Origin of the sequence: Candidatus Hikarchaeum yamanae, assembly GCF_009889665.1 — an archaeon.
Lineage (GTDB): Archaea > Halobacteriota > Halobacteria > Halobacteriales > Hikarchaeaceae > Hikarchaeum > Hikarchaeum yamanae.
Genome location: NZ_WTZR01000005.1, coordinates 1 through 57,201, shown reverse-complemented (window position 1 = coordinate 57,201; position 57,201 = coordinate 1). Strand labels below are relative to the sequence as shown.

The window sequence follows — 57,201 nt, the reverse complement described above, 5'->3', positions numbered from 1 at the left end:
ATGCCGGGGGGAGGGTTGTAAATATTGACCCAAAGTTACAAAATTTACACCGTTTTCTCTGAGGTCCGATAGGGTTTGGTAGACTTCTCCATCATATTCTCCCAGACCCAGCATTAAAGAAGATTTAGTATAGATATCAGAAGTTGAATTGATATAATCCAGTACAGATAAAGATTGTTCGTAGCCGGCCCTTCTATCTCGGATCGGCCATTGGAGCCGCTCCACAGTTTCTATATTATGAGCTATCACATCTGGCTTTGCCGCAATGATTTTGTCAAGTAAACCCAATTCGGATTGGAAATCGGGTATCAGAGTTTCTATCAAAGTATTAGGATTGAGACTTCGAATTGCTTTGATTGTTTTTGCGAAATGGCCCACTCCTTGGTCTGGCAAATCATCTCGATTGACAGATGTTAATACCGCATAGTCTAGATTTAGTTCAGAAATAGCAGATGCGATGTTTAGAGGTTCGTCGGGGTCTAGAGGTAGCATCCCACCAGTCGTTACATTGCAAAAATTACATGTCCGGGAGCATCTGTCTCCCATCAACATGAAAGTCGCAGTTCCAGGGGATTTTTTTCCAGACCAACATTCTCCAATGTTAGGACAATGCGCTTCTTCACATACAGTATGAAGGTCATATTTTCGCAGGGTCTGTTTGATGTGAGTAAATTGGGATCCGGAAGGTAGAGAAATTTTTAACCAGGATGGTTTTTTTCCAGAAGCACTTGCCATTATTACTCGAAATGAGTTGGGTGGTGAAATAAGTGACTAATGGGGATAAGTGGAATGCGCCGACCGGGAATTGAACCCGGGCCATGAGCTTGGGAAGCTCAGGTCATACCACTAGACTATCGGCGCGAATTATGATTGATTCGCATATGAGGATGCGTTAGAGTACTGTTTGTTATGTAAACGGAAAGATCGATCGGGTATTATCTGTTGGAGTACTTATAGAAACCCATGCTAGCGGGACATGGGATTTCTGATTTGGAGTTGACAGAACAAGAGTTGGAACATACTAAAGAACGCATAATTCAGTTTATTGGAAAAAGCGTGATTGATGCAGGAGCAGAAGGAGTAGTTATAGGTTTATCAGGTGGAATTGATAGTACTCTTACGGCTTACTTGGCGGTAGAAGCACTTGGAGTGGGGGGCGTATATGGAGTGGTAATGCCAAGTAAAGTGAATAAAAAGGAAAATATGAAGGATGCAATTCAAGTTGCAAATGATATAAAAATAGAACATAGTGTGATTGAAATTGAATCTATTGTTGAAGAAATAGAATCTTCCATGGGGAAAGGGGGGGTAAAAAAAGAAATAGACGAGATAGAAGATAGAGTAATAGGAAATTTGAGGGGAAGAGTGAGGGCGATCGTTTTGTATCGCATGGCAAATGCTAATAATTCGATAGTGATAGGAACGGGGAACAGAACAGAAGCATTGATAGGATATTTTACAAAGTATGGAGATGGTGCAGTGGATTGCCACCCTATAGGGAATCTCTATAAATGCCAAGTTAGACAGTTGGCGGAGTGGGTGGGAGTACCGAATAAGTATATCACTAAAGCGCCGACTGCAGGGTTATGGGAAGGACAGACAGATGAAAAGGAACTGGGCATGGGATATGATATTTTGGATTTGATTCTATATTTATTGATTGAACAGAAAATGCCAGTTGGAGAAGTACAAAAAATATTAGAAATAGATGGAAAGGAGGTACTAGAAGTACAGAAAATGTATGAGTTGAGCGAACATAAGAGAAGCGTCCCACCTAGCCCCTAGAAGTTATCCTTTAGATAGATAAGGTCGTTCGAAGCCTGATCCGGGAATTGAACCCGGGATCTCGTCCTTACCAAGGACGCGCTTTACCCCTAAGCCAATCAGGCACACGTTATGCAGTACGTTATCATGTTTATGCATTTCTAAATCATTCTACTTCTGTTGTTCTGCTTAACTGGGCTAACTACCTTTACTTTCCAGAAGATATAACCAACAAAAAATCCTCTTCTTCGCCTTGTTCTATTGTTTGTATTAATCTCAAAATGTGATCTTTGGATTCTTTTGAGATGTCAAAATTGAGTAGTTGTTTGGTGTCAAATTCAGATGGCATTTCTGAACTTGATGAAACGAATCCAGCGATGATTGCTAACTCAAAGATATTCCGCTCCAAGCTCATTCTGCGCGTTAGAGTTCCAGTGGGCGTATCAGACCACTCAGCTTCTGTAATTCCAAATTCTCGGATGGTTTCTACAGCTTTAGGTGCGGCTTTTGTATGAGATAAGAGATAGAATCCCCTTGCAACCATAACATCTGCAGCAAGCAGATCCATATCGGTGATTAATTTTTGTTCGTTGTTTTTCCAACGGTTTTCTCGAACGAGATCTTGTGTTAGCCGCAAGCCTTCATAGATTAATTGTACTCCAGCGGCTTTTGAATCTACAATAATTGATTCTTCATCAGTATGCCTCACTTCGTCAGATACTACGATGGTTGCTAATCCGAAGGTGGGGGAATCGGATTCGATTTGACCAGTTATAATTTCTCTGAGTCCTGTTGGTTCAACTTCATCGACTGCCCTACAAGATGCTGCCCGAACTCGGGAGACTGCGTCCATTACTGTAGCTAGTAGGCATATCGAGTCCAAAAGACCTTTGGAAACGATCTGCTGAAAGAATATTATCTGTGATTTTTATTACGTTTAGTAAATAAAAAAAATAGAGCAATCGCTCTGGGTTTAAAAATAAGAAAAAGCTGAAGAAAGAAAGCTACTCGGTTAGGCTTTCCTGCGGACTGCGAGGAGTGCTGCTGCGAGTAGGGCCACAACTGCGATAGCAAGACCAAATCCTGGTTGACCAGGTGTTGGTGTAACTTGTACAGTTCTGACGTTTTCGATTACTTTCTCAATTACAACGGTTCGTTCTTGAACCTCAACTTGTACTTCTACAATAGTTTGAGGTGTTGGAGTACCGCGGATAACTTCGATAGTTCGGGTAACGATCTTTGGCTCTGCAGTTGGAGTTGCAGTATCTGCTACTGCTTCTACATCTACTTCGTCACTGATTTCGGTACCGGATCTAAGAACCACGACGGAGAACTCGGTTCCAACATCGACATCAGAGAGGTCGAATGTTGTAGTCCAGGTTCCGTCCGAGGCTACATCGGCTGTCTGGGTCTTGAGGAATGGATCGTCGCCAGTGTTTCGGACTCTAACAGAGAGTTCGGTTCCTGGAGCGACAGATGCAGTTCCGGATATGACACTTGCAGCTTCTGGTTGAATTCGGAGATCATCATCTGCATCTAGGCCAGAGACGGTTGCCTCTTCCTTGACGTAGTTGAATTCTATCTCTTTCTTGTTGTCGTCCTCATCGTCGTCGTCAACGTATGGGTTGAATTCATCGATGAAGAAAGTGACCTTGTAATCTTGACCTTTTGCTAGCGAACCATTGGTCGTTGTAGCATCTTGCGAGTCAATTACCACATAGAATGTGTTGTTGTCTGCATCAGTGTACAACTGAGCTTTGGCGGCTGCTGCGTCGTCAGTGGTTAGGGCAAATACAATTGCATCCTGGTTGCTGACAGCGTCGGTCTGTTTGATTGTCAAGTTCATTCCGTGAGCTTTACCGGAGTCGGCTGAGACACCACCAAGAACTGTTTCTAGGTCCTTGTTGGTAACGTGTCCAAAGACACCAGATACGTCGACTTTAACGATGAGCAGATCTTCTAGAGATAAGCTTCCACCATCGGCGATTTCTGTTGTGTCGCCCCAGTCGTCATCTGGATCGAATTTGTTTGCATCACTCTCAGGAGCTCTGTGGAGACTGATTCCATTTGTCGAACGGGAAGTTAGAGCCAATGTTGCGACGTCTTGTTCATCTGCAACTACACCAGCTGCGCTGATTGTGCTAGATGAGGAGAGTCGGAGGTCATAGTTTCCTGTGGACAATGGATCACTGAGAACGAGGTCAATGTCAAGTCCGGTTGTTGTGGTACTGGTGTTGTAACGGGTAGAACTCGTGATGGAGTCATCAGAGTCGTCTACTGTGTAACCAGTTCCGTTTGTTGCGGTGAACGATTTTCGGTCTGGAGACTCTTTATGAGTAACCGAACCTGCAGCTCGTCCAACGTTGTAAGTGTTCATCAAGAGGTTGACTTTACCGTCTTTGTCTCCTCCGTCAGTCACTTGGATCATTTCTAAGTAGTTGACGTCTTCGCCACCAATGAACACGTAGGCTGTTGTTGCGTCAACCATATCGATTTGGATGTTCGCAATGTCACCACGTTCTTCAGAGAATACACTTTGACTGAATGTGTATGTTGGGTCGGCATCTCGAACAGTGATTGTTGCGGATGCTTCTGCGTCGGTGTCAACAACTTCGATGTCGAATGTGTATGTACCATCATCATCGAAGTCGCCGTCGAATTCAACTTGAACTGACTCGCCGGCTTCTACGTCAATGAGGATGGACTCACGGTCATTCTTACCGTCGTCGTCTTCATCTGTTTTAGACGAATTGTCTACGTCGTTAGTAGATCCAGATGCAGCGAATATGTCAGTAAGGTCGTCTTCATCTAATTCGGGTGAGGAGACTCTTATCTGGAATTCGCCACGGTTGGATGTTATGTCAAGTGTAGTTGTTGAACCAGAGTCGATTGAATCGTCATCTAGCTCTACACTGAGTGTCTGTACTGTAACTTCGAATTTCGCATTTCCAACGTGAGTTGTGTTTGGCGAATTGAAGGCAAATTGATCGCTTGTAGACCCTGTTGCGGATAAGAGTTCACCAGTTCCGTTTGCGATGTAGACTTTGCTACCTTCACCACCGGCTGTGATAACGTAGTATCCTTCGAGGCCACTAGTCGAAATTTTTGCGGTACCAATACTCTGAGTATCTCCCTTTACGTTCTTTGTAGCCGAACTAACGTCGAGTTGGAACTCAGTTACGAGTCCTGCGACTTTGTTGTCGTCTACAGTACGAACTTGTAGGGTGTTACCAGTAGCTGTGGTGGTACCATTTTCTAACCAAATGTCCTGACCTTGCCAGTATGTTACTCCAGAATCGGCTAATTCGGCGGTGCCTACGGCGGTACCAAATGCAGATCCAGAGAAAGCAACAACTCCACCGAAGACGGAAAGAACCATCAGCGCGGAAAAGAGCAATGCCTGAACTTTTTTGCTTGTATTTGTCATATTATTTTTTTTGTTTGCAACGGACCGTTGTGATCGGGCAAACCGACCTGTAGATCCAGAGGTACTTCTTCAGCTTCCTCTCTGCAATCCCAACAAACTACGGATTAGGTTAAATACTTTCCTATCGAGAGAATGGAGAAATCGATGCCCTGGTTTGGTTTATACAGCTCTAAAAAAGAAGAATTGGAGGGCATCTGAGATCAATGATTGAAAAGGTAGGAATATATAAAGAAGTTTTGATTCCAAAATACGTAAAAGGGTAGACTGGGACGTTAAAAAATGAATGGAGAGTATGTGGTTTTGGTTCGTTTTACCAAGAAGAGGGAGAAAATAGAGGGAGAAGGAAAGGGGGGGAAAGTACCATAATATCCTATGCAGAATAGTGTATATAGGTATTAATTACTGTGGGTAATTATAGGAATAACTATGATGTGTGAAAATGGGTGTAAAAAGTGTTGTTGAGGCCCAATCGCGTGTTTTTTTACTGGGAGAGGGGAGAAAACTATATGGAAGGTACAGGAGTTCCATTGGTTACCCCTTTTGACGAAAAGGGAGACATTGATGAATCGAAACTTGCCGAATTGGTGGGATGGGTAGAAGAAAGAGGGGTTGATTTTATTGTTCCTTGTGGGTCGAATAGTGAAGCAGAATTAATGACGGCGGAAGAAAGGGCACGAGTAGTCGAAATAGTGGTGGAATCTGCATCGGTTCCCATATTAGCAGGGACGGGGCATCCAGGCCTACGGGAAAGTACCATACAGACAGAATTGGCTGCATCGGCAGGTGCAGATGCTGCGCTAATTGTAACCCCATTTTATTTTTCACATAGTCAAGAAGACATGGCTATATATTACAAAAAACTGGCCGAATGGGTCTCGATCCCAGTATATCTGTACAGCGTGCCGAAATTTACTCACGTTAGCCTTGAGCCAGATACGATAGCAGAATTGTCAGATGATGAGAATATCAAGGGGATGAAAGATTCTAGTGGGAACTCAGACTTATTCCAACAAGAAGTGGAGGTGACGAAAGAGAAGGACTTCGATATGTTGGTGGGAGCAGGAGGAATTTATGCACAGGCACTGGAAATGGGTGCGACTGGGGGTGTATTGGCACTAGCAAATATCGCACCCGAAAAATGCTCTGAGATATATCAATTGTATAAAAAAGGAGACAATGAAAATGCCAAAATATTAAACGACGAGTTAGTAGAATTGAACCGAGGGGTCACAGGAACATACGGCATTTCTGGTTTGAAGGCCGCAATGGAAATGAGAGGAGCACCTGCTGGATTTTCTCGTAGTCCACATCGCGGGGTCGGTGGGGACGAAAAAGAGGGCCTCCAAAATCTACTAGATGAAGCAAGAGTGCAGTAGTTAAAGTATTTGCAAGGTCACAAATAGAGAGATGAGTAGACCTACAGTGCGTGTTGTAGTTGATTCGGGGGTATTGGTAGAAGATGCCAAAAAGGAGAAATCGGCGAAGATTGTGATGGAAATTATTCGAAAGTCACCAGAGATGGTAATTATCGCTAGTATGCCCCTACTAGATGAAGCACAAAAAGTGATTGAGACAGATTTGGGGGGCGAATTGGCGAAGAAATGGCGAGAAGACATAGAGGGTATATGTGAAATTATAGACCATGTGGAGGGGGATCATCCGGCACTTGCTTCTGCGTATGTGGGGAATGCGCAGCATATTATTTCAAGAGATGGGAGGTTGACTAACGCCAAAGCGGGAGTAGCGATCAGAACAAAAATTGAAACTAGTGTTAAAAGGCCAGATGCTTTTGTGAAATTATTTGAAAATATTATCTGACTCCGCGGTGTTCAACGGGGTCATTATCAAGCCAAGATGCTAGCTTAGAAAGGGCCCTTCCCCGATGAGAAATTGCGTTTTTTTCAGTTAGATTCATTTCTGCCAATGTTTTGCCGTTATATTCAAATATAGGATCATATCCAAATCCCTCAGTTCCACGAGGAGGGACGATAGTACCTCTAATAGAACCTTGAAATGCCACGGTTTCGTTGTTAGAACAATATGCGATTGAGGTTCTAAAGTATGCACGGGGGGAATCAAATTCTTCGAGTAAAGTGAGAATTCCAGATAGCCCAATAGTGTGATATACATATGAAGAATAGGGACCGGGGAATCCGCCTATGTCATCGATGAAGATTCCAGAGTCATCGGTGATTACAGGTTGGGTTCCACCTGCGGCTTGGAAGGCTTCTTGGGCACCAGAGATGGCGATCTCGGATAGGCTCTCAGATTGTAATTCGAGATAATCATAATCAAACTGTTCAACTGTGGATCCTAGATATGCTTGTGCCTCGCGAACTTTTTCGGCGTTGGTGGTAGCAAAAAGCACCATGGAACAGTGAGAGTGTCGAGGGGAGAAATAGGCGTCGTAAATTATATGATTAGAGATACCTACCACGTGATTCTATTTCTTGGAGCCGTGTTAGTACACGAGGGAATCCCTGGGCCTCGTAGACGGATATAGCACGATTCCAAAGTTCCTCGTAGTTAGAAGAAGTTCCAACGAGGCTCTCTTTGAATATGTGAAGATCCATTGCGTAGTCCTCTATGTTATCTGTATGAAATCCCAGACCAAAATCTATGAGGTACACCTTATCAGAGGTGGAATCGATTCTAATGTTTCTGGTGGTTGGGTCTCCGTGGACGATGCCAGAAGAGTGGAGTAATGCCAAATACTTAACGACGTTTTCTACTCTTTTTTGGTTTAATCCTTCGGAGAGGTCGGTGTCTCCAACTTTTTGGAATTCCAGAGTGAAATTAAGGGGGTCGATGCCTTTGATTAAGGGGGTAGGAATACCTATTTTTCGGGCTTCATGGGTAAGTCGTGCCTCGACATTGGTTCGATGACGTCGGAGACGAAGATCCATGGCAGGATTTCGATAGGGTTTTGGAAGTCTTCGTTTCCACACAGTATTTGCATCGAATTCCACAAGTGCTTCAGATCCTTGTATGGTAGACGGGGATGCGGTGGAAAGAGATCTACTAGGGACGGGCCAGGTTACCTTGACCGTATTTGGTCTAAAGTTGGAGAGAACATGGGAATCTTCAATTGGAATTGTATCACCTACATCGAACATATAGGATCCTAAAATAGCGATCATACCTGCATTGTCACTGAGGAAGCGTGGTTCTGGGGCGAAGAATTTGGCACCTCTATCGGTGCACATAGTTTCTAGCATATCTTGCAGACGTGTGTTATTTCCAACCCCACCTCCGAGTATGAATTCGTCACAATATAATAAAGATAAGGCACGTTCTGAAACTTCGGTTAGAATGGAAAATATGGTTTCTTGGAGTGAAAAACAGACATCTTCTATGGGGTGGCCCTGGTCGTAGGCAGTTATCGCTGCAGTTGTTAATCCAGAAAAGGAAAAGTCCATCCCTTTGACTATGTAAGGGAGGTCGAAAAAACTACCATCTATTGCTGTTTTTTCTATTTGTGGTCCCCCCGGGTGTGCCCATCCAACATGGCGAGCGAATTTGTCTAGGGCGTTTCCTACTCCAGTGTCCATGGTCTCTCCTAGTACTCTGTAATAGCCATCATGATAGCTCAAAAGATGTGCATTCGCGCCGCTCGCATTGAGACAGACAGGAGTAGAAAATCCTGAAAAATGTCTACCTACTTCTAGATGGGCAAGCATATGATTAACACCGATAAGAGGTACATTGAAAGTTCCAGCAAGGGCACGGGCAGCTGTTGCACATATGCGGAGGCAAGGGCCCAGGCCGGGGCCTCTAGAAAAGGCCACTGCATCGGGAGGAGTTTCTAAGTTAGTAAAGATAGTTTCAAGGACTTTTGGTAACGCTTTTCTCATGTGATCCGCTGCCTCTCGGGGATGTAGTCCTCCACTGTCGGGCACATATGGGAGGGTCTCTATGTGCACGGTGTCGGAATTGGAATCAAAAATTGCAGCACTAGCTGCCCAAGCAGTTCCTTCAATGCCCAAAGTAATAGTCATATTGAGAGCACCGTTCTTATTGATGTAAGAAGGGGAGATGATTATTTCTATTGATTGGGAGTTCAGTGTAGAAAATTTTCAATAGGTGTTATTTCCATCTAGTATAACTACATTTTCCGCAATGGAATCGGTCGTTGTGTTCTGCTAAAAAAGAATCGTCGCATTCTGGGCAACGTTCGTTGGGGGTAGAGCCATCGTTGCCATAATTTTCGCGAGCCCCCATTTACTCTTCCTCGGTGTCTTCAGTGGCAGATTGATTTCGAAGGATGATATGGTCTTGTTCAATTGACTGGGCAAAATCAGAATTTTCATAAATCTTTGCATCTCCAATGGTTTTTCGGGTTCCAAATTGAGTTCGGAGCTTCCGGATTATTACTTCGTCTGTGTTTTTGTTCAATCTCGCTGCTAGGTTGTCTCGAACTTCAATACGATTTGGAGTTGAGTCTGCGTGGTCAATGAGGAAAGAAACATCTACCCTATGTAACAAAGGGTTGGAAGTTTCAGATAAAATAGTTATTTCCATTATTGGGTACATTTTCCAGTCGCATCCAAAAGTATTTCGAAGGCACTACAGGTCAGATTGTGCGATCATAGAGAACACTGAATCAAGATCTCCGTCGAATTGGGAAAGCAGGTCCCATGCATCACGCCTGATATCAGGGGTTACGAGTATGTGGACCATTCCCAGATCTGGCTGGCCATAGATTATACTAGATTCAAGAGGGGCTAGCATAATTGCAGGTAAAGTTGCTAGATCTTCTTCGCCAGTTACTAAAATTTGGGAAGGTTCATCGGGATTGTTGATTGATTGGTTGATCGCATGGACTAGTTCGTCTGTCAGAACGCCAGGGGGATTTTTCACTTCAATGTGAAAATCTATGTTTTGAAATGGCGAGGGAAAGTCAATGGGTTCGCGTTTTGTTAATTGGTCAATTATAGATACGTTTGGAGAAACTCCTGCAGTTTCAAAGTGGGAAGTCACTACGTCGCCTATAGTGATAATAGGAAAACCTAGATGGGGAATTAAGTCGTTTATATCTACATACAGAGGACCCATTGGTTCTCTTAAGTTATCTCGTAGTTGAGGGGGGAGATGGACTGAATTTGGCAATAGTTATCTGACTTTTAGAGCATACTGTCCGGGCTCGTTTATTCCCATTATTTTTGCTACATCGGATTGTTGTGGGTGGATAATAACGATATATCCACTCCAGTCATCAGTGATACTAGCAGAGCCACAGGAAGGACACGTTTCTGCTTTTTTATCATTTAACACTCTGAGGCAATCTCTACAAGCGAGGCGTTTTTTTGCGGGCATTAATTATCGGCCTCACGCTTGTCTTTGAGCCATCCGTGCTTTCCAAGGCCAGGTTGTTTTGCGGTTAAACCGATCTTGGATTCTCGGGGATTGCGTTCGTCGATGCTCTTGGTCACGATTCTAGTCCGGACAGGGTCATCGACTTTAATTGATTTGCCAGACTCATTTGAGTTTAGCTGTTGGTTTTCTCCATTGAAGCTCAGATATTCATCAGAAATTTGAGAGACGTGTAGAAGACCATCGATAGGGCCAATTCCTACAAATGCTCCGAATTCGACGACCTCGACCACGGTTCCGTCAACTACTTCTTGCATCGAAGGGTCGAAAGTGATAGCATCGAATTCGGTGGGATAATAAACTCCTGGGCGTCCGGGTAGAACAACACCTTCTTCGAGATTGTGTACTTTGGTGACACTTATTACACTGCCTACAGATTTGTCTACACGACCTTCGAGTTTGTCTTGAAGCAACACTTTGACTAAATCTTTGTTTACATCTCCGAGTTTGTCTGGCGGTACTTCCACTGTGTCGATTATTCTAACCTTTTTAAACATATTAGGGCTCCATGATATGTAACGTATTTTGGCCCCTAACGCCAACTACGGGGATACCAGCTCCTAGGAGTCTGTCGCGCAGGGACAAATCGTTTGTTACAACGTAATCTATTTGACTAGTATAAGAAAGCTCCAAAAATGATTCGTCTGCCGCAGCATTCTCTGTTTTGATAATTTTACATCGCATTTTGGCCAAATCGAGACCAACACGAGCGGCACGAGAAGCTACTCCCTTGCCATTTTTTAGAGAAGAAAGTTCTTGGAGTACGGGCTCGGGGATCACAAATTCGGGAGAGGGCAGTAATAGCTCTAGTTCCTCAAAAATTCTGATTTCGAGTTCGACAGGGACCATCAATGCATTAGTATCGAGAGCAACAATGACCATGAATCAGTTTAAAAGTGTTCCAATTCCAATCAATCTCCAACGAGAACCAACACGTCTGCTAATAGCTATTTGTGCTTGCAGAGGTGCACTTATGGGTCGTTTGAGTGAAACCTCACATTCGGATTTTCTAGCACTTGTAACAATTCCTACCGTAGTAGTGGTACCGACAGATAGCATCAGGGCTTCTCCAGTGTTTATTGGGCCAACTTCCCCAGATTCAGAGGTACCAACAATACGGTCTAGAAGGTCTACATTCATAGTGAAAGAATCCCAAAGAGGAGGAAGGGTTCCTGGTTTTCCTGCCAGCCTTCCAGTCAAACCATCACTTTTTGTGAGAGAAGGATCTAATCCAGTTCCAATTCCTATGAGTCCCCCAGGACCAACTTCGTCGAGAGATGAATTACCAGCTCGGATGGATTTTATTGTTGCAATGATGGGGAGATATTCAACTTTACCTGAAGTGAATATTCGTTGCCCAGGAGAAATTTCTAATTCATCTCCAACAGAGAACTGACCTTGGACAAGGCTTCCTCCTAAAACGCCTCCAACTAACTGGTCCCAGGTTGCTCCGGGACGGTTTATATCAAAACTCCTGGCCACGTACATTAGAGGTGGAGATTTGCCATCCCGTTTGGGGGTGGGGATATGTTCTTCTATAGATTTAATGAGAGAATCTATATTGATATTTTGATCAGCGCAAATGGGAATTATAGGTGCATTTTTAGCTATTGTTCCAGAAAAGAATTCTTTAAGTTTTTCATAGTGGTCTTTGGCAGTTTCCAAGTCGACTAGATCTATCTTAGTTTGGGCAATGACGATGTTTGATATCCCAATAGTCTCTAGAGCCATTAGATGTTCTTCTGTCTGAGGCTGAGGTACAGATTCGGTTGCGCTGACAACTAGTACTGCTCCATCCATGAGTGCCGCGCCAGATAGCATAGTCGCCATGAGAGTTTCGTGGCCAGGTGCATCTACGAAAGAAACAGTGCGCAAAAAGTCCGTTTTTTTATTATGATGAGGGCACGTTTCAGCTAGGAGATATGAAGTTGGGTCTTCGCATTCGGGGCACTTCCTAAAAGTTGCGTCTGCATAACCAAGTCGGATGGAAATTCCACGTTTCAGTTCCTCAGAGTGTTGGTCGGTCCAAGTTCCAGACAATGCTTTTACTAGTGTTGTTTTCCCATGGTCGACGTGGCCAACAAGACCTATATTGACTTCGGGGGTGGTTTTTTGTTTCACGATTATATACTTTATATGAGTGTCTGTGAAAGAAATCTTCTTCGAGTGGGTGAAAAGATTACTGTTCTGGATTGACAAAAGATATGAAGAAGAGGTAAAAGGAATGAAACCATACATCGCTAGTATGGAATCTAATAATCCAGCTAACATCGCAGTGATTTGTGGGAGTCGAAGGGAGCCATCTAGAGTTAGGGCGTTGATGGAGTATGTGGGAGAAGTGTTAGAAAGTCAAAATTTAGAGTATGAGAATATGGACCTAGGGAGTATAGAACTGCCAGTTTTTAGGAGTCAAGATCAAGATGAATGGAATGATTTGACTAAGGAGACTGTAAAGAAGTATCTTGATGCGGATATTTATTTCATTGGATCTCCAGTATATTTCTTAGGGATTTCAGGGGCACTTAAGAATCTTATTGATCACACACCATGGCAAGAATTTAAAAACAAAAAAAGGGTTGCAGGTATTGTTATGTCTGGACGGAATAGGCAGCATAATTTAGTAATTGACTCTCAATTGAGGCCAGTATTTGTATATCTAGGAGTAGAAGTTGCTAATACGAGCGTCTTCGCGACAGAACCTGATTTTGGGGGCGAGGGTTTTGACTTAGAGAACCCAGAGGTGAAAAACAGAATAGAAGAGATGGTACAAGAAACAATTGATTTATGGGAAAGAATGGCAAGAAATGACAAACAAAAGTGATCAAGGTGCTAAATGGGATGAAAGATACTTGTCGGGGGAATATCGTCCGAGGAGTGAAGCGTCTTCCCTAATAAAGATAGCAATAGAAGAGACAGAAGGGAACGGGAAACGTTGTTTGGAAGTGGCTTGTGGAAACGGGAGGAATGCCGTGTATTTGGCGGAGAGGGGTTACGAGGTGGATGCAATAGATGTTTCTACTATTGCTTTGTCAAGGGCAAAAGAGCGAGGGGAAAATGCGGGAGTGAATGTTAATTGGATATTGGCCGATATTGATGAATTTGAATTCACCGAGGAGGAATATGATGTGATCGTGGTTGACTTCTTTTTTTGTGAAACAGATATGATGCAAACAATTAAGAAATCACTCAAATCGGGGGGGATGATCATATACGAGCATCACATTAGAACAGAAGATCGAGTGGACAGAGGCCCAAGTAAAGATAAATATCGATTTAAATCAAACGAGCTGCTGAACCATTTCAGAGAACTAACAGTCTTATATTATAAGGAGGGAATTCGAAGAGTAGATAGGGGATCGATGGCGGTGGCGTCGCTTGTTGCACGGAAAACTAAAGAGGAATCCCAAAAATATCCTGATGAGATTGGGGGATCGATGTCGCAGAAGTGATAAACGAATGAAGATACTAGTATAGTCAAAGATGAGCTCCAAAAAAGAGAAAATTACTGCTGCAGAAGCCATTCTTCGTTCATTGTCTCTCCAGGGTGTAGAGTATTTGTTTGCCAATTATGGTACGGATCATACTCCATTGATAGAAGCGGCTGCAAAGATCAGAAGGGAGGATGGAAAGATGCCAGAAGTTGTTGTTTGCCCCCATGAATTTGTTGCACTTAGTGCCGCGCATGGATATGCGGCTGCGACTGGGAAGCCTCAAGCGGTATTGGTTCATGTGGATGTAGGAACTCAAAATCTAGGTGCAGCGATGCATAATGCCCACCGGTCGAATATCCCGGTAATAATAATATCAGGGTTGGCCCCGGTAACCGATATGGGTCATGTTGGGTCAAGAGATCATGTGGTACACTACCTACAAGATACTTTCCAACAATCAGATATCGTGAGAGAGTACTGCAGGTGGGTGACAGAATATAGACCCCCTGCGAATCCAGTTTCTATGATCAGACGTGCGGTTGCTTTATCCAAAGGACCTCCAGCAGGTCCAGTCTATTTGACAGCTGCAAGAGAAGCATTAGAAGTAAAATGTTCATTGGATTCAAAAGGTCCAATTTCAATTAGAACGACGGGTGCGGACGAAAGGGCTGTCAAAGATATTTCTTCGCTTGTTGAATCGGCGGAGCGTCCGGTGATAATTACCAGTCGAATGGGAAAGTCTCCTGTAAATGAAAACGTTTCTGCGTTGATAGAATTTGTTGAAGTTTCGGGGATAGGTGTAGTTGAGCATGCACCATGTGTATTGAATTTTCCACGAAATCATCCGCAACATGTGGGTTTCGTGCCAGGTAATGTATTTGATCATGCTGATTTAATAATATTGGCCGATACAGATGTTCCATGGGTCCCCTCTATTTCAGCCCCTGCGGAAAATATTCCAATAATTCAAATTGAAAATAATCCACTGAAGCATACATACCCACATTGGGATTTTGATGTAGACATGGCGGTAGCGGCAGATCCCATTAAGACACTAAAATTAGTATCTGAAAAGTTAGACCCAATAGATGGTGAAAGTGGACGTCTTTTTTGGGAAAATTTCAGTGCGGAAAAAAGAGAAAACCTAAAAGTAAGTGTTAATGAACAAATTAAGGATAACAAATTAAATTCTGCAACTATTTCTGCAGTCATAAATCGGGTGAAGGATAAAAATGCGATGGTGGTAACGGATGCGACCACTAGCACAGGGGGGATACTGAATAATTTAGAGTTGGTCAATCCAGGAAGTTATATTGCAAAATATGGATCTGGGCTTGGGTTTGCAGGGGGAGCTGCAGTGGGGGCTAAGATGGCATTCCCAGATAGAGAAACTTGGTGTTTGGTAGGAGATGGTTCATATCTTTTCACACACCCTTCAGTTACGGCGTGGCTATCTGCAGAGAGGAAAGTGCCTACCCTGACAGTGGTGTATGATAATGAAGGATGGAATGCGGTTAGAGGTTCAACTAAGAGAACCCATCCCAAAGGAATAGCTGTTCAAGATGGGATTCCAGAGAGTAGATTTAATCACCCGATTGACTTTACAGCCCCGTCGCAAATTGTGGGTAGTCACACTGAATCGGTTGTTGAATTAGATCGGTTGGAGGCTGCACTGAGGGAAGCAATAGAAGCGACTGAGAATGGGAAACCTGCGGTAATACATGTTAAATTTTCAGATTGATATATAAATAGTATAGTATATCCAAGAAATGGCCAATCTTCCTGGATGACTGAATCGACTTATATTTGGTATTTCAAGACCCAATAGATCGGTATGGCAATAGGTGGAAAGACCATTTTTGATACGGATGCTCACTACGTAGAGACGTTGTATGATATAGTGGATTATATTGATGATGACGACCCGTGGAAATTAAAATTTGAGTATGGGAGTACAACCAACAGGAGCGTTCCCATATCATTTTGGCCGAGCCTATCGAGACCAGATGGATTTAATTACCCTAGTATTAAGAGACGGGATGTGGATTTCAATACAAAGGAGGGAGTTGTGCAGCTAATGGAAGAAATGTCCTTTGACAAAATATTGTTATTGTCTGAACAGATTCTCACATTTGCTATGTTAGAGGAAGACAAGCGCCAGACGAAATTTGCGGAGGCATATATACAGTATATGCTTGATAAAATAGCGGATGCGGATGCGGGCATGTATATGTCAATTCCAGTCCCATATAATGATCCGGTGAAGGCCGCGGAGCTCATAGATGACTACGCTAGTGAAAAAGCAATTATTGGTGCTTGTGTGCTAACAGCGCGGATTGAACCTCCAATGGGACACAGGAAATACGATCCGATCTACGATGCGTGTCAACGTGCAGATTTGCCTGTGTTGTACCATGGAGGAAGTGCGACTCTAGATAACTTTGGGTGGTTATCGGGTTTTACAACAATAATGGAGACGCATGCACTAGGGTTTTTATTTGACAATATGACAACTATCGCGAACGTTGTTTCCCAAGGGGTTCCTGAGAAGTTCCCCAAACTAGATTTTGTATTTCAAGAAACTGGTTTGTTTTGGATACCAATGATGATGTATCGGATGGACATGGAATATCTTAGAATGCAAGATGAGGCTGTCTTAATGAGAAAACGCCCTTCAGAATATATGAAAGAATTTTATTATGGAACTCAGCCGATGGAAATAGTTCCAGATAAGAAATATCTACAATATGTTATCGAAATGATTGGGGGTCCGGATCGTCTTATGTATGCGTCGGATTATCCTCACGAAGATTTTGATGATCCAAGTGCGATAAATGAACTGGCGTTTTTAACAGAGGAGGAAAAGGAAGGGATACTAGGGAAAAATGCAGAGGGAGTCTTTGGAGTATGATTGAGGTTTGTAAAGTAGAAGAAGTAGAACACGGAGAGGGTAAAGTGGTTAAAGTGAAAGGAGTCGAAGTGGGGATATTTAACATAGATGGGGAATTTTATGCACTACTTAACTCTTGTTGCCATCAAAGGGGGCCGGTGTGCACAGGAGATATAAGAAAAAGAGTGGGAGGAGACGTTCCTCCTCTTGGAAAACTTCCAGAGGAATATTTCACAGAGGATTATGTGGTAATATGTCCTTGGCATGGATGGGCATATGATATTAAAACTGGGGAGCATGCAGGAGATCCAGATATAAGGATTCCAACATACAAAATCGTGGTAGAAGAGCAAACAGTATATCTAGATGTGTGAGTACAAAGCAAAGAAATAGATATGCAAGTCACCAAATAGTCGGGCATGGGGAAAGTTAGTTATGGATTATTGTTACCACATTTTGGAGAGCATGCGTCTGCTTCGTCGCTGATAGAAGGGGCAAAAAGAGCAGAAGAACTAGAATTTGATTCTGTGTGGGTTAGAGATCATTTCTTACGGTTTCATGGGCACGGGTTTGAAGGATCAAGTGCCACAATGGTGGAACCTTTTGTTGTATTAGCAGGATTGGCAGCGGCGACTAAAAAATTAAAATTGGGAACTGCCGTTGCAGTTCCGTGGAGACATCCATTGTATATGGCACATTTATTTGCTAGTTTGGATTGGTTATCTGAAGGGCGAGTTATTGCAGGAATGGGAGCAGGTGCGACATTGTTTAAAGATGAATTCGAGCTAGTGGGATTGGGTTTAGATGACAGAGTTGATGCTGTGAGAGAAGCGGTTGAAATTATGAGATTGGCATGGGAAAATGATGAAATAACCTATGATGGAAGATTGTTTCCAGTAGATGGATTGGGAATTGCCCCAAGACCAAAGAGGGAGATACCTATTTGGTATGGGGGGTCCACACCGGCATCTGCGAGAAGGGCGGTTGAATATTGTGACGGGTGGTTTCCAGGGAGAATCACCATTCCTACATTTAGAGTTAGAATGCGCCAATTGAGAGAATTATCAGAGAAGAGTGGCAAAGATATGCCAACTGTAGGGGTAGTTCCTCCTACCAGTCCAGATACGACACGTGGGAAGGCTTTAGAACCCGTGAATGTAGAAGGGTTGCTAAATGCTGCAAATAATCAGAGATGGTGGCTCAAACCAAAATCAGGGAAATTCGAGAATCTAGAGGACTTGGAAGGGGTAATTATGGCAGGAACACCAGAAGACATTGCGCAAGAGGTGGGAAAGTTTATTGAAGCCGGAGTTGATCATATTGTCTTTGATCTTCGTTTTAGATTGCACGATTATGATTATTGTATGGATTTGATAGGGGAAGAAGTTCTTCCGCTCCTTAAGTAGGCATATACAAGTATAAGACTCGAGAAGGTCTTTTTCACAATATGCAATTTTATGTAGAACGTGATGTGCCGATGCCCATGAGAGATGGGGTTATTCTTAGAGCAGATATCTATCGACCTAGTGAAGATGGAGAATACCCAGCGCTGCTAACACGCATTCCATACAATAAATCTAGTGCTCAGTCCACAGGGGCCCCGATGGTAAATCCCATCCAGGGACCAGAGCGCGGTTATGTAATTGTTGTTCAAGATACCAGGGGGAGATTTACATCGGATGGAGAATTCGTTCCGTTTTATACCGAAGCTGATGATGGGTATGATTCGGTTGAGTGGGTTGCCAAACAAGAATGGTGTAATGGGAAAGTGGGGATATATGGAAATTCATATCTCGGCGTTACTGTCAGGCAGGCTGTTGTTTCAAATCCACCTCATTTGGAAGCCGCTGTTGCATATCTAACGGGGGCTAATTATCATCAAGGTTGGACATACACAGGTGGAGCATTTGAATTGGGATTTAACCACAGATGGGCAATAAAATTAGCTTTAGGGGCGGTGTCAGGGCTGGAAGAAAGTAAGAGAGAAATAGCAAAAAAACATCTGACCTATGCGGCCGCTCATTTGCAAGAAAGTATGTCTTATTTGCCACACAGAAATGCTCCAGGATTGGAAAGAGAATTAGTGAGTTACTATCAAGATTGGTTGGATCATCCAACCTATGATGAGTATTGGAAATCTATTGATACAACGCAGAAAGCATCTGCAGTGTCCGCTCCAACTTTAGATATAACAGGGTGGCAAGATCTCTTTTCTATAGGACATATGGATATGTACAACGCTTTGCAAGAAAGTGGAAAGGATATTCCGAAAAATGAACAAAGGTTGTTAATTGGACCATGGGCCCATGAATCATATATGGGATATGCGAATGATAGGGTCGGGGATAAAGTATTTGGACCTATAGCGTCCAGCGCTGCAGGTTTTGTTGGACCATTTATATTTTCGTGGTTCGACGCGTGGTTGAAAGGAGAAACTGAGAAACTCAAAGAACTGCCTCTTGTTCGTTATTTTGACATAGGGTCTAGGGAGTGGACCAACGCGGATGCGTGGCCTCCAGAGGGCAGAGATATTAAATATTATTTGCATAGTACGGGACAGGCAAATACGAGGTTTGGGAATGGGACGTTGTTGTTGGATACCCCAGATGTACAATGTCCAGATAGTTACCAGTATGATCCACTTGATCCAGTTCCAACCATGGGTGGTCGAATTCAAATGCCGGAGGTGCAAGAGGCAGGGGTAAAAGATCAGTCGGTGATTGAAGAAAGAGAAGATGTGTTAGTATACACAACACCTCGTTTGGATAGGGCGGTGACGATAGCAGGTCCTGTTGAGGCAAAGTTATTCATATCAAGTTCAGCAGTGGACACGGATTTCACAGCTAAACTAGTAGATGTGGAACCAAATGGATACTGTGGAAATGTTACAGAGGGTATTTTGAGAGCTAGGTATAGAGATTCAATGGAAGAAGCTACATTCATGCAACCAGGAGATGTGTATGAGATCTCTGTAGATTTATGGCATGTTGCCCATACATTTAAACCAGGTCATAGAATTAGATTGGAAATTTCTTCGAGTAGTTTTCCAAGATGGGATAGGAATTCAAATACTGAAGTTCACCCCTGTGATGCGGCAAGGGAAGATATGCAGATTGCCACCAATACTATCTATCATGAATCAGACAAAGCGTCGTTCTTGTCTCTTCATGTGGTGGAGTAAAATTAAAGTAGTAAACTACGATTTTTTGTGGGTGGAAAATCCATGGTCTATAAGAGAGGGGAGAATTTTCTGAGGAGAGAGTGGTAGCTCTCTGAAACGAACACCTGTGGCATCATGAATGGCATTTGCTATCGCAGCGGGGAATGGTAATAATGCACCTTCTCCAGCTCCTCTTTGACCATGAGAAGTTGCAGGATCGGGGGATTCAATTTTATGCATTTTAGTCAGCAAAGGTACGTCTATAGTAGTTGGAAGATGGTAGTCAACTAGAGTTCCATTGTGAGGATGTCCATGGGCGTCATACGTAAAGTTCTCGAGAAAAACATCCCCTGCTGCATGGCCGATGCACCCTTGAATTTGTCCCTCTACTAAAAGGGGGTTTATTACACAGCCCAAGTCCTCTGCTACACATATATCCAGTATGTCAATATCGCCAGTACCTATGTCTACGTCTACAATTACTCCAACAGCAGAATGAGTGTAAGTATGAGAAACATTCCCCAGCCTTGTTTTAGGATCTACAGTTTGTGCTTCTAAGCTTTCGAAAGTTGCATGTCCTATTAACGAAACTCCGGTTTCGTGTTGATTTAATTTAATAGAGGGATCATCGAATCTAGCGCGGCGAGCGAATTCTGTGAATTCCATCCCATTGTCAGGATTGGATGAATCGAATATCCTATCAGAAGAAAGTGTTACATGTTTAGATTCTATTTGTAAGAAATTGGATGCGATTTTGATAATTTTTTCTCGAAGATTTTCTGCAGCTTTTGCAGTGGCACTTCCAATGAAAACTGTGCCTCTATCGGCGCCCACTCCATGGCCATCTGCAATGGTATCTGTATTTCCAGTTATAACTTTTATTCTGTTTTGAGAAATTCCCAAAATTTCTGATGTTATTTGAGCAAGACCGGTTTCTGTTCCCTGACCAACGCTGATAACATCGGAGTATATGTAAACCGTGCCTTTGTTATTGACCTCAACAGTGGCTTTAGAGAAATCAGAGTTCGCACCTTTTTTTCCATTTCGTTTGACAGAAACAGCTATTCCCATGCCTCGAAGTTTATTGTTTGAAGGAGGAGTGGGTGGTGGCGAAAGTGAATCTCTTACTGCAGTAATACAAGAAGGCAAATCCGTGTTTCTCCATCTAATTCCAGTTGCCGTTGTAATTGGCATTTGATCTTTCGTGGCTATATTTTGCAATCTCAAATCGATGGGATCTCTATTGAGTTTTATAGAGATTGCATCAACTAGTTGTTCTCTGACGAAAGTATATTGGGAATCGCCGAACCCCCTAACAGCCCCAGAAGGTACTACATTTGTATATACAACTTTTCCAGATATGTTTTGATGTTCGATTAGATACGGACAGGCTGCAAGAAGTCCAGGTGTTTCGGAGGTATGGATACCGTATGAAGCGTATGCTCCAGTGTTTTGAATCATGTCAACTGTGAGTGATATAAAATTACCATTTTTATCTGCGGTTAAGCATGCATTAAAATGTTCTTCCGGCCGCCCTCGTCCCGTCTGTAATTCTTCTAATCGATCGAGGATGATCTTTACAGGTTTACGGGTGGAGAGTGTAAGTGCAGCGGCACAAATTTCATGAGAGAGTAATTCTGCTTTAGTACCAAAAGAACCCCCAATGTCAGGTACATTCCAGGTGATAAATCCGGGTTCAAACCCAAATATAGTTTCTAAGTTAGTCACCATCGAATGGGGTTTTTGATTGGGAGAATGAATAGCAAGCTCCCTTCCGGGTGTGTAGCTAGCTATGACTCCATGGGGCTCGAGTGCAGATGGACTAGTTCGGTTAGTTTTGAAGGACCCAGATACGGAAACATGAGGAGATTTTAGAGCTGCCGGGACATCCCCGGTTTTAATTGAAAAGGAATGTAGTAAGTTTCCTTTGACGGAAGAGCTAGGATCTTCATCTAGGCGGGGGTGTAGCAGAGGGGATGTAGATGATAGAGCGTCCTCGACGCTAGTGACTGCGGGTAGGAGATCATAGGTTATATTAACGGCTTCAGATGCTTCGAGAGCAGTATGAGCGTCGTGGGCTAGAACTATAGCAACTTCATCTCCTACATAACGGGCTCGATCGATAGCAAGAGGTTCTTCATCGAGGATATCATGCCCAAAATGATTAGAGCTTAGATAAGGTGATATATCCTTCCAAGTCCAAACTAATTCAACTCCAGGGATAGAAAGGGCATGCGAAGTATCTATTGAAACGATTTTTGCGTGTGGATGGGGGCAACGGACGAAACGTGCGTGGAGCATTCCGGGGAATGCCATATCATCTACGAAAGTACCAGATCCAGTGACAAAAATTTCCCCTAATTTTGAAGGAATCCGAGATCCTATCGAATTTGTCATAGGGGGGGTGTTTCTAATTAAGAATAGAGAGGGAATACGTTGAGTGAGGCATCATAGAACTTTGTCAAAGATAGCTTTTGCTACACTTTTTCCTATGTTTCCTCCGTAGTCCGCCAAGAAAACATTGAAGATTCCAATGTAAAGGAGCCAAATGAGTAAGACATTTACAAACATGACCCCTGGGCCGGGGTATCCCCAGCCACCATATCCAGCGATTCCGTTGACGCGGAAGATGAAAAGGGGAAGGAGTACGAGGAGATCTATTAGTAACATAACTATAGCGAATAAGATTTGTTGTGTGTAACGGTGCATGAATTTTACCTGACCCCCATACGACGTGCTAGTGCATAAAACTACAGGAAACGAAAAAGGAGTTATTTAGATAGATTGAGAAGTGCTACGCGTTCGAGGACTAATGATTCTATATCAGCAGATGAAACTTCAAGTTCTTGTTTGGTTATGTCGAAAAAAGTACAAAGTAATTCGAGGTTTTTAGTGGGATTTATCACGTCAAAAGGTAGAATTAATTCCTGTAGTAGATCAGAAGAAATCGTCTCTTTTTCCCCGTAAATCGCTATGACTACATCGGTGGTTTTGGGAGTGATACACATCTCCATCGCACGATTTATTTGACGCCTTCCGGAAGCGTATAAAAGAAGCTCTATTGCAGGGTCTTTTGCAATTGAATCTCCACGTTTGAATGCCCTTTTAGAATATTCGGTTGCTAGAGTTAGATGGGATTTCCCAGCGATATACCGTGCATCGAATGATTGAATAACACATTCTTGCTCGGTGGCTATTCTAGTGAGATTTTCGAGAAAGGAAGAGGTATCTGTATCGATTAGGTGCCCTTCGGTGAGAATCATTTAAAATCTCCTAAATTTGCTTGATCTTCATTTTTCTGGTTAGATGTTTTTTTATTTTTTATAGAAGAAAATTGCCGGGTGATGGAAATATCCTCCAACGAAGAGTCAGTTCTCCCTGCGTTTTGGAGAATTTGTTCGGTGGTGAGTTTTCTTCCAGAAAGGGCAGTGAGAATAAGTTGTTTGTCTTCTGTGCGTAGATCGGATCGGGTGTGGATTCCATGGTTAAACAATTGCCTGGCCCGAATTCTTCCCACACCTTGCACTGCAACTAATTCGAGTAATTCTTCTTTTACACCATATTTTACCCGTCTTTGGAGATTTCTGATGGTGGAAGTAGATTGTAGATCTAAAGAGATCGCAAGTCTTTCTGCTGCGCGTAGTAGCCAATCTGCGGTATCTATTTTAGCACGTATGTCTCCAGGTCCCATTCGATAGCGTTTGGTAATTGTTTCTTCATCCGTTTCTTGGGTCCAATCTTCTATCATTTTTGCCGTTTTAAGAGCGGACAGCCAATCTTCCCAATGGGGGTCAAATTCAGAGGGCGAAGACCCTAAAAATTCTGATTGGGATTCGTATGCCAATTGGTAATAAAATTCTCGGTCTCCAGATTTGAGGTATAAAGGGTAAGTATCGGGGGTACGGCTGATGAGATGGAATAGACCTAATGAGCTAGGATTTTCAGAAGTTTTTAGTCCATAGATTATCTCTGCTGCAGACATTGGATCGAGGTAAATTCGAGAAACTTCTTCCCCTATTTTTGTAGCGGAGAGATCGCCGTCCACCATGGTTAGAAATCCATTGACCTCTAAATATTCAAGCACAGAATGTGTAACAAATTTTAATCTTCTTGTATTGGTGGTTTGTGTCGCATAGAGAGTTCCATCTAAAAAGTCTAGGAGCCCTTCCGTAGTGGTAGCAAATCCAGTAGCTATAGCAGATAAAATATGAGTTCTTAAAGCAGGTTCTACAGCTAACTTTGATTCGACAGATTCGGGTTCTGCTCCAATATATCGGTCGAAAAGTTCATTGAATTCGTCGGGTGTCGAAGCCAGCAGTATTGCTTCTCCGTAAGGATCTAAGTTGGGCCGGCCAGCCCGACCAAACATTTGATGCATTTCTATGACGGAGAGTGGTTCCATACCTCCACGGAAAGAATTATATCTACGCCAATCTCGAACTATGACACGTCTACTAGGTGTGTTGACACCGGCTGCCAAAGTGGGAGTGGCACATACCACTTTTATTGTACGTTCTCGAAAAGACTTTTCAACTAATCTGCGGTGATTATTTACCAATCCAGCGTGGTGAAATGCAGATCCCATTTCAATGGAATTGGCCAATGTGTTAGCCAATTGGGTTTCACCTTCATCCCGGACTTGATTTGCTAGTTCAATTAAATTTGGTTTGGTTTCGTTGGTAAAACCATCAGTTACGCTAGCTATTTTTTTTGCTGCAGATTCTGCATTTCTGCGAGAACTTACAAAAACTAGAGCAGATCCATCTTCTTGTAAAACATCGTGGATTATGTCCTCAACTGGATTGGATTTTTTAGGAATGTCACGAATAGTTCCATCGTCAAAATGAATGGAAGTATCATAGTAAACACCAGTTCGCAGAGAGATAGGTCTCCATGTTGATGTAACCAAGGTTGCGTCGAGCCAAGTTGCGATTTGATCGGCATTCCCGATAGTTGCGGATAAGCCAACTATTTGTATATTGGGATTGATGTGAATCAGTTTTGCCAAAGTCATTTCTAGAGTTGGCCCTCTAGAAGCATCGTCTAAGAGATGAATTTCGTCTGCGACAACACAAGTTAAATCGGAAATCCAGGGGGCAAAATTTCGAATTAAAGAGTCTACTTTTTCAGAAGTTGCAACGATGATATCCTTGGTTGCTAGCCAATCGTCGGTGCTTTCATAATCTCCGGTTGAACTTCCTACAGATATATCAATGGAATCGAATCTATCGAATTCTTGTTTTTTTTCGTTGGCTAGGGCTCGCAAGGGGACTATGTAGAGTGCTTTTCCTCCACGAGCTATTGTCGAAAGCATTGCTAACTCGGCTATGAAAGTTTTCCCACTGGCTGTGGGGACACTTGCTACTACACTTTTTCCTTGAGTGATTCCTGCTTCGACAGCTATTGTTTGAGGAGGGTAGAGTGTGTGTACTCCGCTAGATTTGAGCAGATCTATTGCATTATTAGGCAGATCAGATAGGTCATCTACATTCACGTCTGTTGATAATAAGAAGTTAGCAGAAGTAATGAGTATGGTGGATAGAATTTTTTGATATTAGTTGCTAAATCTCGGTATACATAAGACAAACTAAGACGAAGGGGTAAATATGAAAATAGAATTTGATAGATATACCTGCACAGGGATGTTTCAATGTGTTCATGAATGGGAAGGATTTCAGAAAAATCTCAAACGGGGGAAAGCTGATTTAAGAGATTCAATAGAAGAAGGAGAAGACATATTCATAATGGAAGTTCCAGAGGGGGAAGAATTTGAGGCGGAAATGGCTGCACGGGTATGTCCGGTTGATGCAATAAAATTATATGATGATGCAGGGAATAAAATTGTATGAGGAATTCGATCGAGTTATTTTAAAAGGGCGTGTTCAGAAGCTAATTTTTCTGCTGATTTTTTGAGAGCATCTTCTTCCGTGGGAGAAAGATTCCATTCAAGAATTTCCTTCATTCCCGAGGGGCCAAGATGGATGGGAACACCAAGACTAACATCGGATAAACCATACTCCCCTTCGAGTACCACGGAACAAGGATAGGTCTGATTATTGTTTTCTAGGATGGAGGCCACCATGTGGTATAATCCTGCTGAGGGCCCCCATTGGGTAGCTTTTTTCTGTTCAATTACGCGCATTGCAGATTCTTTTAAGTTAGAGAGAATGGATTCTTTTTCATCGGTTGAAAATGCAGGGGTAGTGTTTCCAGGGAGTTTGATTTGAGAAAAAATAGGCACTTGAGAATCGCCATGTTCACCTAAAATTGTTGCGTCGATATCAGTGACAGGGAGAGAAAGTTTTTTAGAAAGTGTGTAACGGAATCGTGCAGAATCGAGAATGCCACCAAACCCTAGTACGCTTTCCCGGGGGCGGTCACCCGATTCGAATACATGTCGATTTAGTAAATCTACAGGATTGGTTGTTATAATCGATATAAAATCGTCATTGTATTCTAAAAGGGAATTAATAATAGAATCCAAAATGGCAATATTATCAGCGGCTAGGTCGATTCTAGTTTGTCCAGGTTGTCTTGGTTTTCCAGCAGTGATAACTATGATATCGGAATTTTCTGTGTCTGAATAGTCCCCGCAAGAGACATTGGTGTCAGAATGATAGGCCAGGGCGTGGTTTGTGTCTTCTGCTTGTCCAACCGTGAAAGAGTGTTTCGAGGGGATATCGACGTATACTATTTCATCTGCTATGGCTTGGACTGCTAAATGATATCCAAATGAAGAGCCTACCGTTCCTGCTGCTCCGATAATAGAAATTTTTGACATTATCAGAAACAACTCAGTCGAATATTTAAAGTGCTTCGAAAAGGAACGGGAGAATAACTGGCTCTTCGGAGGATTTTTGTGTCGATGGATTTTTAGAGATATCAATGGCAAAAATTGATAAAGAAGCGGAAAGGGAAAAACTTCGTTTGCAATTTGAAAAAGAAGCCAAAAGCAGGGAATCGGCGCGAGTAATGAGTTCTCTCTTGTTGCAAGGTGCAACTATGACTAGAAAACACTGTAAAACATGTGGAGATCCTATTTTTCGTCAGGAGGGAAAAGAATTTTGCCCAAGCTGCAAAAACGGAGAACAAATTACAACTGGAAAAAATGTAGATGCTCAAAGGGGTCAAGTTGAACGAGAGGAAAAGGGAGAACACCTGATCGGGGTTCGTTCTGCGATACTAGATAAGATAGAAGACCTCACAAAAAAAGTGGAAGAAGAAGAAGATATACAGAAAATGAAAGAATACTTAAGTGCGATAAAAGAAGCCACTGAAGTTCTTCAGGCTATGGATGAAATTGGTGAGTGAAACTAATAAAAGGGATCTATTGCAATAGAAATCTGTTGTCCACTGTTAGAAATTTTATTTAATGAAAATAGTAAACATGGAGTAGAAGAGTGGATCAAATTTATAGTGGGTCGCAATAGTTGGCCTACAAGATCTTGATCCCGTCACTGCCTCGTTTTTGGGGTGGTGTATATTCTGGCTATGCGATCAATGAGGCATAGAGACAAATGGCTGTCAGAATGCTTAACACGGCGATGGGAATTGGAGGGATTCCGTCACTGAAACCACGGAGTTTTGCAGATATGACAGTAGCCGCTATAACTATTGCCCCAATTGCAGTTGCCAGAAGGATAGATTTCAGCGCATCGGCGCTCGTTATCGTCAAACTACAGTAGAGATTGATAATACCAATGGCCATGAGACTACCTCCGAGTGGGAGCCTCAGGCCGGCAAGCGGTTTAACGGCTGATTTGACAACCTTACCCATTATTCTCTCGTTGAAGCCGACTGGGTCGATATTCATTACTATTCCGATAATGACGCAGACTGCGCCTACTATTTGCATGGCTATTACAGTTACCATGAAAGATAGTGGGTCTGGTTGGGCATAGGTATAGCGGCGACTCAAATACAGCCTATGTAAATGGTCGAAATGTTATGGAGAATAAGAAGAAGAGGTGATTTTCTTAATACGTTCTGCTGTTATTTTTCCAACTCCCTTTACCTGTTGGAGTTGGTCTTCGTTAGCTGACATGATAGCTTCGACAGTGCCGAAGTGGGATAACAATAGTTGGGCGGTTATCGGGCCTATTTCTGCCATTGAAGAAACTACATATTCTTGTTGTTCGGAGAGGGTTTTTTGGGATTTTGATCCGTGAATCTGTATAGATCTCCCTGTGGAAATTTGTTCTCTGCGTGCGATTAATTCAAGCATTTGTGCGGTGTCATCTTCGTCGGATGTTCTTAATACACTAGCTCCGAAATTTATTGCGAGGGAGGCCAGAGCCCCTCTGATTGCGTTGGGATGTATATTTCGTTTAGAGTATAAAGATCCCTCCCCTTCTATGATAACGAGTGGGCGGGAGTAGTTTTGAGATAGGTTTTTCACCTGATCAAATAAGGATCGGTCGGCCCCAACAAGTGTATCTAGGAAATCATCGATTGTTTTTCGTTCGACTGCAACACGGTCAGAGAGTATATAGTCCCCCACTGAGAGGGTTTCTAGCTTAATTTGTATATTTTCGTTGGAAGCTAATTGCTTGGTTATTGAAGAGTTTAGCTCCCTTTGGTCGATGATGATTTCGATATCAGATGGGGCATTGGTGGTAGCAAAATCTGTGAGCGTTGGTTGGGGATGGGGAGGGGGATTTGTGGGGGGCAATTTGGTGTCTAATTTTGCAATGGAAGATCTTAAAGACCTCAGTTCGTTGTGCATTTGTTGTTCTCTTTTTCGAGAAATCCAAAAATAAGTTTCATCACGAGTGTCGTTTGCTATAATAACAATTACTTTTCCTCGAGTCCCTCTCCCAGTTCTACCTCGGCGTTGTATGGTCCGAATTGCTGTGGGGACAGGCTCAAAGAAAATGACTAGATCTACGTCAGGGATATCTAGGCCCTCTTCGGCGACTGAGGTTGAAACTAAAACGTTGAAATCCCCGTTCTTAAATTTAGAGATTGTTTCGTGTTGCTGTTTTTGTGTCATTCCAGTGGATCCGTCCCTAGTAGTTTGCCCAACAAATCGTTCTGTCAAAAAAACGGGGGATAAAAATTCAGTGAGGGAATCTGCAGTATCTCGTGATTCGGTAAAAACAATAACACGTACACCGCCGGAAATTCCGAGTTCCTCTGCGATTAGGACACGGGTAGTTTCAAATTTTGGGTGAAGTCCTTGATGTTTTTTTGATAGGTGTTTTGCTTGCTGAGTTAATGGGTCGGATATAAATCTTTGAGCTGCTTTCGAAGCCCCAGATGTTCGGGATGCATTCTTTTGACGTTCAAGGTATTGGTTTAATGCATCTACACTTTGAGTTTCTACGTAGTTGATTCCGACTTTTATTTTTCTAAGTTCTGCATGGAGAGAAAGGGCTTCGTAACCATCTCCATTCCCTGCTTCGATTTGAGATTGGATTTGAGATCTAAGTTTTCGGAGATCACTCTCGGATAAACTATTTGATGAAGGGACTGAAATTCCTATAGATTTCATTCGAGTGAGACGTTTTTTCATTAGGTTGCGGAGTAAATTTCTAATTTCTATTGCCTCAGGGGATAGGTTCACTCGGACCCATTCGATATTGGTTTTTCCAGCAAAAGGAGCAACTTCGGGGTCTTCTTCGGTGAGTATCTCAGTTTTTGAAAGGGAGAGATTATTGCAAATGGTAAGAATGGACTCAACATCGTTTCCAGGAGATGCAGAAAGACCAGTGGAAAGAGGATTTGATGCATCGGAAACATATCGTTCTGAAATATAAGTGTAGGCATAGTTTCCAGTTGCTCTATGGCATTCATCAAAGGTGCAGTGAACTACATCTTTGAGTGAAATTCTCCCGCTGATTAGATCGTTTTGAATAACCTGAGGAGTTGATACGATAACAGTGGCTTGGTCCCACAGCTCACTGCGTTGTTTGGGGGGTATTTCTCCAGTGAAAGATACAATATCGGATGTAGATAAATTCAACCAGTTTCGGTAATCGTTTGTATGTTGATTTACGAGTGGTTTTGTGGGGGCAAGGAGCAAAGATTTTCCTTCATTTTGATTTAGTCGATGGGCGGTTACTAATAGACTAATTGCAGTTTTTCCGAGACCGGTTGGTAAGCAGACCAGAGTATTTTCAGAAAGTGATTTTTCGGCGAGTTTTAATTGATACGGTCTCGATTCGAGAGTGCCCGAACGTATGAGTGGGTGTTGAACACTAACTGAATTCTCTTCTTGCATCACCGATTCAATTTGTAAATTCGAAACCTGTGGTGTTAAGGTATTCGTTGGGATTATTTAAGATCAGAAAAGATAGAAGACCCATTTCGAAGACTTTCCAATATTGTAGACAGGGAATCAACATCGATCCTTATTTGCATCGCTGAATTTCGTTCTCTAAGGGTCACGGTTTGATCTTCAAAATATTGGTGATCAACGGTGACACAAAAAGGAGTTCCAACCTCATCTTGGCGACGGTAACGTTTTCCGATACTACCAGACTCGTCGTAAAGAACAGATAGGCCACTTGTACGTAGATTGGAAGCTATATCTTGTGAGACCGTATCTAAACCATCGCGAGTTAGTAGGGGGAATACGCCCACAAAAATTGGGGAGATTGAAGAGGGGATAGAAAGTAAGGACCGTGCCTCGCCATCTATCGTATCTTCATGGAAAGTGTGGGCAAGTATAGAGTAGATAATTCTATCAATGCCAAATGATGGTTCGATCACATGAGGTAGTATGCGTTCACCGGTCACGGTGATTTTTTCTGTTGTAGGATGAAGATATTCTGAAGGAATGGAATGTGTAGTTCCATCGATTTCTACAGATAATTCAGGGGAATCAAAAATAGTGGAATCTTCCGATGCCATTTCATCTATTTTGGATAGTATTTCGGGGGTTAATTTTCCGAAAGTTGGTCCGAAGTAACCCATGTCTGGGTTTAGATTAGTTTGTAGTTTCTCCTGGGGTTCATCGAGAGGAATAAACATCGTAAAATCAGCTGATGAATGGGTGTTGTGTTTAGAAAGATCATAATTCCCACGATGTGCGAATCCAGTTATTTCGATCCAATCTCCATCAATTTCTACTTCGGCATCCCAACAGTCTGATGCATAATGTGCTAATTCACTGGGCATATGCTGTCGGTATCGGAATCGGGTGAGGTCAATGCCAATGGAATCATACCAGTTGGTAGAGAGTTCTAAATAATATGCTAGCCATCGATTTTCAATTATGTTTTCGTCTATTGCTTCGGTAGGTGTTACAAATTCGATATCCCCGTTTGATTCTTGTTGAGAAACGGAATAGAGAGGAAGTTTAGTAGTTGTTGGAGTAATTTCTGGGCCAAGGTCGGTGGGATGAATGAATAGTTCTAATTCTGCTTGTGTGAATTCTCTCAATCGGGTGAGTCCCTTTCTGGGGCTAATTTCGTTCCGATAAGAAGTTCCGATTTGGGCTACTCCAAATGGTAATTTTCCACGCGCATAATCAGATAGTCTTGGAAATTCAACAAAAATTCCTTGTGCGGTCTCGGGGCGGAGATATCCGGGGGTTTGAGAACCAGGTCCAACTTTTGTGGCGAACATGAGGTTGAATTCCTGCAAGGTTGAATCGTCCAAGGTATTTTTACAAGAGGGGCAAGTAAGGGAATATTTAGAGAGGAGTTTTTTGAACTCTTTAGCAGAAACGTCTGAAGATTGAAGAAGTGTGTGTTGACTCCCAAGTAAATGGTCAGCTCGATAGGATATTTCGCACGTTGAGCAGGTTATAAGAAGATCATCGAATCCATCTAGATGTCCCGATGCTTTGAATACAGGGGAAGGGGAGATAGTGGGGGTTGAAATTTCAAAGTGACCTTCTTCGATAACAAATTTCGTTCTCCAAGAATTTTCAATATTACTTTTTAATGCGGCACCCATAGGACCATACGCGTAAAATCCTGCCAATCCACCATAGGAATCATTTGCAGAAAAAAAGAATCCCCTGCGTTTTGCCAGCTCGTTTAGAACGTCTATATTGGTCATGGGTTTTAATTACTGTCTTTTAGCTTGTGAAAGGTGGGTGAGGAAAAGTATTTCGACGGGTTTATGTTAAATGACAGCAATTCGCACGATATGGTGGGAGTATCAAGAAGCAGAGATAGCCACGAGGTCATGGCTTCTATTGACATGGATGGGGAGACTCCAAACCTCATAATAGCAGATATTACAGAAGATGGGGCTTGGATATGTGCTTCTATGTTTGATTCCATCGTATTGAAAGAATGGGTTTGAAAAAATAGTAGATCAAGTGGAATAACGTTTGTCTGAAATAGTTACAGTTGCTAGCGTGAGATAATGGGGCTGGATGGGAATGAATTTCGTGTGGAGGCCGGGTTTGATCCTGCAGGAGATCAGCCAAATGCCATAGAGAATGTTGTGAAGGGATTCCAAGAGGGAATGAAACGTCAAATATTGTTAGGAGTAACAGGTTCGGGTAAAACAAACACAGTTTCGTGGGCAATTGAAAAGTTAGGGATTCCAACGCTGGTTATTACCCACAATAAAACACTTGCTGCACAACTATACGAAGAATTTAGAACATTGTTTCCAGATAATGCAGTGGAATATTTTGTTTCGCATTATGATTACTATCAACCGGAAGCATACATAGAACAGACGGACACATATATCGGAAAAGATGCGTCAATAAATGAACAAATAGAGCGCCTCCGTCATTCTGCAACCCATTCTCTATTAACCAGGAAGGACGTTATCGTAGTGGCTTCTGTTTCTGCAATATACGGCTTGGGAGATCCTGCAGATTATGAGGACATGGCCATTAGATTATCAAAAGGGCAGAAGATTGATAGAGATGAAGTGGTTCGAGATCTAGTCAATCTAAACTATCGGCGAAATGATATTGATTTTTCTCATGGGAAATTTAGAGTCAGAGGAGATACGATTGAGATATATCCTATTTATGGGCAATACTCAATACGAATTGAGTTTTGGGGCGATCGAATTGAGAGAATAACTAGGTTTGATCCACTAGAGGGAAAGTTAAAAGGAGAAGATCCTGTGGTATTGATTCACCCTGCCGAGCACTATTCTATTCCGATGGAAAGATTGGACAATGCTATTTCAGAAATTGAATCTCTAATGGAAGAGCAGATAAAATATTTTGAACGGAGGGGGGATTTGGTTGCTGCTCAGAGGATAGAAGACAGGACTAGGTTCGATGTGGAAATGTTGAGGGAAATGGGTCATGTTCCGGGGATAGAAAACTACTCAGTACATCTTTCTAATCGGGTTTCGGGGGATTCTCCATATACTTTGATTGATTACTTCCCAGAAGAATTTTTGATTGTCGTAGACGAATCACATCAAATGTTGCCCCAAATTCGGGGACAATTTGCAGCGGATCGATCACGGAAAGAGGCACTAGTGGAAAATGGATTTCGATTGCCTACTGCTTATGATAATCGCCCGTTGACATTTGAAGAATTTGAAAGTATAGATACTCGAACTCTCTATTTGTCTGCCACTCCAGGAGATTACGAATTGGAAGTTTCAGATCAGATCGTAGAACAAATAGTCAGGCCGACGTATTTAGTTGATCCCGAAATAGTAGTTATGCCTGCTAAAAATCAAATAGATGATTTGATGGAGAGAATTCGTTTAAAAATTGAGGGTGGAGAAAGGGTTTTAGTGACGACATTGACGAAACGAATGGCCGAAGATCTAACAGAATATTTAGTGGGGGCCGGTTTTGATGCAGAATATATGCACAGTGAAACAAAAACATTGGAGAGATATGAATTAATTCGGGGTTTGCGGCTGGGGGAGTTTGATATATTAGTTGGAATTAATCTGTTAAGAGAAGGACTTGATCTTCCAGAAGTCTCGTTGGTGGCGGTATTGGATGCAGATCAAGAAGGGTTCCTACGTTCTACACGGGCACTAATTCAGATAATTGGGCGGGCGGCACGGAATATAAATGGAGAGGTTGTATTGTACGCAGATCGGATTACTCGGTCGATGGAAGCGGCCATGGTTGAGACCGAACGTAGGCGGGTGACACAAGAAGCTTTTAATAGAGAATATGGGCATGTTCCTAAATCGATTGAAAAGTCGGTTGGTGATTCGGGTTTACCGGGTATGCGAACGAATACAGGTGGCATTGGGAAGGCACAGCCAAAAGATTATGATGAGGCTTTAGAGGTATGTGAAGTTCTAGGTGAAAAGATGAGAGAGGCTGCAGAGAATCTTGAGTTTGAACTCGCAGCGGATATTAGGGATAGAATTAGAGAATTGCAGAAAAAATTTAAAAGTGAAGATAATTGGATACTTCCTGAAGAATAGAACGAATTAAAGTTGATTTTTAAGTTTCATTGCTGTTTGTTTTCCAATGCCTTGTATACCACAGAGTTCGACCACTGAAGCGCGGCGAATTCCATCTATAGATCCAAAATTTTGGAAAAGTCTTTTTCTAAGTTCAGGTCCTATTCCAGATATAGAATCCAGGGTTGTTGTGACGTCGTCGCGTAAGTGGCGGTGATAAGCGAGAGCAAATCTATGTGCTTCATCTCGGATGCGTTGGATCAGGTGTAAGTGGGAAGCATTTGATGGCCAAGTTTGATTTCCAGTTGGGGTTATGATAATATCATTTGGTTTTTTAAGTGCGATAACAGGTACATCCCATTTTAGATCAGAAAGGGCTTTTAAAGCTGCATTCAATTGACCTGAACCCCCATCGACTATGAGTAAATCAGGGACTGGACGTGAATCGGTTCCAGAGATGGAACGATCTGCCCTCCAAGCTAGAAGATCATACATGTTAGAGTAATCGTCGTTGGTTTCTTTGAGTTTCAGTCGTCTGTAAGAAGATTTTTCCGGATAACCATCTACGAAGACGACATTGCTTCCGACTACATCTTCTCCGGTAGAATGACTTATATCGAAAGCCTCTATTCGGGTTGCTTTTGAAATTGAAAGAGAATTTTGAAGTGCAAGAATGGCATCGGTAGGAACAAAATTTTGACGGGCGTTTTTGAGTGCCATTTCGACTAAAACGGCTTCTCTTCCTGTAGTTGGAGTGGATATTTCGACATGTTCTGAATCTAGCCAAGTATAAATTTCAGAGTCATGAGGTCGGTCGGATAGGACTAAATTGTTGGGTAGAATTCTATCTGCATAATATTGAGATATGAAAGCTGAGAGTACTGTTTCGGGGGTTGAGTGATCGGGGGTATCGAGTAAATGTTGTTCACGGTCGAGTAGCATTCCTTTTTCAATATGAAAACGAGAAACGATAGAATGGGTACCTTCTATAGAAACGGCGAGAACATCAGTTGTTTTTGATTCCCCATGTTTTTGAACAGCATCTCCGCCTCCATGGAGTCCTCGGACCGCATCTATTCGATCTCGAAGAGTGGCCGCTTGTTCGTATTGTTGGTTGGTTGCGGAGGAATCCATTTTTTTCAAGAGAGGTTCGAGTAAAGTTCCAGTTGCACCGTGAAAAAATGCTTCTGTGGAAGAAACATCCAATAGGTATTGATCTTGGGATATATAATCAACACAAGGGGCGGTGCACAAACCAAGGTCGTAATCCAGGCATGGGCGGGATCTACCTGAAAATTTGTGGTCAGAACACCCCCTGATTCCAAAAGTTTCTCGTATTGCTTTGACTGTTTCATCCACTTTTTTTCGGTCGGTGAAAGGTCCATATACTTTTGCTTTAGTATCAGGATCCCGGGTTACTTCTATACGGGGGAAAGCATGGTTAGAAATTTGGATGAGTGGATAAGATTTGTCGTCTCGTAAACGAACGTTGTATTTGGGCGCATGGCATTTGATTAGATTTGCTTCTAGCAGTAACGCCTGGGTTTCTGTGTTGGTTATAGAGATATCAATTCGATCTGCTTTCTGCACCATTTGTTGGATTCGGGGAGATATAGGATCGGTGTAGGATCGGATTCGTGATCGGAGATTGACTGCTTTTCCTATATAGATTGGAAAATCTTGGGAGTAAAATAAATATACACCCGGTTTTGCGGGGAAGTCGGATGTCCAAGAAAGGATATCATTTCTATCCATTGTGAGAGATATGCTTCCGAGGTTTTTGAAACTATCTTGATGAGGTCAGAAGGTTAGATTGTTAGATCGCATAGACCACTTCTTTTTTGACCACAGACACCATTTGAGAATTATTGATGGCAGACCTAACAATCGAAGGTATTGGACAAATTAAACCTAGTTCCATTAAAGGGGATGTCTGGTTAACTTGTATTGAATGTGGAAAAACATACCCCCCATTCGATTTTGTGATATATAGATGCCAAAAATGTGGAGGGTTATTGGAAGTAAGATATGAAAATCTCCCGACGTTTGAAGATTTTTCAGGGAGTGGTGTTTGGAGGTACAGGGCGTCATTACCATTTGAAATGGGAGTTAGCATAAAGGAGGGAAACACTCCGCTGTACACAGTACCTAGAATAGAATCCGACGTAGGAGTAGAGGCTTTAAGAATTAAACATGAGGGGATGAATCCAACAGGGAGCTTCAAAGATAGAGGAATGACGGTGGGCGTCCGTGTAGTCCAAGAATTAGGTGTAAAAAGATTAGCCTGTGCTTCGACCGGAAATACTAGCGCGTCTTTGGCAGCTTACGGATCGAGGGCTGGTTTGGAAGTAATCGTGTTGCTCCCCGCAGGGAAGGTCGCGATGGGGAAGGTTGCTCAAGCAAGTTTGCATGGTGCAAAAATATTACAATTGGACGGAAATTTTGATGAATGTCTTGATATTGTGACCAAGTTGGCAGATGAAGGTGAGGTTTATTTATTGAACTCTGTAAACCCATTTCGATTAGAAGGCCAGAAAACTATTGGATTTGAAATACTCGAGCAATCGCTGGAAGAAGTGGGCAGATATCCAGATAGAATTATATTACCAGTGGGTAATGCGGGGAATACGGCAGCATTGTACAAAGGTTTTAGAGAATTAGTGGCTAGTGGTGCTCTTAAAGTGGAAGATGTACCAAAAATCACAGCTATACAAGCAGAAGGTGCAGCGCCTATTGTTGAAGCAATAAAAAGTAGTGCTAATCATGTTCAAAGATGGCCAAGTGTGGAAACAAAGGCGACAGCGATTAGGATTGGAAATCCGGTAAACTCCCCGAAGGCCCTTCCGGCAATACGAGGGACAGGGGGGACTGCAATAACTGTTTCAGATGGGGAAATATTAGCAGCTCAATGTGAGTTGGCAGAGGAAGGAATTGGAGTGGAACCTGCTTCTGCTGCTTCGGTTGCGGGTTTAAGGAAACTACGTTCAGAGGGCGTAGTTGGAAAAGAAGAGTATGTTGTCTGTTTGGCCACAGGGATATTACTAAAAGATCCAGATGCAGCAAGTTTTGCTAGGGAGGCTCCAAAAGAAATTCCTGCAAGTGTGGAAGATGTTATGCAAGCTATTTTAAACTGAAAGTATTTTTCATCCGTTTAGAGAAATGCAATAGATATCAGTGATACGGTCATCAGATATCAATTGGTTTCGGAGGTCATCAGAGATTGGGTCGTCGATGTTATACACAGTGAGTGCTCCGCCACCGATATTTTCTCTAGAATTAAACATCGCCCCAATATTTATTGTATGTTCACCCAAGATCGTGCCTATGAATCCGATAACTCCGGGTCGATCTAGATTTCGGGAAATAAGCATATGACCAGAGGGAATTGCGTCGACTCGGAAACCATCTATGCTGACAATTCGAGGGTCGTTATTGGCAAAGACTGTGCCTTCTATGCATATAGATTTAGTTTCGCTTCGGAGAGTGACAGAGATTAAACTTTGAAAACCATCTATAAGAGGGTGTTTGTTCTCTTGAATATTGACCCCACGTTCTTGGGCCACTCGGAGAGCATTTACAGAGTTAATTCTCCACTCAAGTGAGGTAAAAACACCTTTGAGTGCACTTGCAGTGATAAGACTGACATCCAAAGATGCAATCTCCCCAGAATAGGTTAATTCAATGGAATTGACGGGATTTTCGAGTAATTGAACAGCGAGGTTTCCTGCAGTTTCCATGAGACCTATATAGGGAGATATTTTTGAGAAGGTTGCCTCGTCGATGGAGGGAGAGTTAAGAGAATTTTCAACGGGGTTTCCAGCCAATGCTGCGATTATCTGTTTGGCTATATCGAGAGAAACATTTTCTTGTGCAGCTTCTGTGCTCGCTCCAAGATGGGGGGTGACAATAACATTTTGTAAGCCAAGAAGGGGATTGTCAGGAGAGACAGGTTCTTCAGAAAAAACGTCTATAGCAGCTCCTGCGAGGACACCATCTGATATCGCTTCTGCTAATGCAGACTCATTTACTATACCACCTCGTGCGCAATTGATCAGATAACCACCTTTTAATTTTGTGAGTTGTTCCTTTCCGATGAGATTTTTTGTTTCGGGGGTGAGTGGGGTGTGAATTGTAAGGACGTCTGCGTTGTCCATGCAAGTGGGAAGATCCATTAGGGTGATACCAAGTTGGTCTGCTCGATCTTGAGAAATATAAGGATCGAATGCCACAATATTCATTCCAAGTGAAAGAAATCTCTTGGCTACTTCTTGACCCACTCGCCCTAGTCCTACTATTCCTGCAGTTTTTCCATCAAGTTCTAACCCAATGAAATTTTTCTTCTCCCATTTTCCATCGTTAAGGGAGATATGAGCTTGGGGGATTTTTCTCGCTATTGCAAATGTCATTGCAATGGTGTGCTCAGCTGCTGCACGTATGTTCCCTTCGGGTGCATTCACAACAATAACACCATTATCAGAAGCAGCGTCCAGGTCGATGTTATCTATTCCCACGCCAGCGCGCCCAATGATGATAAGATTCGGTGCAGCTTCGATTAAGGTTCTATTAACAGAAGTACCAGATCTAACTACGAGGCCACTGGCGTTTTTAACCAAATCTAAAAGTTCTGTTTCAGTGGAATCGTATGCCAATTCCACTTCGTGTCCAGCTTCTTTGAGAGTATCCAAGCCAGAGTTGTCGATAGGTTCTGCTACTATGACCTTCATGACTTGGGAAGACTAGTCGACGATTATTAACACTTTCTTATGGAAGCAGGGGGGAGTTTTAAGAAAATATATATATGAAGAGCCCTGGAAAGTGTTGTGCAGCTTATTGCATTTGACTTCGATGGGACATTATCAGAGGGGGAAATGATAGTTGAATTGGCTACGGAAGTGGGCCACAGATCCCAGATAAGTGAAATTACACAAAAGGGGATGCGGGGTGAGATAAGTTTTGGGGAGAGTCTCAATTTACGGACAGGTTTGTTAAAAGGACTCTCGGAGGAAAATGCAGGTAGGGTTTATCAAAATACGTTTTTGCGCCCAGGTATGGGGGAATTATTAGAAAATTTAAAAGAAAAAAATATAAAAATTGCAATCATAACGGGAGGATTTTTAGAGGGGGTAGAAAGGGCACTAGAAAATTCAGATACAAGTGTAGATTGGATTGTTGCTAATGATCTCATGGTAGAGAAAGGACATCTTACAGGTGAAGTACGTGGGGAATTGATCCATAAATCAAAAAGAGAGGCCCTAGATAAAATTTGTACAATGGCAAAGATACCAATAGAACAGGTGGTCGCTATTGGAGATGGGGCTAATGACATCCCCATGTTAGAAAGGGCTGGTTTTTCTATAGGATTCAGACCAAAAATGATTGTGAAGGAGTATTGTGATGTTGTTGTGGATACAGTGGGAGAATTGCGAGATCTACTAGCAGAAAAAAATATTTTGTGAGAGATCCGGCTTAATTGGAGAAGAGGCTATTATGGACAGGGGCGAATTTGCTTTTTGGTTCAGATAGTGTATCCGTAATTGAACTTGAATTTATTCCATCCGAGAGGAACCCGGAGATGGGAGGACCAACGTTGTTTGGTTCTACGAGAAATGCATCGTGCCCATATGGTGAATCGATGACATGATGGATTGTGTTGATATTTGCCTCTCTAAAAGAATGTGCTAGTTCTTCGGAGGTAGAACTAGGGAAGTGCCAATCTCCGGTAAAGGATATCAAGAGAACTTCTCCGGTAAATGCAGAAATTGCATCGGAATCGGACTCATATCCAGAAGATAAATCATAATTATCCATTGCTCGGAGTAAGTAGAGGTAACTATTAGGATCGAATCTAGTTGTGAACTTTTCAGAATTATAATCTAAATAAGATTCGACTTCGGTGTAGGGAAAGAATGCTGCTGCTGGATCCGATGGTGAAAAATCATAGAGTGAATCCCTCCCAGCAGATCTCCTACCAAATTTAGCTAGCATTGATTCTTTTGAAAGGTACATTACATGGCCAATTTTTCTTGCTTGTGCTAATCCATGGTATGGGGGAGTAGAACCGTAGTAATTACCTCCATTCCAGTTTGGATCTCCAGTAATAGATCTACTTGCGATGGAATCCAGTGCGATGCATTGGGAATCTAATCTTGCTGCTGTTGCAATTGGTATGAGTCGGTTTATATCATCGGGGTAAACTTTAGCCCACTCCAACGCGTTCATTCCCCCTACAGAACCCCCAATAACAGCGTGTAAACGACCGACTCCTAGGTGATCTAGAAGCATTCTTTGTGAATGTGTCCAGTCAGTGACAGTTACGGGAGGGAATGTAGTGGCGTAGGGAGACCCAGTCTCCGGAGAAATTGAAGAGGGGCCAGAGGAACCATAACAAGATCCAACTAAATTGACACAGACAATATAATAATCAATAGTATCGATTGCTTTTCCAGGACCAACCATGGTGTCCCACCATGCACGTGCTTGGCCGGTGGTATCGGTTCTGTGATGGCCGGCCATATGCGTGCTTCCAGTTAGTGCGTGGCAGACTAAGATGGCATTATCGCCGGTGAATTCACCATAAGTTTCGTATGCCAGCGTTAGATTTGGGATGGATTCACCGCAAGCGAATGTGAATTCGCCGAAATCCACTGTGTCTCGTGTGGTATTCATGATATTTTCCTCTTTGTAGACCAAAGTTTTGTATTATGTATATTTATGGGGGGTAATATAACTGTTACGTATAATTGTTTGAATAAATATAACTAATAATTGAGAATATTTACTGGAAATATTGGACATAGATTATAGTATTTTTTCCGCGATATCAAGAGCAGAATCGGTATCTACGTTGATTCCACAATCGCATAGGGCTTCTCCGACTGTTTGAATTCCTCGAAGTACTTGTGCAGTTGAAAGATCCCCCATATTTGACATGCGCAAGATTTGATTTTTGAGGTGTGCATGCCCCCCACTAGCAGAAACATTTCTTTGTTTCATCGCTTTGAAAAAGTCCGAAGAATTACCAGAAATGGGATCGGGTAGATTGACAACAGTCACGGTATTTGAATAGTCGCTATGATCATATAAATTTGGAAACATTGGAAGGCCCATATCCATAAACGATGTACGATTTGCTAGGGCTTGTGTTCTGTGGCGGGAAATTCTATTTTGAATTCCTTCTTCTTTGATGTTCTCTAGTGCGACTACGAACGCCCGTACTAGAGTTACAGCACTAGTGAATGGTGTTTTGTTTTGTTTTGTCGTTTTGACGTAAGCAGGGAGGTCTTGGTAATATCCAGCGTGGGTGTTATCGAAGGATTCGAGTGCGTGTTCGGTGGCAAAAATTGCACTAATTCCAGGAGGAGAAGCTAACGCTTTTTGTGCATCTGCGACAACTACGTCTACACCCCATTCGTCGATTTTGAATTCATCGCCTCCAATACTAGAGACCCCATCTACTACGAAAAAGGCCCCATTTTCTTTCGCTATTTCCCCGACTTCTTTGATGGGATTCATGATTCCTGTAGAGGTATCTTGGTGGACCATTGCGACTAGATGAGTATTGGAGGTAATTGTTTCTTTGATAGATTCCATGTCAAAAGAATCGCCCCAATTCGCTCGAATGGGTTTAACTAGGCAATTTCGATCTGCAATATCCACAAAGCGTTCTCCAAATTTTCCATTATCTAATGCCACTACTTCGTCTTTTGGGCCAGCTAGGTTGATGATTGCTGATTCCATCCCCATGGTTGCAGTTCCCATAAGTGGTATGCTCATTCCGTTATCAGTACTAGATCTTCCATCGATCGTGGAGTGTCGAAACACATAGTCTAGACCATCTCGGAATTGTTGATATGTTTCTGCGAATTCAGGAGACCTATGAGAAACTAACGTGCGGGCCATTTCTTCTCTTACATTTTTTGAGAGAGGTACAGGACCGGGGTTTAGCATCAAAAAATCTTCGGCCATATTCGGAGTACTTTTGAGTTGCAATTAAACTCATCGAGTTAGGTTTTATTAGCTATGTAGGATATTGTAAGAAATTTAAGTCCAAATACCCACATTTCATGGGTTGCTATTATAGTTTCGGGGGGGAGATTTGAAGAGGGAAAAGAAGTAGAGGGTAAAACTTGGAATCTTTGGGATAGGGGGAGAGAAATGGGCCCTATAGGAGTAACGAGATAGATGCCCCCATCACTAGTAGATGGAAGAGTGTTTAGCTCAAGTCCAGATTCAAAGTTTTTGATATTTAAAACAGTACTAAGATTGGAGAAAGGTAAGGGGGCTGCGATATTAACGTAGGTTGTAGATTCTCTCTTATGAGTAGCATAGAATGCGACGAAGATGGTTTCATTGGAAGGATTGGTTCGGATCCAGGCCCGGGTTCCATTGCGGGGATCAAGTGAAGGGGGAATAGTGACAAATTCACTTTTCATTTCGTGGAGTTCACCGTTTTTTCCAGGGAGGTTTAATTGTTCGATGTAGGAGGTCAAGTAGCTAGCCACAAATGCTCCAGTTCTAAATGGAAAATGCCAAAATACGCGAAAATTGAGTGAATAAGAAGAAGTTTGTTCATAAAAATGTTTGACGGAGGGTGAAAGAATAGTTGGATCAAAATTGGGTCCAGAAAAATGGTTTATATCATCGACCTCTCCGTTAGGAGGGGGCAAATGGGGAAGGTCGTAGTTGGACAAATAGTTGCTTCCTATTTTGAGGTTTCCGAAAAGTGGGCTAAAGGGTATTTCTGTTGTGATAGTGTGGTGTCTATGAAGAAAATAACCTAAAAAAAATAGGGCAATTATCGCGAAATACCAAAGACCAAAAATTTCCATGGGTTAATGAATTTGAGAAGAGGTATTCGGTTTTATTTTGGGGTGCCGTGGGTAGGGTTGAGGATGTGAACTAACAATCCATTTTGTGCGTGGAGTCTATTTTCTGCTTGGGTCCAAACCAAAGATCTATTCCCATCAAGTATGTCTGTAGAAATTTCTTCGTCCCTGTGTGCAGGTAAACAATGCATAACCAAAGCTTCGGTTTTGTCTAATAATTTAGAATTTATTTGGAAACCATCGAAGTCGGATAAACGTTTGTCTCTTGTAGATTCATCACCCATACTAACCCATGTGTCGGTGTACACCACATCGGCTTCAGAAACCGCCTTTGAGGGATCGTTTGTTGCAGAAAAAGAAATTCCGGAAGATTCTATTTTCGATAAAGTTTCGGGTGAAAGTTCATATCCTTTAGGAGTAGCCATGACTAGATCTATCCCCATAATGGAACATGCTCTGGCGAAAGAATTTGCGACATTATTACCGTCTCCAACCCACGCTGCTTGGACATCAAAATTTCCAAAATTTTCATGAATGGTTAATAAGTCTGCTAGGGCTTGGCAAGGATGAGATTTATCTGATAAACCATTAATAATGGGAATTGTAGATGCTAAAGATAATTGTTCTAAAAGAGAATGATCAGTAACTCTTGCCAGGATTGCATCTACATAAAGTGAAAGAGATTTTGTAGTATCAGAAAGTGTTTCCCCTCTGCTTAATTGCAATTGGGATAAATCGAATGTTATTGCGTCCCCCCCAAGCATGTTCATCCCAACTTCAAATGAAACACGTGTGCGAGTGCTAGGTTTTTCGAATAGCATAGATAGTGTTTTCCCATGGAGTAAAGATGGAACGTTTCCATCAATATGGGACTGTTTTAGTTTTGTTGCGAGTTTTAAAATAGAATCAATATCTGTTTTGGTTAAATCGTCTATATCTAGTAAGTGGGTCATAATTTTGATAGTCTTTTGCAAACGTTGTTGAGAACATCTATACTGAGATAGAATTCTGATATCGAAATTCGTTCGTCGGGGGCATGATCAAGTGAAGAATCACCAGGTCCATATGTAACCATAGGGACATCCCACGATTCGGAGTAAATGTTCATATCACTAGTTCCGGTTTTTCGTAGTTGTCTAGGAACTCCTCCAAAAGTTCGTATTGCCGCGCGGAATGCTCTTGCAGGAGGGGTCCTAGCACTAATCATAACTGGATTGACCATATCTTTCCATCGGACGGTTCCGGTGGTCAATTCGCTATCGGCTATTTCACGGACCTCATCTACGGATAAATTTGGTGGGACGCGAAATTGAACGTCGAAAGTGACTTCTACAGAAAGTCCGTCTTCGCTAATACCACCAGTTATTGTAATGGGTTTGGGAGTAACTTGTTCGAAAATAGAATTTTCAAGATGTGTTTGTGAAATTTCGGATGGCCAATCATCTGCTTTGAAACGTGCTTCAACAGTGGACCACCAATCTATTGCATCTTGAAGAGCATTTTTTTCAGGACGAGAGGTGTGGCCAGATCTGCTTGTTGCTACGTATGTTCCGTTGAGCAGACCTCTATAACCAAGAGCGATGCCATCCCATCCACTAGGCTCTCCATTGATCACATTGTCAGGGATGGATTCTCTGGTTTTGACTAAATGTCTTGCCCCGTATGAATTGTGTTCTTCACTTACAACTCCCACAAAACTTACTCCAGTAGAAATTGCAGAAATGGCCATAGCAGTGAGAGGTCCCTTTGCATCCACAGAACCCCGGCCCCAAAGCACATCTCCATCTAGTTTGACGGGAATGTCCCCAGGTACAGTGTCCATGTGGGAAGTTAGAAGGACTGCATCGTTTGATGGGGAGTGTACATTTCCAGCTTCGTCTATCCATGCCTCCCGTTGGTGAGTTTGGAAAAAATTCATTAGTACTTCTGCGCATTGTGCTTCTTTTCCCGAATAAGAGGGTGTAGATACCAAATCGAAGAGTAAAGATTTTGCTTCTTTTTTGCTCCATTTGGAACTCATAGAATATCCTCCGGGAGACTATCCATTGCCGATATGAAATCATCTGCATGGGAACGATCGAGGGTCAAAGGTGGCAAAATACGAACGACTGTTTTTCCTGCAGGTAATGCCAAAATTCCATGATCTCTCGCAAGGTTTCCGAGTATAGAACCAGATCCACGTTTTACTTCAATTCCGATTAACAGGCCAGAACCACGTATATCGCGTGTTCTTGTTCCTATAGTTTCTTTTAATTCTTTGAGTAGATAGGAACCAATTTTAGACGCGTTTTCAGGTAAATTTTCATTCAAAATGACATCGATGGTGGCATTTCCTGCGGCGCAAACTACAGGTCCTCCACTAAAAGTGCTTCCATGATTCCCAGGATTCTCTGCAATCCAATCTTTACATAAGGTTACTCCAATGGGCAGTCCGTTTGCTAGTCCTTTTGCAGAAGTGAGTATATCAGGGACTACATTGGTATGATTACAATTCCAAAATGAACCAGTCCTTCCAAGACCGGTTTGGATTTCATCGAGTATCATGGCTGCACCAACTTCTTCAGTGATTTTCCTAACTTCTTGCAAGTAGTTAGGAGGAGGAAGATTGACTCCACCTTCCCCTTGTATGGGTTCAACAATAACAGCAGCTGTGTTTTCAGATATACTGTCTGTCAAAGATTCGACATCCCCAAACGTAACGAAATCGACTTCGGGGATGAGTGGTTCAAATCCTTTCTTATAAGTTGGTTTCCAAGTGGCAGAAAGAGAACCCATAGTTCTACCATGAAAAGCTTGCTTGGTTGATATAATTTGAGACCTCTGAGTTGCATGGCGGGCGAATTTTATGGCTGCCTCATTGGCTTCGGTTCCGGAATTGGAGAGCCAAATATTTTGTACGTCCCCAGGAGAGATTTCAACTAATTTATTATAGAAATCATCACGTATGGAAATTGGATATGACCCTTGTATGTAGGTTATTTTTTCTAGTTGGTTTTGTATTTCGGAGAGTACATGTGGATGGTTATGTCCTGCAGGAACGCATGCATAACTAGCTCCTAAATCTAAATATTCGGTGCCATCAGTGTCATAGAGGTGAACCCCATTTCCATGAGTTATTTGGATATTTTTCCTAGAAAAAATAAAATTATTCACAGTATCGCCTCGGGGTAGATATGGGTGCCGCCGCCATCGAGTGCGGAAAGGAGGGGCTGTTCTTCATTTGCACTGGCTATTATGGCTTTTTCTGCTCCTTGTTGGAGTGCATCTGTAGCAGCCATTAACTTGCGTGTCATAAAACCTTCTGCCGCGTTTTGAAGAAGGGAATATTGTTCTGGTGTTTTTGCAGAGGATATGAGAGTAGTAGGATCAGATATATCGCGGTAGATACCTGAAACGTCGGTTAGGGAAACTAAAGTTGCAGATAGAGATCCTGCAAGCGATGATGAAACCCTATCAGCATCTGTATTGACTGCGATACCATCATCGGACAACATAGGAGGGGAGATCACAGGGACATATCCATTGTCAAGTAAAAGTTGTATTAGGTCTGTGTTTACAGAAGTGATCTTACCAGAATGATCGCCCCTTAGGATTTTTTTCTTTCCATTTTTAATGGTACGGATAGAATCTTTTCTAGGCCCATGTAGTAAACGCCCATCGACGCCAGAAAGGCCCACAGCATTGATATTTAAATTTTGTAATTTTACTACGAGATTCGTATTGAGTAACCCTGCCATGGTCATGGTGAATACCTTCATTGTGGCTTCGTCGGTGAAACGCCCTACAACACCTGAGGGTGTTTCTACATAATTTGGAGATAGTCCCATTCGCTCTAAATTTTCATCTATTGCGGTTGACCCTCCATGGACTATGATGAGTGAATTTCCCTGAGAAGATAAATGGACAATATCATCTAGAGCCCCCGCTGGGTCAACTGCTTTCGCCCCTCCAATTTTCAATACAATAGTCATAATTAAGTTATAATGCTGTTAAATTAAGGCGACCCAGTGGGGTGTAAACTTCTATATGAGAGCCCCAAGGTTTCGTCGAGACCAAGTGCTATATTGGTAGCGTGAATAGCTTGTCCTGCAGATCCTTTCATCATATTATCAATCACAGAGAAGACTACAAGTCGGTTGTTCCTTTCATCGATTTCAAATGCTATTTCCACATTGTTGGTTCCAGCAACTACCTTTGGTTCGGGGTAGCGATAGTTGCCCCCAGCGCCACTTAATAAATTGACAAACGGTTCATTTTGGTAAGAATTCCGATATGCCTGCCAAATCATTGGTTTGTCTAAGTTCTGTTTTGTTGGGAAAATGTGGCATGTTGCAGATGCCCCCCTAATCATGTCTACTGCATGAACGGTGAAGGCTACGTTTGCTCCGAGTTCTTGTTCTATTTCTGCTTCGTGTCTATGACCAGTTGGAGCGTAAGGACGAACGATACCAGATCGGATTGCATGGTGAGAGGAGGTACTCCCACTAGCCCCCCCTTCGGAGGAACCAACTTTTATATCTGCTACGATAGTGTCTTTTGGAGTTATTATTCCTGTTTTGAACAAAGGATATAGGCCAAGAAGGGTGACTGTAGAGTTGCACCCACCACAGGCAATTAGTTTTGCGGATCGCAAATGCTCTCGGTGGATCTCGGGGAGTCCATAGACAGCTTTTTCAAGTAGTTCTGGGCAAGAATGGCCATCATAATATTGATCATATTTCTGAGGATCTTTGAGTCTAAAATCTGCACTCAGATCCACTACAATATCAGAAGCTTCAGAAAAATCATCGATCCTACTCATAGAAACCCCATGGGGAGTTGCTGCAAAGAGTACGTCGACAGATTCTAGTTCCTCAGGGGAAGAATATTTTAATTTCAAGTCTCGAAGATTTGGATGTGTGTATCCTATAGAACGACCAGAATATTTACGACTGGTAGCTTGTTTTATCTCGAATTGGGGATGGTCGGTTAGTAGCCTTAGTAACTCTCCCCCGGTGAAACCACTTGCCCCAATTACGGAGGCTGAAAATGTCATCGCGTTTCACCTTTTTTGTTAGCAACTGATTCTATCCAATTAATTATATGAGAAGGGACATTTACATCCACACATTCATTGAGTGCTTTGAATTCAGTTCCAGGGTTAATTTCGTGCACAGTAAATCCTCCATCGTCGAGCTCCATAAGATCAACCCCAAGTAAGCCTCCTCCGACGACTTTCGAGGCTTGTTCGACGAGTGACGCTACTTCATTGGGCATATCATATGCATCGACTGTGGCTCCTTTTGCAGCATTTGTTAGCCAATGTGTTGAGGTTCTAGTCATTGCGGCGATGGCATTCCCATCGACTGCAACTACACGGATATCCCGGTTGGGTTTATTGATAAATTTCTGTATATAGAAAATTTTGTGTTCATAGTGTCCAAGTGTTGCTTTGTGTTCTATAATTGCCTCTGCAGCAGCTCTGGTGTCTATTTTTGCCATTAGGCGCCCCCAAGACCCCACAATTGGTTTTATTACACATGGATATCCCATGGTTTCGATTGTTTCGAGAGCACTTTCCGGGGAAAATGCTATCGTTGTTTCGGGAGTGGGTATTCCTGCATTTGCTAGTAAAAGGCTAGTTTTAACTTTATCAGAACACCGTTCGACAACGATAGGATCGTTGATGATAGGGATGCCATAGGAAGCAAAAAAGAGAGAAGCAAATTTGCTTTGGCTTTGTGCTATGCATCTATCGATTACAATATCTAAATCTTTGAATTCAGAGGAGGGACCTTGTATAGAAAATTGATGTTTTCGGACATCTATTTTGAGTATGTCGTGGCCTCTAGACCTCAATTCGGTTAGAAGTAACTTCTCGTCCGCCCTAATTTGGGAATATAAAAACCCGACATTCATGAGAGGATCACTTAGGATTACTCGATTAATAAGTGTTCCTATGTACCTGAAACTGTTATTCTCCCCAATCTTCTTCCAGCTCGGGTGCTTTGGAGAGTTCCACAGGGTCCACACCAATTACCTCTAGTTCGGTTCCACAAGTATCACAATCCAAAATTTCTCCAGATTCTACGTCGTCTGATATTGCGAGTTCTGAGCCACATTCCACACAAGTTGTGCTTGTCATAGTAGGAGAATAAACAAGACTTCGGTTTAAAATTTCCTAATTGGATTATTGGGTACTGTGAGAAGTTATTTCAAGTAACCCATGGCTTCTTGAATCAATTTTTCCTTTGATTGGTCTATTTTTTCTTTATGAGTGGTGTAGAGAGAAAAATCTGATTTTAGGTTGTTTTTAGCATTGGAAATTGAATTTAAAACAGTGGTGGGTGAGGGTCCCCCTAATGAATCCCTCATATCAACGTTTTTGAGGGGATCTAAAGCAGATTCTATTGAATCCGAAGTACAAAATTCGCTGAGTGGAGATCCCATTATTTCGTTGAAATTTGAAGAAATATCTTTATAGTTACTTTCTGATTTTGCTATGATTTGGTGCGCTTTTCGGAAGGGTATTCCGGCCATAGCTAGGGTATCGGCAACGCCGGTTGCGGTGGAAAATCCCGCTCCTGCAGAACTAGAAAGAAGTTCGACATTCCAAGTTGAAGTTTCTATTATTTTAGAGAGGATATCTGCGGAATCGATCATTTTTTCGATGGAATTCCAAATATAAGGGGTCGCGGATTGGAGGTCTCTATTGTAAGCACGGGGGAGACCTTTTAAAGTTGTAAAAGTACCGGAAAAGGTAGCAAGAGTCGTTGCTGCAGCCGCTCGTATTAATTCTAGCGTGTCTGGATTTTTCTTTTGAGGCATGATAGAAGAAGTAGACGCGTAATCGTCGTCTATCTCAACAAAGCTCTTATTTGAGTAAAAAATTAAATCTTCGGACATATTTGAGAATGTAATAGAAAGAGAGCACAGAGCTGCCGCAGATTCTAGTAAAAAATCTCTAGAAGAAACGGCGTCCATTGTGTTTTCTATTATACCTTCAAATCCAAGGAGGGTTGCAGTTCGTTCACGGTTGATGGGGAAAGGAGTTCCTGCAAAGGCTGCAGATCCGAGAGGGGATAAATTGATGCGACTATAAGCATCAAATAATCGGTTAGTGTCCCGTTCGAGAGATCCATAGTAGGATACAAGCCAATGGGAAAGGGTCGATGGTTGTGCACTTTGTAGGTGAGTGAACCCAGGGATTAGAGTAGAGGTGTGGTTCTTGGCGATGGAAAGGATGGTTTCTCGCAAACCTAAAACTGAATTTAGTAGAGACAAAATGTCACTTCGCAATTGATAACGAATGCATGTTGAAACTTCGTCGTTCCTACTCCTAGCAGTGTGCATTCTCCCACCAGAATCTCCAACTTTAGCTACTACCGCTGTTTCAATTGCTGCGTGGACATCCTCAGCAGGGGGTAAGCTTTCAAATCCCATTTCGTGAATGGAAAAAAGAGCTTCTAGTATGTCTTTGGCGTTGTCTTTGGAGATTATATTTTCTTCTTCCAACATTACTACGTGTGCCAAATCTACTGCAATATCTGCATCGAAGATTTGGTGATCTACATCCATTGAAGAGAGGAAGTTTCTAGCAGGTCCCCCACTGAAACGGGTTCCACGTATTATATCAGGAGATTCATTTGTCATTTTTTGTTTTGTGTGTAGGAAATTCAATTTTTCTCGTTCGTGCTTTTGAAAATCTGAGTTTGCCACGTTCATATTGAATCGTTGAAATGTCTCCCAGCTGCTCCAGCCCAGCCATTCCATTATAACGGTCGGGTCGATATTAGATTCAAGTAGGATCGAGGCGTAGGATCGACGTAAATCATGTGGTGAGAGTTCGGGGCATCCCAAGTTTTTCCCTGCTTTCTTTACCCATGCTAAAGCGGTATTGGTTGAAATGGGCCTGTGGATTCCGTTGTATTTACGTGTGATTGGTAGGTCAGCCGTTTTCAAGGTGGCCGGAATAGGAGCTTCCCTGTATTGGGAATTTTTGCCCCAAATTTTTATCATTAGACCTCGATCGTCTTCAAAAATATCTTCTGAGGAAGCGTTACAGGCTTCGTGAACTCTCAAACCAGAGGCTAAAAGAGTGAGAATTATTTCTTCGTCTCTCGATTCTGTACATTGTTCAATGAGGTGTTTTACTTCCTCACGGTTTAGCCAGCAGGCAAATTTGCCTTTTTTCTTTGGGAACTCAACTTTCCTAACCATTGTAAAAATTATGTTTTACAAACTATAAAGCTCTTTTTAGATGGGAAATTGGGAAAAATGTCCTCAAATGGTCCCTCCATAGTTTGTAAAATGCCCTCCATAGTTTGTAAAATAATAGATTCTCTCGACTTATACGACTTTTTCATATAACGTCCCGGTGTGGGCCGGGGTCATTTGTCATTTTTTGTTTTGTGTGTAGGAAATTTAGGGTCGAAGAGTGCTGAAGACATTCTTTCTTGCAGGCCGTGATATTTTGCGACCCCTATGGCATCTGATTGTGTTATATCATCTATGACTCCAGAGGTATTGAAAGAAGCTGCTGATGCAGAATGAACTGCGTAGGGACTTTCTCGAGAAACGGCTCTTGCGTGGCCGCCTTGAAGGTCTAACGTCACAGATCCTGTTACTCGTTTTTGGGTGGTGGAAATGAAGCCGTTCAATGCTTCCATAAAAGGTGAATAAATCAGTCCTAAGTATGCTTGTTCTGCCCATGCGTCGTCGACTGAGATTTTGAACTTCCGCTCTTCCTTGGTAAGTACTAGATCTTCCAATGCAGAATGTGCGTTGAGAAGGGCAGTTGCAGCAGGATGTTCGTAATTTTCTCGAACTTTGAGTCCCAGTATCCTATCTTCCATTACATCAGTCCTTCCGACTCCGTAAGGGCCACATATTTTGTTTAGATGGTTGATTAAGTCTACGGGAGAATAGTTAGTTCCATCCACTGCGACAGGATATCCTTCAACAAATTCTATGGTTACTAATTTAGATTCAGAAGAAGGAGATTGGGTCCACTCATAAATAGAACTTGGAGGGATAGTACTAGGATCTTCAAGTTCACCTCCTTCAATTGATCTAGACCAAAGATTTGTATCGATGCTCCAAACCCCATCATTTCCGGATTTGATAGGTAAATTATTTTCTTTTGCATATTGTATTTCCCAAGTTCTGGTTAGCCCAAGATCGCGTATAGGGGCTGCTATTTCAAGGCCGGATCCACGCCAAATAGCTTCGAATCGTAATTGATCGTTTCCTTTGCCAGTGCATCCATGTGCGAGTGCAGTGCATTTGGTATTTTTCGCCTCTTCTAGGATGGCTTTTGCTATGATAGGCCGGGCGAGTGCAGTTCCCAGGGGGTATCCTTGATAGCTTGCATTCGCCCTAACAGAATCGAGGCATAAATTAGCAAAATCATTTCTAGCATCGAGTATCGTTAAATCTAGAGAGATTTCTTTTGCCGTTTCTTTTGCTTGTTCGAATTCGTTTTGAGGTTGACCTACATTGACTGAAACTCCAATAACATCTTCATATCCATATTCTTCTTTAAGAATTGAAACACAAACGGTTGTATCGAGACCGCCAGAGAATGCAAGTGCCACACGGTTCATGATCAGTATATTGGAGTGACGGCTTATAATATATGATGTTTGGAACGGGCAGACATGGGTTTGGATAAAGAGAGTAACGAGTATGGAAAGATTAATAAAAACTTAGAAAAGGGTGGAGAAAAAAGGATCAGTTATATGTCGACATTTGTAGGAGGAATGATAGCGGGGATCGTAGGTGCGAGTTTGATTACATTGTTAATAGTTTCTGTGATGGATAAAAGAGTAGGAAATAAAAGTATCCTACCTGCGTCGGTGTTCGTATCTAAATACATAGGCTCGGGTGAGGCAGATGGATATCTGAATCAAGGAATATTACTAAGTATAATTTATGGATCTTTAATAGGGGGAATTGTGGCGATAATGCTCCCAATAGTCTCGATGACTATTGTGAATGTCCTCGTGTGGGGAGTTTTAGTTGGGTTGATAGTGGGGATAATAGGTGATAAATTTGGAATGGAGATTGTGTTGGGAATGAAAATGGATTGGGTATGGGAGGGGAAACCGGTCATTCAATCTCGTATTAAATTTATGGTGGTGAACATCATATATGGGATAATTGTCACAGGAATTCTCATATATGAAATTGTATGAATAGGAGAAGATAGTTGTGTGGAGTTTAAATGTCTCAATTCCGCAGGGCATAGTTAGGGCGATTGGAGAAATAACGCCGGTATTGGGAAGGGGGGAAGGGATTGTTGAAGAGCCGACTCTAGTTATCAAACGTTTTGAAAAGGAAGATTTGGATGGACATATAGAATCAGAAATAAAATTTTTATTGGAAAATGTAGAGCCATTTATTGTTGAAATTGGAAATTTGGAAATGTTTGAGGTGGCAGATAGAGGGACTTCACCGGTGCGATATATAGAAGTAAAAAGCATAGGCATAAAAGTACTTCATGAAACTCTAGTTAGTGTTTTTGGTTGTGTTAAAGGGGTAGAAGGGGAAAATTATATTCCACATATAACTATAGCTAGAGGGAGTGGTGCAAAAAATCTTGATTTTAGTGATTTTTCAGGTCCAATACAGTGGACTGCTAATACACTAGAATTTTGGGATAGAGATAAAAGAAAGAGAAAAAATAAAGTTATACTTGATAAGAATAAGTGAAACTAAAATCAAATGAATTTTATTCCGGTTTTTTGTACAGATGTTTTGCTATGTGGCCAAATCCCAATAAGCCAATAGTGAGTAGTTTTGTCATGAAAGAGGAGTAGCAACCATACACAAGTAAATGTGACGCAGATCTCGTGGGTTTTGGGTGGAGGGACAAAAATTTTGACATCGCAAAAGACAAGAGTGAAAACTGCCCCTAAGAGTGCATGAGAGCGATTGAATGGAAGAATATCTACCGTTTATCGCATCCCAAACAAATGGGACTTATTGCTATTGCGCACGCATTACACGAATTCTATTGTGTTGCATTGCCACCTATCATACCCCTTATTGTCATTGATTTTGATATTTCATATGCCCAGGCGGGTTGGTTGGTGACTGTGTTTTATGTGGTGTATGCCGTATTTCAATTGCCAGCAGGAATTATAGCGGATAAAATTGGAAAAAGATACGTGCTTGGGTTTGGGTTGGTTCTACTGGCAGTTGGAGTATTTCTTGCAAGTAGAGCAGATACATATCAGGCGTTATTGTTATCACAAGTTGTAGCGGGGGTAGGGGGGAGTACCTATCATCCCGCGGGTTTGTCTGCAGTTTCAGATTTGGAAGCAGATGATACAGCAGGAAAAGCCATGGGATTTCATGGGTTGGGTGGGGCCATCGGGACCGCATTGGCTCCAGCAGTGATTGGTGGAATTATTCTAATAACTGATTCTTGGCGTTTTTCCCTGTCCCTGATCGCAGTTGTTGGGGTGGTATACGCTGTGGTTTTCCATAGCAAATTTGCTGAACCGGATAATGTTATAGATAATGTAGAGAAAAAAATTGTAACAAAGGGGGAAAACATAAGGAATCAGCTAAAGAATTTTCCATGGGATCCATGGGTAGTTGGTTTGGTGACGGTTAATTTTTTATTGGGAGTAGAAATCGGTGCTGCGAGAACGTTTACGACATCTTATGTGTTTTTGAGGAGTTCAGAAGTGGTGAGTTTTGCAAATACTGTGTTTTTTGTTATGCTTGTTGGAGCGGGTGTTTCTACGATTGTAATAGGTCCTTTGGCAGATATGTTTGATAAAAGAAATCTTGGTGCATTGACGTTTATAGTAACAGGATTTTTACTTTTGTTGACAGGGATAATTCCTCCCAACAGGATACTTCTATTGGGATTATTTTTCCTAATAGGTGCCATGATGTGGACCACAGTTCCGGTGATGAATGCACTGACGTCAGTGTATGCAAAAAGAGATTTCTCAGGTATGTTATTTGCTTTAACTTTGACAGGATCCGCGCTAGGAAATTCTGTCGGACCATTTGTGTTTGGTTTGATATTGGAACGTACAGATATTGCAATAGCATATCCGGCCATGGCCATATTCAGTGTGGCCGGTGCCATTGCATTCCTTGCTATGAAACGGTTTTGATGGAGATGAAATTTGTATAATATGGAAGTGATTGTTTTTTTCGTAATAGGGGGATTTGTGTTGGTCCTTTTTATATTTTATTTGATTATTAGAAAGGCGGTGGTAGGATTCAAAGATGGATTTGAATCTAGTCGGGGGAAATAACACAAATCACATCGAAATCCGTATGCTATGGCCTGTAAAAGAAGGGGCATGGATCAGCGAATTAGGGAACATGCAAAAATTATTTCGATGCATTCGACTTCCATAGAAAAAGGGGACAATGTTGTTATCGATGCGAACCCCATCGCAGATGATTTGGTAACTGCGTTATGTGAAATTTGTGCAGAAAGGGGTGCAAATCCGTTGGTGATCAGAGGGAGAACAGGGACCCGATTTTTGAGGGCTTATTTGAATAACTCAAAAGGGGAATTTCAAATACCAACTCATGAACTAGCTTTGTTTGAGAAGATGGATGTGTACATCGTGATCAGAGGTGGTGGAAATATCTCAGAGATGTCAGATGTAGATCAAAAGATAATGAACGAGCATAGTCTTGTGAGGAAACCAATAAGAGATGAAAGATTATCAAAACGGTGGTGTTTGACTCAATTTCCTGCTCCTGAAAATGCCCAAAAGGCAAACATGAGTACGGAAGAATATGAAAATTTTGTGTGGGATGCGATAATAAGGGATTGGGATGTCCAGAAAAATCACCAAGAAAGGCTTTTGAAATTGCTTGAAAAGGGGGACGAGATCCGCATTGTAAGCGGGAGTGGAACGGATATTAAAATGAATATTGGAGGAATGATTCCTATTAATGATTATGGAAATCATAATTTGCCAGGAGGAGAAGTTTTTACAGCCCCAGTAATAGATTCAGTGGATGGGGAAGTTACGTTCGACATTCCATTGACTTATAAAGGACAGGAGATTGAGGAGGCCTATCTCAAATTTGAAGATGGTATTGTGACAGATTACAGTGCTGTGAAAAACGGAGGAGTGTTGGGGGAGATTCTATCTGCAGATCGAGGGGCAAAGTCAGTTGGGGAATTGGGAATAGGAATGAATCGGGGGATCAGTCAGTTTACAAATAACATACTATTTGATGAGAAAATGGGCGACACGATTCATATTGCCGTGGGGATGGCTTATGCAGATACCGTAGGAGAAGGGAAAAGGAAAAATGAAAGTTCAGTTCATGTTGATATGATTACAGATATGTCAAAGGATTCGTATATAGAGCTTGATGGGGAATTGATACAAGTAGATGGTTGTTTTGTTTTCGAAGAAGGATTTCGACTGAAATAGAATTGGGAGAAATTAATCAGATTTTTCTTTGATTTCGATTATATAACCAAAAGGATCTTGTAAATAAATTGCCGGTGCCCGTCCTCGTGCCCCAAGGGGGTTTCCTTCCCTCATGATAGACATGTTGGCGTCAGAAAGTTTTGACTTAACTTCTGATATAGGCATATCTACTATGAGCGCGAAATGGTCATAATTACTTTTATCAGGAGGGGAAAAATCGTCGATTGGACGGATGTGTAATACAGCATTTTCTCCAAGTCGGAAGGTAAAAAGTGTGCGCACGCCTTTTTTGTACTCATCTATTTGTTCTGCTTTAAATCCCAATATATTTGAATAAAATTCTAGTGCATCTTCCACACCGGATTTTGGGATTTGAATATTGACATGATCGATTGCGATAATGTTCATGTACTACATAAACTCAGTTTCAAGATAAACTAGGACATATAACCGATTGAAATAAATGGGGTTTGAAATATATTTTATAAAAAATGAGGTATGTTAACGTGTTAAATGGGGTATGTTAACGTATGTTATGATTTTAGGAACCTTTATTAGTTAAGTGGCCTACTTGGTAGACGTATGTCATCAGGTGACAACATTACAAAGAGAGGGAGC

General features: G+C 42.2%; 56 protein-coding genes and 2 tRNA genes (1 of these 58 only partly in view). 21 read left to right on the top strand and 37 right to left on the bottom strand.

What is annotated here, in order from left to right:
• Both lipA and ACM9H2_RS03445 read right to left on the bottom strand, forming a co-directional pair.
• Nucleotides 1-735 carry the 5' portion of a lipoyl synthase gene (lipA, locus tag ACM9H2_RS03450; protein WP_415488223.1) on the bottom strand. It extends 171 nt beyond the left edge of the window, so only the first 735 of its 906 coding nucleotides appear in the window; its start codon is at nt 733-735; its stop codon lies off the left edge, out of view.
• 55 nt (nt 736-790) lie between these two features.
• A tRNA-Gly gene (locus tag ACM9H2_RS03445) sits at nt 791-861 on the bottom strand.
• Nucleotides 862-963: 102 nt separating this feature from the next.
• On the opposite strand from ACM9H2_RS03445, the gene ACM9H2_RS03440 reads away from it, so the two are divergent.
• On the top strand, nt 964-1,785 hold the full coding sequence (locus ACM9H2_RS03440; protein WP_415488221.1) for an NAD+ synthase: 822 nt from the start codon (nt 964-966) through the stop codon (nt 1,783-1,785).
• 32 nt (nt 1,786-1,817) lie between these two features.
• On the opposite strand, the gene ACM9H2_RS03435 is transcribed toward ACM9H2_RS03440, so the two are convergent.
• The 3 genes from ACM9H2_RS03435 to ACM9H2_RS03425 all read right to left on the bottom strand — a co-directional run bounded on the left by ACM9H2_RS03435 (nt 1,818) and on the right by ACM9H2_RS03425 (nt 5,191).
• Nucleotides 1,818-1,889: transfer RNA gene (locus ACM9H2_RS03435), tRNA-Thr, on the bottom strand.
• An 83-nt stretch (nt 1,890-1,972) separates the two neighbouring features.
• Nucleotides 1,973-2,617, bottom strand: a complete 645-nt coding sequence (locus tag ACM9H2_RS03430) for a hypothetical protein (RefSeq protein WP_415488219.1) — start codon at nt 2,615-2,617, stop codon at nt 1,973-1,975.
• Nucleotides 2,618-2,776: 159 nt separating this feature from the next.
• The gene (locus ACM9H2_RS03425) at nt 2,777-5,191 is read right to left on the bottom strand and encodes a BGTF surface domain-containing protein (RefSeq protein WP_415488217.1); all 2,415 of its coding nucleotides are present in this window, start codon (nt 5,189-5,191) and stop codon (nt 2,777-2,779) included.
• 506 nt (nt 5,192-5,697) lie between these two features.
• On the opposite strand from ACM9H2_RS03425, the gene ACM9H2_RS03420 reads away from it, so the two are divergent.
• Both ACM9H2_RS03420 and ACM9H2_RS03415 read left to right on the top strand, forming a co-directional pair.
• The gene (locus ACM9H2_RS03420) at nt 5,698-6,567 is read left to right on the top strand and encodes a dihydrodipicolinate synthase family protein (RefSeq protein ID WP_415488215.1); all 870 of its coding nucleotides are present in this window, start codon (nt 5,698-5,700) and stop codon (nt 6,565-6,567) included.
• Nucleotides 6,568-6,598: 31 nt separating this feature from the next.
• A complete protein-coding gene (locus tag ACM9H2_RS03415) occupies nt 6,599-7,009 on the top strand; it encodes a hypothetical protein (RefSeq protein WP_415488213.1) in 411 nt (136 codons plus the stop codon).
• Here ACM9H2_RS03415 and rdgB read toward each other — a convergent pair.
• The 9 genes from rdgB to ACM9H2_RS03370 all read right to left on the bottom strand — a co-directional run bounded on the left by rdgB (nt 7,002) and on the right by ACM9H2_RS03370 (nt 12,688).
• Complete coding sequence (rdgB, locus tag ACM9H2_RS03410) at nt 7,002-7,562, bottom strand: RdgB/HAM1 family non-canonical purine NTP pyrophosphatase (RefSeq protein ID WP_415488211.1); 561 nt, start codon at nt 7,560-7,562, stop codon at nt 7,002-7,004. The two genes, ACM9H2_RS03415 and rdgB, sit on opposite strands and share 8 nt — an antisense overlap.
• 49 nt (nt 7,563-7,611) lie before the next feature.
• Complete coding sequence (locus tag ACM9H2_RS03405; RefSeq protein ID WP_415488209.1) at nt 7,612-9,189, bottom strand: bifunctional N(6)-L-threonylcarbamoyladenine synthase/serine/threonine protein kinase; 1,578 nt, start codon at nt 9,187-9,189, stop codon at nt 7,612-7,614.
• An 88-nt stretch (nt 9,190-9,277) separates the two neighbouring features.
• The gene (locus tag ACM9H2_RS03400; protein ID WP_415488207.1) at nt 9,278-9,412 is read right to left on the bottom strand and encodes a 30S ribosomal protein S27ae; all 135 of its coding nucleotides are present in this window, start codon (nt 9,410-9,412) and stop codon (nt 9,278-9,280) included.
• Nucleotides 9,413-9,712: a 30S ribosomal protein S24e gene (locus ACM9H2_RS03395; protein ID WP_415488205.1), complete on the bottom strand. Its 300-nt coding sequence runs from the start codon at nt 9,710-9,712 to the stop codon at nt 9,413-9,415. It lies immediately after the preceding gene.
• Between the two features lie 45 nt (nt 9,713-9,757).
• Nucleotides 9,758-10,300: a GTP-dependent dephospho-CoA kinase family protein gene (locus ACM9H2_RS03390; protein ID WP_415488203.1), complete on the bottom strand. Its 543-nt coding sequence runs from the start codon at nt 10,298-10,300 to the stop codon at nt 9,758-9,760.
• Nucleotides 10,301-10,303: 3 nt separating this feature from the next.
• Nucleotides 10,304-10,507: a transcription elongation factor subunit Spt4 gene (gene spt4, locus ACM9H2_RS03385; protein ID WP_415488201.1), complete on the bottom strand. Its 204-nt coding sequence runs from the start codon at nt 10,505-10,507 to the stop codon at nt 10,304-10,306.
• Nucleotides 10,507-11,061: a DNA-directed RNA polymerase gene (locus ACM9H2_RS03380; RefSeq protein WP_415488199.1), complete on the bottom strand. Its 555-nt coding sequence runs from the start codon at nt 11,059-11,061 to the stop codon at nt 10,507-10,509. Before ACM9H2_RS03380 ends, spt4 begins: the two co-directional genes overlap by 1 nt.
• A gap of 1 nt (nt 11,062) precedes the next feature.
• The gene (locus ACM9H2_RS03375) at nt 11,063-11,446 is read right to left on the bottom strand and encodes a twitching motility protein PilT (RefSeq protein WP_415488197.1); all 384 of its coding nucleotides are present in this window, start codon (nt 11,444-11,446) and stop codon (nt 11,063-11,065) included.
• Between the two features lie 3 nt (nt 11,447-11,449).
• The gene (locus tag ACM9H2_RS03370) at nt 11,450-12,688 is read right to left on the bottom strand and encodes a translation initiation factor IF-2 subunit gamma (protein WP_415488237.1); all 1,239 of its coding nucleotides are present in this window, start codon (nt 12,686-12,688) and stop codon (nt 11,450-11,452) included.
• Nucleotides 12,689-12,704: 16 nt separating this feature from the next.
• Here ACM9H2_RS03370 and ACM9H2_RS03365 point away from each other — a divergent pair, with 16 nt between their 5' ends.
• From ACM9H2_RS03365 to ACM9H2_RS03335, 7 genes are all read left to right on the top strand, one after another.
• Nucleotides 12,705-13,385, top strand: coding sequence for an NADPH-dependent FMN reductase (locus ACM9H2_RS03365; protein ID WP_415488195.1), 681 nt, complete (start codon nt 12,705-12,707; stop codon nt 13,383-13,385).
• Nucleotides 13,369-14,013, top strand: a complete 645-nt coding sequence (locus tag ACM9H2_RS03360; protein WP_415488193.1) for a class I SAM-dependent methyltransferase — start codon at nt 13,369-13,371, stop codon at nt 14,011-14,013. The genes ACM9H2_RS03365 and ACM9H2_RS03360 overlap by 17 nt, the downstream gene beginning before the upstream one ends.
• Before the next feature lie 31 nt (nt 14,014-14,044).
• A complete protein-coding gene (locus ACM9H2_RS03355) occupies nt 14,045-15,736 on the top strand; it encodes a thiamine pyrophosphate-requiring protein (RefSeq protein ID WP_415488191.1) in 1,692 nt (563 codons plus the stop codon).
• Nucleotides 15,737-15,829: 93 nt separating this feature from the next.
• Entirely contained in the window at nt 15,830-16,906 is a 1,077-nt protein-coding gene (locus ACM9H2_RS03350) for an amidohydrolase family protein (protein WP_415488189.1), read from the top strand.
• The gene (locus tag ACM9H2_RS03345; RefSeq protein ID WP_415488187.1) at nt 16,903-17,259 is read left to right on the top strand and encodes a Rieske (2Fe-2S) protein; all 357 of its coding nucleotides are present in this window, start codon (nt 16,903-16,905) and stop codon (nt 17,257-17,259) included. Before ACM9H2_RS03350 ends, ACM9H2_RS03345 begins: the two co-directional genes overlap by 4 nt.
• 45 nt (nt 17,260-17,304) lie before the next feature.
• On the top strand, nt 17,305-18,291 hold the full coding sequence (locus tag ACM9H2_RS03340; protein WP_415488185.1) for an LLM class flavin-dependent oxidoreductase: 987 nt from the start codon (nt 17,305-17,307) through the stop codon (nt 18,289-18,291).
• Nucleotides 18,292-18,332: 41 nt separating this feature from the next.
• Nucleotides 18,333-20,066: a CocE/NonD family hydrolase gene (locus ACM9H2_RS03335; RefSeq protein ID WP_415488183.1), complete on the top strand. Its 1,734-nt coding sequence runs from the start codon at nt 18,333-18,335 to the stop codon at nt 20,064-20,066.
• Nucleotides 20,067-20,081: 15 nt separating this feature from the next.
• Here the strand turns inward: ACM9H2_RS03335 and ACM9H2_RS03330 are convergent, their stop codons facing one another.
• The 4 genes from ACM9H2_RS03330 to ACM9H2_RS03315 form a co-directional block, all read right to left on the bottom strand.
• The gene (locus tag ACM9H2_RS03330; protein ID WP_415488181.1) at nt 20,082-22,442 is read right to left on the bottom strand and encodes a xanthine dehydrogenase family protein molybdopterin-binding subunit; all 2,361 of its coding nucleotides are present in this window, start codon (nt 22,440-22,442) and stop codon (nt 20,082-20,084) included.
• Between the two features lie 51 nt (nt 22,443-22,493).
• On the bottom strand, nt 22,494-22,754 hold the full coding sequence (locus ACM9H2_RS03325) for a hypothetical protein (protein ID WP_415488179.1): 261 nt from the start codon (nt 22,752-22,754) through the stop codon (nt 22,494-22,496).
• A 62-nt stretch (nt 22,755-22,816) separates the two neighbouring features.
• Nucleotides 22,817-23,308 (bottom strand): KEOPS complex subunit Cgi121, encoded by a 492-nt coding sequence (cgi121, locus tag ACM9H2_RS03320; RefSeq protein ID WP_415488177.1) that lies wholly within the window; start codon nt 23,306-23,308, stop codon nt 22,817-22,819.
• Nucleotides 23,305-25,539: an ATP-dependent DNA helicase gene (locus ACM9H2_RS03315; RefSeq protein WP_415488175.1), complete on the bottom strand. Its 2,235-nt coding sequence runs from the start codon at nt 25,537-25,539 to the stop codon at nt 23,305-23,307. The genes cgi121 and ACM9H2_RS03315 overlap by 4 nt, the downstream gene beginning before the upstream one ends.
• Nucleotides 25,540-25,651: 112 nt before the next feature.
• Between ACM9H2_RS03315 and ACM9H2_RS03310 the strand changes: the two genes are divergently transcribed.
• Nucleotides 25,652-25,894 carry a ferredoxin gene (locus ACM9H2_RS03310; protein ID WP_415488173.1) on the top strand — a complete coding sequence of 81 codons (243 nt, stop codon included), beginning with the start codon at nt 25,652-25,654 and terminating at the stop codon, nt 25,892-25,894.
• Nucleotides 25,895-25,908: 14 nt separating this feature from the next.
• Here ACM9H2_RS03310 and ACM9H2_RS03305 read toward each other — a convergent pair whose 3' ends face one another.
• A complete protein-coding gene (locus ACM9H2_RS03305) occupies nt 25,909-26,826 on the bottom strand; it encodes a malate dehydrogenase (RefSeq protein WP_415488171.1) in 918 nt (305 codons plus the stop codon).
• Nucleotides 26,827-26,930: 104 nt separating this feature from the next.
• Here ACM9H2_RS03305 and ACM9H2_RS03300 point away from each other — a divergent pair, with 104 nt between their 5' ends.
• Entirely contained in the window at nt 26,931-27,356 is a 426-nt protein-coding gene (locus tag ACM9H2_RS03300) for an Sjogren's syndrome/scleroderma autoantigen 1 family protein (RefSeq protein WP_415488169.1), read from the top strand.
• A 178-nt stretch (nt 27,357-27,534) separates the two neighbouring features.
• On the opposite strand, the gene ACM9H2_RS03295 is transcribed toward ACM9H2_RS03300, so the two are convergent.
• Genes ACM9H2_RS03295 through glyS form a run of 3 tightly spaced genes read right to left on the bottom strand, consistent with a single transcriptional unit; the run spans nt 27,535 to nt 32,054 of the window.
• Complete coding sequence (locus tag ACM9H2_RS03295) at nt 27,535-27,963, bottom strand: hypothetical protein (protein ID WP_415488167.1); 429 nt, start codon at nt 27,961-27,963, stop codon at nt 27,535-27,537.
• Between the two features lie 27 nt (nt 27,964-27,990).
• Nucleotides 27,991-30,267 (bottom strand): DEAD/DEAH box helicase, encoded by a 2,277-nt coding sequence (locus ACM9H2_RS03290; protein ID WP_415488165.1) that lies wholly within the window; start codon nt 30,265-30,267, stop codon nt 27,991-27,993.
• 53 nt (nt 30,268-30,320) lie between these two features.
• A complete protein-coding gene (gene glyS / locus ACM9H2_RS03285; protein WP_415488163.1) occupies nt 30,321-32,054 on the bottom strand; it encodes a glycine--tRNA ligase in 1,734 nt (577 codons plus the stop codon).
• 90 nt (nt 32,055-32,144) lie between these two features.
• Between glyS and ACM9H2_RS03280 the strand changes: the two genes are divergently transcribed.
• Together ACM9H2_RS03280 and uvrB are read left to right on the top strand one after the other, a co-directional pair.
• Nucleotides 32,145-32,303 carry a hypothetical protein gene (locus tag ACM9H2_RS03280; protein ID WP_415488161.1) on the top strand — a complete coding sequence of 53 codons (159 nt, stop codon included), beginning with the start codon at nt 32,145-32,147 and terminating at the stop codon, nt 32,301-32,303.
• Between the two features lie 63 nt (nt 32,304-32,366).
• A complete protein-coding gene (gene uvrB / locus ACM9H2_RS03275) occupies nt 32,367-34,373 on the top strand; it encodes an excinuclease ABC subunit UvrB (protein WP_415488159.1) in 2,007 nt (668 codons plus the stop codon).
• 6 nt (nt 34,374-34,379) lie between these two features.
• Here the strand turns inward: uvrB and ACM9H2_RS03270 are convergent, their stop codons facing one another.
• A complete protein-coding gene (locus ACM9H2_RS03270) occupies nt 34,380-36,107 on the bottom strand; it encodes an excinuclease ABC subunit C (protein ID WP_415488157.1) in 1,728 nt (575 codons plus the stop codon).
• Nucleotides 36,108-36,223: 116 nt separating this feature from the next.
• Between ACM9H2_RS03270 and thrC the strand changes: the two genes are divergently transcribed.
• On the top strand, nt 36,224-37,486 hold the full coding sequence (thrC, locus tag ACM9H2_RS03265; protein WP_415488155.1) for a threonine synthase: 1,263 nt from the start codon (nt 36,224-36,226) through the stop codon (nt 37,484-37,486).
• A gap of 9 nt (nt 37,487-37,495) precedes the next feature.
• On the opposite strand, the gene serA is transcribed toward thrC, so the two are convergent.
• Nucleotides 37,496-39,076 carry a phosphoglycerate dehydrogenase gene (gene serA, locus ACM9H2_RS03260; RefSeq protein WP_415488153.1) on the bottom strand — a complete coding sequence of 527 codons (1,581 nt, stop codon included), beginning with the start codon at nt 39,074-39,076 and terminating at the stop codon, nt 37,496-37,498.
• Between the two features lie 96 nt (nt 39,077-39,172).
• On the opposite strand from serA, the gene serB reads away from it, so the two are divergent.
• Nucleotides 39,173-39,808 carry a phosphoserine phosphatase SerB gene (gene serB, locus ACM9H2_RS03255; protein ID WP_415488151.1) on the top strand — a complete coding sequence of 212 codons (636 nt, stop codon included), beginning with the start codon at nt 39,173-39,175 and terminating at the stop codon, nt 39,806-39,808.
• 10 nt (nt 39,809-39,818) lie between these two features.
• Here serB and metX read toward each other — a convergent pair whose 3' ends face one another.
• The 12 genes from metX to ACM9H2_RS03195 all read right to left on the bottom strand — a co-directional run bounded on the left by metX (nt 39,819) and on the right by ACM9H2_RS03195 (nt 52,761).
• A complete protein-coding gene (gene metX / locus ACM9H2_RS03250; RefSeq protein WP_415488149.1) occupies nt 39,819-41,018 on the bottom strand; it encodes a homoserine O-acetyltransferase MetX in 1,200 nt (399 codons plus the stop codon).
• Nucleotides 41,019-41,150: 132 nt separating this feature from the next.
• Nucleotides 41,151-42,317 (bottom strand): pyridoxal-phosphate-dependent aminotransferase family protein, encoded by a 1,167-nt coding sequence (locus ACM9H2_RS03245; protein WP_415488147.1) that lies wholly within the window; start codon nt 42,315-42,317, stop codon nt 41,151-41,153.
• A 38-nt stretch (nt 42,318-42,355) separates the two neighbouring features.
• On the bottom strand, nt 42,356-43,042 hold the full coding sequence (locus ACM9H2_RS03240; protein WP_415488145.1) for a hypothetical protein: 687 nt from the start codon (nt 43,040-43,042) through the stop codon (nt 42,356-42,358).
• A gap of 170 nt (nt 43,043-43,212) precedes the next feature.
• Complete coding sequence (argF, locus tag ACM9H2_RS03235; protein WP_415488143.1) at nt 43,213-44,130, bottom strand: ornithine carbamoyltransferase; 918 nt, start codon at nt 44,128-44,130, stop codon at nt 43,213-43,215.
• Nucleotides 44,127-45,197, bottom strand: coding sequence for a [LysW]-lysine hydrolase (locus ACM9H2_RS03230; protein WP_415488141.1), 1,071 nt, complete (start codon nt 45,195-45,197; stop codon nt 44,127-44,129). The genes argF and ACM9H2_RS03230 overlap by 4 nt, the downstream gene beginning before the upstream one ends.
• Nucleotides 45,194-46,330: an aspartate aminotransferase family protein gene (locus ACM9H2_RS03225; RefSeq protein ID WP_415488139.1), complete on the bottom strand. Its 1,137-nt coding sequence runs from the start codon at nt 46,328-46,330 to the stop codon at nt 45,194-45,196. Before ACM9H2_RS03225 ends, ACM9H2_RS03230 begins: the two co-directional genes overlap by 4 nt.
• On the bottom strand, nt 46,327-47,148 hold the full coding sequence (locus ACM9H2_RS03220) for an acetylglutamate/acetylaminoadipate kinase (RefSeq protein WP_415488137.1): 822 nt from the start codon (nt 47,146-47,148) through the stop codon (nt 46,327-46,329). Before ACM9H2_RS03220 ends, ACM9H2_RS03225 begins: the two co-directional genes overlap by 4 nt.
• Nucleotides 47,149-47,171: 23 nt before the next feature.
• Nucleotides 47,172-48,212, bottom strand: coding sequence for an N-acetyl-gamma-glutamyl-phosphate reductase (argC, locus tag ACM9H2_RS03215; protein ID WP_415488135.1), 1,041 nt, complete (start codon nt 48,210-48,212; stop codon nt 47,172-47,174).
• A complete protein-coding gene (lysX, locus tag ACM9H2_RS03210; protein ID WP_415488133.1) occupies nt 48,209-49,075 on the bottom strand; it encodes a lysine biosynthesis protein LysX in 867 nt (288 codons plus the stop codon). Before lysX ends, argC begins: the two co-directional genes overlap by 4 nt.
• Nucleotides 49,076-49,130: 55 nt before the next feature.
• Nucleotides 49,131-49,301, bottom strand: a complete 171-nt coding sequence (lysW, locus tag ACM9H2_RS03205) for a lysine biosynthesis protein LysW (protein ID WP_415488131.1) — start codon at nt 49,299-49,301, stop codon at nt 49,131-49,133.
• Between the two features lie 65 nt (nt 49,302-49,366).
• Nucleotides 49,367-51,376 (bottom strand): argininosuccinate lyase, encoded by a 2,010-nt coding sequence (gene argH / locus ACM9H2_RS03200; RefSeq protein ID WP_415488129.1) that lies wholly within the window; start codon nt 51,374-51,376, stop codon nt 49,367-49,369.
• Between the two features lie 170 nt (nt 51,377-51,546).
• Nucleotides 51,547-52,761 (bottom strand): argininosuccinate synthase, encoded by a 1,215-nt coding sequence (locus tag ACM9H2_RS03195; RefSeq protein WP_415488127.1) that lies wholly within the window; start codon nt 52,759-52,761, stop codon nt 51,547-51,549.
• A 135-nt stretch (nt 52,762-52,896) separates the two neighbouring features.
• Here ACM9H2_RS03195 and ACM9H2_RS03190 point away from each other — a divergent pair, with 135 nt between their 5' ends.
• From ACM9H2_RS03190 to ACM9H2_RS03170, 5 genes are all read left to right on the top strand, one after another.
• Entirely contained in the window at nt 52,897-53,352 is a 456-nt protein-coding gene (locus ACM9H2_RS03190) for a hypothetical protein (protein WP_415488125.1), read from the top strand.
• Nucleotides 53,353-53,368: 16 nt separating this feature from the next.
• On the top strand, nt 53,369-53,869 hold the full coding sequence (locus ACM9H2_RS03185) for a 2'-5' RNA ligase family protein (protein WP_415488123.1): 501 nt from the start codon (nt 53,369-53,371) through the stop codon (nt 53,867-53,869).
• A 212-nt stretch (nt 53,870-54,081) separates the two neighbouring features.
• Nucleotides 54,082-55,293, top strand: coding sequence for an MFS transporter (locus ACM9H2_RS03180; protein WP_415488121.1), 1,212 nt, complete (start codon nt 54,082-54,084; stop codon nt 55,291-55,293).
• Nucleotides 55,294-55,314: 21 nt separating this feature from the next.
• On the top strand, nt 55,315-55,437 hold the full coding sequence (locus tag ACM9H2_RS03175; RefSeq protein WP_415488119.1) for a hypothetical protein: 123 nt from the start codon (nt 55,315-55,317) through the stop codon (nt 55,435-55,437).
• 48 nt (nt 55,438-55,485) lie between these two features.
• Complete coding sequence (locus ACM9H2_RS03170; RefSeq protein WP_415488117.1) at nt 55,486-56,583, top strand: aminopeptidase; 1,098 nt, start codon at nt 55,486-55,488, stop codon at nt 56,581-56,583.
• A 12-nt stretch (nt 56,584-56,595) separates the two neighbouring features.
• Here ACM9H2_RS03170 and ACM9H2_RS03165 read toward each other — a convergent pair whose 3' ends face one another.
• Complete coding sequence (locus ACM9H2_RS03165; protein ID WP_415488115.1) at nt 56,596-56,991, bottom strand: VOC family protein; 396 nt, start codon at nt 56,989-56,991, stop codon at nt 56,596-56,598.
• Nucleotides 56,992-57,201: the final 210 nt, after the last annotated feature.

What these genes read in the sequence shown, in the direction of transcription:
- ACM9H2_RS03440 (WP_415488221.1), top strand. Translation starts at nt 964, where the DNA reads ATGCTAGCGGGACATGGGATTTCTGATTTGGAGTTGACAGAACAAGAG.
- ACM9H2_RS03430 (WP_415488219.1), bottom strand. Translation starts at nt 2,617, where the DNA reads ATGGACGCAGTCTCCCGAGTTCGGGCAGCATCTTGTAGGGCAGTCGAT.
- ACM9H2_RS03425 (WP_415488217.1), bottom strand. Translation starts at nt 5,191, where the DNA reads ATGACAAATACAAGCAAAAAAGTTCAGGCATTGCTCTTTTCCGCGCTG.
- ACM9H2_RS03420 (WP_415488215.1), top strand. Translation starts at nt 5,698, where the DNA reads ATGGAAGGTACAGGAGTTCCATTGGTTACCCCTTTTGACGAAAAGGGA.
- ACM9H2_RS03415 (WP_415488213.1), top strand. Translation starts at nt 6,599, where the DNA reads ATGAGTAGACCTACAGTGCGTGTTGTAGTTGATTCGGGGGTATTGGTA.
- rdgB (WP_415488211.1), bottom strand. Translation starts at nt 7,562, where the DNA reads ATGGTGCTTTTTGCTACCACCAACGCCGAAAAAGTTCGCGAGGCACAA.
- ACM9H2_RS03405 (WP_415488209.1), bottom strand. Translation starts at nt 9,189, where the DNA reads ATGACTATTACTTTGGGCATTGAAGGAACTGCTTGGGCAGCTAGTGCT.
- ACM9H2_RS03400 (WP_415488207.1), bottom strand. Translation starts at nt 9,412, where the DNA reads ATGGGGGCTCGCGAAAATTATGGCAACGATGGCTCTACCCCCAACGAA.
- ACM9H2_RS03395 (WP_415488205.1), bottom strand. Translation starts at nt 9,712, where the DNA reads ATGGAAATAACTATTTTATCTGAAACTTCCAACCCTTTGTTACATAGG.
- spt4 (WP_415488201.1), bottom strand. Translation starts at nt 10,507, where the DNA reads ATGCCCGCAAAAAAACGCCTCGCTTGTAGAGATTGCCTCAGAGTGTTA.
- ACM9H2_RS03380 (WP_415488199.1), bottom strand. Translation starts at nt 11,061, where the DNA reads ATGTTTAAAAAGGTTAGAATAATCGACACAGTGGAAGTACCGCCAGAC.
- ACM9H2_RS03375 (WP_415488197.1), bottom strand. Translation starts at nt 11,446, where the DNA reads ATGGTCATTGTTGCTCTCGATACTAATGCATTGATGGTCCCTGTCGAA.
- ACM9H2_RS03360 (WP_415488193.1), top strand. Translation starts at nt 13,369, where the DNA reads ATGACAAACAAAAGTGATCAAGGTGCTAAATGGGATGAAAGATACTTG.
- ACM9H2_RS03355 (WP_415488191.1), top strand. Translation starts at nt 14,045, where the DNA reads ATGAGCTCCAAAAAAGAGAAAATTACTGCTGCAGAAGCCATTCTTCGT.
- ACM9H2_RS03350 (WP_415488189.1), top strand. Translation starts at nt 15,830, where the DNA reads ATGGCAATAGGTGGAAAGACCATTTTTGATACGGATGCTCACTACGTA.
- ACM9H2_RS03345 (WP_415488187.1), top strand. Translation starts at nt 16,903, where the DNA reads ATGATTGAGGTTTGTAAAGTAGAAGAAGTAGAACACGGAGAGGGTAAA.
- ACM9H2_RS03340 (WP_415488185.1), top strand. Translation starts at nt 17,305, where the DNA reads ATGGGGAAAGTTAGTTATGGATTATTGTTACCACATTTTGGAGAGCAT.
- ACM9H2_RS03335 (WP_415488183.1), top strand. Translation starts at nt 18,333, where the DNA reads ATGCAATTTTATGTAGAACGTGATGTGCCGATGCCCATGAGAGATGGG.
- ACM9H2_RS03330 (WP_415488181.1), bottom strand. Translation starts at nt 22,442, where the DNA reads ATGACAAATTCGATAGGATCTCGGATTCCTTCAAAATTAGGGGAAATT.
- ACM9H2_RS03325 (WP_415488179.1), bottom strand. Translation starts at nt 22,754, where the DNA reads ATGCACCGTTACACACAACAAATCTTATTCGCTATAGTTATGTTACTA.
- cgi121 (WP_415488177.1), bottom strand. Translation starts at nt 23,308, where the DNA reads ATGATTCTCACCGAAGGGCACCTAATCGATACAGATACCTCTTCCTTT.
- ACM9H2_RS03310 (WP_415488173.1), top strand. Translation starts at nt 25,652, where the DNA reads ATGAAAATAGAATTTGATAGATATACCTGCACAGGGATGTTTCAATGT.
- ACM9H2_RS03305 (WP_415488171.1), bottom strand. Translation starts at nt 26,826, where the DNA reads ATGTCAAAAATTTCTATTATCGGAGCAGCAGGAACGGTAGGCTCTTCA.
- ACM9H2_RS03300 (WP_415488169.1), top strand. Translation starts at nt 26,931, where the DNA reads ATGGCAAAAATTGATAAAGAAGCGGAAAGGGAAAAACTTCGTTTGCAA.
- ACM9H2_RS03290 (WP_415488165.1), bottom strand. Translation starts at nt 30,267, where the DNA reads ATGCAAGAAGAGAATTCAGTTAGTGTTCAACACCCACTCATACGTTCG.
- glyS (WP_415488163.1), bottom strand. Translation starts at nt 32,054, where the DNA reads ATGACCAATATAGACGTTCTAAACGAGCTGGCAAAACGCAGGGGATTC.
- ACM9H2_RS03280 (WP_415488161.1), top strand. Translation starts at nt 32,145, where the DNA reads ATGGTGGGAGTATCAAGAAGCAGAGATAGCCACGAGGTCATGGCTTCT.
- uvrB (WP_415488159.1), top strand. Translation starts at nt 32,367, where the DNA reads ATGGGGCTGGATGGGAATGAATTTCGTGTGGAGGCCGGGTTTGATCCT.
- ACM9H2_RS03270 (WP_415488157.1), bottom strand. Translation starts at nt 36,107, where the DNA reads ATGGATAGAAATGATATCCTTTCTTGGACATCCGACTTCCCCGCAAAA.
- thrC (WP_415488155.1), top strand. Translation starts at nt 36,224, where the DNA reads ATGGCAGACCTAACAATCGAAGGTATTGGACAAATTAAACCTAGTTCC.
- serA (WP_415488153.1), bottom strand. Translation starts at nt 39,076, where the DNA reads ATGAAGGTCATAGTAGCAGAACCTATCGACAACTCTGGCTTGGATACT.
- metX (WP_415488149.1), bottom strand. Translation starts at nt 41,018, where the DNA reads ATGAATACCACACGAGACACAGTGGATTTCGGCGAATTCACATTCGCT.
- ACM9H2_RS03245 (WP_415488147.1), bottom strand. Translation starts at nt 42,317, where the DNA reads ATGGCCGAAGATTTTTTGATGCTAAACCCCGGTCCTGTACCTCTCTCA.
- argF (WP_415488143.1), bottom strand. Translation starts at nt 44,130, where the DNA reads ATGACCCACTTACTAGATATAGACGATTTAACCAAAACAGATATTGAT.
- ACM9H2_RS03230 (WP_415488141.1), bottom strand. Translation starts at nt 45,197, where the DNA reads ATGAGTTCCAAATGGAGCAAAAAAGAAGCAAAATCTTTACTCTTCGAT.
- ACM9H2_RS03220 (WP_415488137.1), bottom strand. Translation starts at nt 47,148, where the DNA reads ATGACTATTGTATTGAAAATTGGAGGGGCGAAAGCAGTTGACCCAGCG.
- argC (WP_415488135.1), bottom strand. Translation starts at nt 48,212, where the DNA reads ATGACATTTTCAGCCTCCGTAATTGGGGCAAGTGGTTTCACCGGGGGA.
- lysX (WP_415488133.1), bottom strand. Translation starts at nt 49,075, where the DNA reads ATGAATGTCGGGTTTTTATATTCCCAAATTAGGGCGGACGAGAAGTTA.
- lysW (WP_415488131.1), bottom strand. Translation starts at nt 49,301, where the DNA reads ATGACAAGCACAACTTGTGTGGAATGTGGCTCAGAACTCGCAATATCA.
- argH (WP_415488129.1), bottom strand. Translation starts at nt 51,376, where the DNA reads ATGGTTAGGAAAGTTGAGTTCCCAAAGAAAAAAGGCAAATTTGCCTGC.
- ACM9H2_RS03195 (WP_415488127.1), bottom strand. Translation starts at nt 52,761, where the DNA reads ATGAACCGTGTGGCACTTGCATTCTCTGGCGGTCTCGATACAACCGTT.
- ACM9H2_RS03190 (WP_415488125.1), top strand. Translation starts at nt 52,897, where the DNA reads ATGTCGACATTTGTAGGAGGAATGATAGCGGGGATCGTAGGTGCGAGT.
- ACM9H2_RS03180 (WP_415488121.1), top strand. Translation starts at nt 54,082, where the DNA reads ATGAGAGCGATTGAATGGAAGAATATCTACCGTTTATCGCATCCCAAA.
- ACM9H2_RS03175 (WP_415488119.1), top strand. Translation starts at nt 55,315, where the DNA reads ATGGAAGTGATTGTTTTTTTCGTAATAGGGGGATTTGTGTTGGTCCTT.
- ACM9H2_RS03170 (WP_415488117.1), top strand. Translation starts at nt 55,486, where the DNA reads ATGGATCAGCGAATTAGGGAACATGCAAAAATTATTTCGATGCATTCG.
- ACM9H2_RS03165 (WP_415488115.1), bottom strand. Translation starts at nt 56,991, where the DNA reads ATGAACATTATCGCAATCGATCATGTCAATATTCAAATCCCAAAATCC.